This is a genomic window from Flavobacterium sp. TC780 (genome assembly GCF_056783245.1).
Genome location: NZ_JBXBAV010000163.1, coordinates 1 through 51,889, shown reverse-complemented (window position 1 = coordinate 51,889; position 51,889 = coordinate 1). Strand labels below are relative to the sequence as shown.

The following is a 51,889-nucleotide window of genomic DNA, read 5'->3' as shown; positions in this document are numbered from 1 at the left end:
TTACCTGTACTCGTTGAGTTACGTATTGCTAAGGTTAATACATGCTCCTGTTGTTAGGGAGGCAGCACCTTATACCGAATCTCTCCGGGAGTTTTTAATTACCAATACAGCTAGGACAGGTCCAAATGGATTTAGAAGTAACCTTCAAAATCTAAAAAATCTTGCAGCAGGTACTTATAATTTAACTGTTACGGATAATTCAGGTTGTGAAGATAAATTGAGCGTTGTATTACTTCAAAATGATGAAAATACGATTAAATTACAGTAAAACTGAGATAGCATGTTATAATTATGCTAATGCATCTATTACTGTGGATGGCGTTTACAGGAGGAGTTCCTTTTGCAACAGGAGATCCATATATTATAAGTGAGATAATATTAGGAACAGGTTTAGTACAAAATAATTTGTCAGCAGGAACTTATGTAATCACAATTACCGATGCATTAGGCTGTCCAAAAGTATTTCCTATAGTGATAGATAATGCACCAGTTTTTACTATTAATCCAGATGTAAAGAACGTTTCTTGTTTTGGAGCTAATGATGGTCATATCCGATTAAACCTTGTAGGAGGTAAAGCACCAGTTAAGTTAGTTTGGGATGATAATTCGACAGCAGGAATTGAACGTAATAATATTGGACCAGGAAAATATAGCGTAACAATTACAGATGGTAAAGCCTGTATAATAAGAGAAACCTTTATTATAATTGAGCCTTTATTGTTAGAACTAAGAGCAGATGTTTCAAATCCTTTAGATTGTGTTGATGCAAATACAGGAGAGATCAATTTAGTGGTAACAGGTGGTCAGCCTCCATTTACCTATTCATGGTCAAATGGTGCAAAAACTGAAGATTTGACTAAACTTCCACCGGGACTTATGCCGTTACCGTTACAGATGCCAATGGTTGTAAAAAATCAGAAGAATGGAAAATTACCAGATTCGATCAACTTACACCAACTATTGAAGTCCTGACAGATTTTAATTGTGAAACCAAATATGTACATCAAACATTTGTAGGACATGTAAAAGGAGGAATACCGCCCTATACATTAAGCTGGTCAGATGGAGTTGTTTCAGGTCCTAATAACGAAATAATGAACACTGAAAATAAAGGATTAATTATATTTAGCGTAACCGATAGTTTTGGATGTACAGCCGATTTTCCATACAATGTTAACGCACCAGTACTAGGAATAGCTAATTATTCGACAAGCTCATATGCTAAAGATGTTTATGATTTGTATTCAATTTACGATCCTATTCAATTTACAAATCTGGCAACAGGAGATTTTACAAATATTTCTTGGGATTTTGGAGATGGTAAATTCTCAAATGAAGAAAATCCAAAGCATATATATACAAGAGAAGGAACTTATACGATAAAACAAACAGTTACTTTATCCTTTTGGATGTCAATATAGTTATACATCAACATTAGTAGTCGAAAAAGGATATAGTCTGGTAATGCCAAATGCCTTTACGCCAAATAATGATGGTTACAATGACACATTTGCACCAGTATTTTTAGGATTTGAAGAGCATTACTCTGATGTTTATGATACTTGGGGAGGAAATTGTATATTCTGAAACTGGAAAAAACATTAGTGGGTGGAATGGACAAATAAAAAATCATGCAGCCGAAAACGGAAACTACTTTTTCAAAATCACTGCAAAAACTTTTTACCACCATACCATAACCGAAAGAGGAGCATTTACATTACTTAAATAATAGCAACAGATTACAATGAGATTAAAACTATATATAACAATACTAATTGCATGTTGCTTTTATTCAGAAACAAGAGCGCAAGACCCAATTTTTACTCAATATTTCTTAGTTCCGGAAACACTTAATCCAGAGTTTTCTGGATTCATGGAAAGAGCTATGCAGATCGTACACCGTGAACAATGGCCAGATTTAGATTTAAAAATAGATACCGATTATGCATTTGTAAATACTTGGAACGAAAAAATGAATAGCGGTTATGGAATAAGTGTTTTAAATCAAAGAGAAAACCTGACCAAATATAATTACACTCAAATTAATGCTAATTATGCCTACCGAGTAAAGCTGAATGATACATGGTATTTTAGACCGGCTATCGAAGCAGGTTTTGGTTTAAAATCATTTGCCTTTCAAAATTTACTGCTTGAGGATCAAATTAATATTCGAACAGGCGTTATAAATTCAAGTTCGGTAGATCCGATGCTAAAGAATGATAAAGTCAATTTCTTTGATGTATCAGCAGGTATGGTTTTTAACACCGAAAGTCTTTGGATAGGTTTATCAATGAAACACCTTAACAGACCTAATATATCCTTTGCAGGAGACGGAAACGTACTTTTAAATACATTCTTCTCGCTAAGTTCAGGTTATGAGTTTCTTTTGGCCGATTATATCGATGTGCTGTTTTTGCCGTATGAAACTAAAATGCTTATTACTTCAAATTATATGCAACAAGGATACTATAATCGATTTGATTTAGGGACATCTATACAGTTCGAGAAAATATATTTTTTGGCGCAACAGCAGTTACAAATCCTTCAAAAAATGGAATAAGCAGGGAGTTGCTTACTTCAGTAAATCTTTTTACAGGTTTGCAATATGAGAATTTAAAATTAGGGCTTTCCTATGATTTGAATACAACGAATATGGGGAGAACAGGAGGCGTTTTTGAAGTTTTATTAACGTACCAGTTTAACCTAAGTGTAAAATGTTTCGGATGTCCTAATTACACAGGAAGATAAGAACGAAGTAATAATAAGAAGTTGTTTTTTAAATAATAACTTTATCCTAATAGGGGCGTGTCCCGCCGAAAAGGCGGGCCGGGCTTTTCGTTACAATCTTTTGCTTTTTAAAGAAAAAAGCAAAAGGATTTTCACTGCAATCCCTCACGCAGATTCCAAAGACTTAGCAGATTTTTGTATTAGAATTCTTTAATCCCAATAGCTACCGTGAGAGGCTTAAAAATTTTGCGACTCTGCCACTTTGCGAGATTCAGTTTTAGCTTAATAACTTTATTTCTTTTTGAATATTCATTCTTGCTTTTTCCTCATATAAATTCCTGAATTCATCTGTTTGAAAAATAGATTCATTTTCCAGAAAATGTTTTAAAGCTTTTGCGCGTCCAGGTTTGTATAATAAATCAGGATAAATGCGGTATTCTTTTCTTATTTGTTCAAAGTAAATTTGATAACCCTCCCAATCTCGGGCGAGAATTTTTAAATCAAAATCAATTAGCCAATTAATATCTTCAATTGCATTGTGTTGATGCTGCTGCGTTGCACAAATAGCATCAAAAACCAATTGTCTATCAAATGAGATATTCTTGGGTAAAATCGATAATGCATACTCAGCACTTTTGAGTTCATTATCTTTTTTACGACTATTGTATATGTAGTCATGATAAAAGATGGCGTACAAGATTTCATTAGGAAATTGCAGTTTCTCCAGATATGTTTCATAACAATCTATCATATCACTTATATGAGTTAGGTTATGATAGTGTCTGGATTTTTTAGAATAAGCAGTTTCAAGTTCCAACCAATTATCGTAAATCTCTTTTTCATCAAAGCCAATGTTTGCTAGCAGTTTAGTATATTTTTCTTTTAGATTCATAGCGCTAATTTACTTAAAAAAAATATTCTTTTTTCACTACGCAAAATAATTGCGTACTAACTATAAACCTTTGTATTATCAAAACAAAAGGCCTTGTAGCTTAAAAGGAAAAGCCTACAGAAAAATTACTGGCTGTAGAGTTTGCGGATATTCCGGTTAGACCTGCGCGGACTAATGGGTAGAATTTACAGAAGCACCGAAATCGTTAGGGAAAGTAGGGAAGCGTATTTAGAGCCGCAATGCCCGAAAGGGAATATGAGTTCGAATCTCATCAAGGTCACAAAATAAATCAATGTTTACGAGTAATTTAGATTACTTAAAATAGGATTCTTTTTCACTACGCAAAATAACTGCGTAGTAGTTTTTGAATCTTTGTTTAACAAAAAGAAGAAATGAATACAGTATTATTAAAAGAGATGATATCCAAAAATCATATTAGAGTAAACAAACACCCTAATTATGATTTATACATTTATAATTATACCCAAAGTGCCCAATTCGAAAGAATATGGAATGAGGTTACATTAAACTGTAGAGGATTAATTCTTGATGAAAATTTTAATGTGATAGCAAGACCATTTCCTAAGTTTTTTAATTTAGGAGAAATGGAAAATCAAACGATTCCTAATACAACTTTTGAAGTGTATGATAAAGCCGATGGTTCAATGGGGATTTTGTATTGGATAGATGAGGTGCCATTTATAGCCAGTAGAGGTTCGTTTTCAAGCGATCAGTCAGATAAAGCAAACGAAATGTTGCATGGGAAATACAAAAAATCATGATCGCATTTGGATAAAAACAAAACCTATTTATTTGAGATTATATATCCTCAAAACCGAATTGTTTTAGATTATGGAGCTGCAGAAGAATTGGTTTTACTGGCAATTATCGATACCCAATCGGGAGAAGAATTTGCGCTGGAAGATATTGGTTTCCCTATTGTAGAAAAATACGACGGAATTAAAGATATTGGTTCATTAGCAGCAATGAATAAAGACAATAAAGAAGGCTTTGTTATTAAATATTCGAATAATTTTAGAGTCAAAATCAAATTTGAAGAATATCTTCGTTTGCACCAAATCATTACTCAGGTTTCTAATTTGAACATTTGGGAATATTTGAAAACTAACCAACCAATAGAAGAAGTTTTGGAACGTGTTCCTGATGAATTTTTTAATTGGGTGAAAGAAACAAAAAGAGATTTAGAAAATCAATATGCGGTAATCGAAAATCAATGTAAAGCAGATTATAAAGTTTTGGATTCCCGTAAAGAAACAGCTTTGTATTTCGTGACCTGTCAATATTCAGGAGTATTATTTGCAATGTTGGATAACATGGATTATTCCGAAATAATTTGGAGAATGATTCGACCAACATTTGAAAAACCATTTAATAGAGAAGAAGAATAGAAAATTAATTTAACTGCGCAAAATAATTGCGTAGTGGCAAAGCTATATTTGTCAAACAAAAATAAACACAATGATTATAAAACTTAAATCAGACAATACATACTTTTTAGATATCCTTTATAAAAATCCAAATACGGATCAAGGTCTTTATTTGAAAGAATTAAAAAACGGAGTTATTATGGGAAATGTTATTTCAGCTACAGAATATCATTGTGTTTTTATGGATGGCAAACATAGTTATTTGCCAGAAGAAGGAAATCAAATCGATTTTCAGAGTTACTGTAGTCCGCTATTGGCTTTAAATATGGCAACCGAATTTTTTAATCATTTGTACAAAGAAAATGCAAGTTTAAGTGAAACAGTAATTTCTTGGTTAGAAAGAAACTACGATGAGGTTGATACTGAAAAATGTACGATAGAAGTAGCTACTTTTTTTATCGATTCGGGCTGGTACAAAAACGGAAACTATCTTTTATCAAAATACATCGATGGAGTTTCATTGCAGCATAAAATTGGAAGTAATTTCGAATTAAAGATAGAAGGTTCAACGGTTAGGGAAGCCTTACAGAAATTTTCGCTTGTAGCTTTGTTTTCGCATTTCACCAACAAATATGCAGTTTATACCTATATCGATGACTTTTTTATTCAAAAGCACATCACGATGTTAACCAATATTTTGGGTGTTCCGTATTTTGTATTTTATCTTTTTATAAAAAAGAATTATGCGTTCTCCAGTTCAGTTCGAAAAATTCAAACCACAGTTAGAAGCGTATTTTGATAACAAAGTTCAATTTGTTTTTACAGATACACATCAATCCAGAAAAGAATTTATTTGTAATAAAATCAATTTTGATGAACCTGTTTTAGATTTTGGTTGTGGCGAAATGCAGTATTTTAAAATGTTGCTAAAAAAAGGATTTACACAGGAATATCATGCGTACGACGAAGTAGATTTTAAACCTATTGCAGATAAAATAGTTGGGATAGAGAATGCAGATAATTTGCATTGGGTTGAAAGTTTAGAAGAAATTAAAGGATTTGAAAATCAGATTATTTTAAGTGAGGTGATTGAGCATAATTCATTAGAAGAGGCAAAAGCATTATTAATTTGGATACGTGATAATACACAGTTTACCCAATTATTTGTAACAACTCCAGACAAAGATTTTAATGTGAATTATGAACTGACAGAGGAATTTAGGCACGACGATCACGATTTTGAGTTATCAAATTCAGAATTTGTGGAATTGATTGACGAGATTTTTCCAAACCCTAAAACCTATTATGGAGTAGGAGATTGTGTAAATGGAGTTTACCCAACAAGTGCAGTAATCATTCAAAAAAAGTAAAAGATGTTAGACTATAGAGTAAGAAATAGAATAGAATGGTTTTGTAAAAATAAGATAAATGATTTTACACCAACCACTTCGCCAGCACCAAAAAGCAGGACAAAAAATGAAATAGAAAGTATCGAGGAAGCGGTAAATTATTTTTAGGAAAAGGCGTAACCGAATTTGTAGTTCAAAAAAAATACATGGGTTCGTATTGCACCATTTACTTGAAAAGAAATCTTGATGAAAGCTATTTCGTTTCCAGAAATGGTTTTAAAATGGATCATATTGATGTAGAAAAAGCAATTAGCAGTTTGAAGGATTTGTATGCTAAAATGATCATTACTTTTCCAGATTTCGAAACTATTTTAATAGCTTCAGAATTATTGCCTTGGAAGGTTTTAGGAGCAGGATTAATCGAAAAAGAATTTATAGGATATTATGATGCCTTAAAGACACATAATGTGTATTTGCAATCTTCAGGACTACTTGAAAAATTAGAAAGTATGAGAGAATCTGAATTGTTTACAACATACATTTAGATAAAAAACAATTAACTAAAAAGGAATTCGGCAGTAAACACAAATCACATATTGTTCGTCAGTACGAAGCTTCGGGAATTGTAAAAATACCGAATGTTGCCAAACAGGATGAATCATTAAAGGTGTTTCAGAATCAGATCAATACATTTGGAAATGAAGCCGAATTGCATTTTAAACCGTTTACGATTTTAAAAGTGGTTAATATTGGTGGAGATGAAGTAATACCAAATTCTAATTTGACTTATGAATTTGGTAAACGATGACACTTTTTTGCATTTAGAAATTACCAGTGCTAACAAAGAAGAAAAGCTAAAGGAAATGTATTCGTTTTTTGAAAAACTAACTAATGAGAATGAAGAAGGCATAATGATTAAACCAGTTCAGAATTACATTAAAAATTTGCCACCGTGTTTTAAAGTCAGAAATAACAATTATCTAACGATGATTTACGGAGTGAACTTTCATCAGGATTTTGATCATTATTTAGAGAAAAGGAATGTAAAGAAGAAGTTAGAATAATCGATAAATGGTTGGGAAATCAATCAGAAAATGCTTCAGATTCCGTATAAAGATTTAGAAGAAGAAAATTACTTGATGCGTTTATTGCTCTTGAAGCGAATCAATAACGAAGAAATAGAAAAAACATTAGATCCAAGATTATAACAAAATGAAAAAGATACCAACATTAACGATACTTACGGGTTGTCCAGCATCAGGGAAAGTACCTTCGCCGAGTGGAAAGTGCGAACGGAACCTAAAACGATGAGAATAAGCCGTGATGAAATTAGGTTTTCGCAATTTCAGGAAGCTATGGATCCGGCATATGAAAGTATGATTTCTAAAATTGTTAACGGGCAAATAAAAACCTTGCTTTCAAATGGATGGAATGTTATTCTGGATACTTGTAATGTAAAGTTAGAATACATCAAACAGCCTATAAACGATTTCTCTGAAATGGCTAATATTGAATTCAAATTGTTTGATTTACCGTTAGCAGAACTTTTGATTCGAAACGGAAAAAGAGATCGAAAAGTACCAAAAAAAGTGATTGAAAATATGTACCATCAATTGCAAAAAACAAAAGAAAAGTTTGATTTTAAATCAATAAGAAAAGTGAATACAAATTTAGAATACGCAATCCAAAATCCAGAATTGCCAAAAGCAATTATCTGCGATCTAGACGGAACATTGGCATTGATGAACGGGAGAAATCCTTTTGATGCAAGTAAATGCGATCAGGATGAATTAAATGAACCAGTAGCTAATGTGTTGAGAAACTACAAGAAATTAGGATATGAGATATTGTTGGTTTCAGGTAGAGAAGATAGATACAAAGAACCAACGTTGAGGTTTCTAGAAAAACATACAATAGAATTTGATGACCTGATCATGCGAAAAAGTCAGGATAACCGAAAAGATTCTATCGTAAAAACAGAAATTTATAATGATTTTATCAAAGATAAATACTTTGTAGAGTTTGTTCTCGATGATAGAAACCAAGTAGTAGATACATGGCGAAAAGATCTGAAATTACCATGCTTCCAAGTGTATTATGGGGATTTTTAAATTAAAGGTGCTTAGGTTCTAAGTTGCTAAGATACTAAGGTAAAAAAACTTTGCGACTCTGCGCCTTTGCGAGATTAAAAACAAAAAATAATAAAAAATAAATTTAAGGTAACGGGAGGAAAAAAAACTTAGCATCTTAGCCTCTCAGAACCTTAGTATCTAAAAAAAAAATGAAAACATATATAGATATCGGAATTAATTTAACCAATAAACAATTCCACAATGACATAGACGATGTCATACAAAATGCATTAGATGCCGATGTATCGCAAATGATACTAACAGGAACAAGCGTAAAAAATAGTGAAGCTTCGGCTGAACTAGCAAAAGAATATCCAGGAATATTATACGCAACAGCTGGAATTCATCCGCATGATGCGAAAAGTTTTGATGCGCAAAGCATCTCAAAACTACGAAACTTATTAAAACAGAAACAGGTAGTTTCGGTAGGCGAGTGCGGACTCGATTTTGATCGTGACTTTTCGCCAAGAAACGTACAAGAAACCTGTTACAAAGCACAATTAGAATTAGCAATCGAAGTTCAGAAGCCATTGTTCCTGCACGAAAGAGCTGCTTTTACACGATTTATGAGTATTACAAAAGACTATTTGCCACAATTGCCAAAAGCGGTGGTGCATTGTTTTACAGGAAGCTTACAAGAAGCCAAAACCTATCTCGATAACGGATTCTATCTTGGTTTTACAGGAGCAATATCCGACAGCAAACGTTTTGACCATTTAAAAGAAGTGATTCAATACGTACCGCTAGATCGAATGATGATAGAAACCGATGCGCCATTCATGCTTCCAAAAAACGTTCCTAACAATCTCTTGAAGAAATACCACGAACGCCGTTGCGAACCTGCTTTTCTGCCTTTTGTAGCAACAACAGTAGCGCAGTTTAAAGGAATCTCGGGAATTGTAGTTGCAGACGAAACAACTAGGAATGCTAAAGAGTTTTTTGGGATTTAGAATTAAAAATTTAATTTGTCTTAACCGCAAATTTGCAAATTTATCTTGTGAGTTTGTGGTTTTTTATTTGTTAATTTGGGATCGTATTACATCTAATAAGTGCCAAAAAAATCAATTAAACTTAAAAATTTTAACAGATAAAAAATAAATCGATTAATGAGTCTTAAATCAGTATACTTTCAAAGTAATAAAATAATCTTGCTTGTATTTATTGTCTTAGCATTTTCATGTAAAAAAGAAGTAAAAGCAGTACATAAAAAGAGTATTAAAGACACCATTTCGGCTGTAGAGCCAGAAGAGGAAAAAGTAATTCCGACCGAAATAGAAAGTAACCTTTTAAAAAGACTTATTAAGGAGGAGATTGGCACCCAGAAATATAAGGAAATGCAAATATCCGAATCGCCTTATTATGTTTCATTTGCAAATGATGGCGACCCTTATACAGTTTCATTTTCAATTTTTGAAAAAGGAGATTTTAATAATGATGGAATCATTGATTATGTAATTAACAGATCATCTGAAGGAATGTTGGGAGGAAATGCAAACACAAATCAAGATTTTATTTTTTATATTATGAAAGATGAAATTAAGGAGAAAGAATCGCATAGTATTCTGGGATACGCTCCTTTTTCTTATAATATAATTGACGAAGCAAATTTTATTGGAAATAAATTTAAAATTAAGGTTACACAAAATTTCAGAACGTATTCTAATTCTGTAGAAAATTTAAAATCGGCTTCATTATCATTTATATACAAGAATGGTAATCTATATGAAGAATCGTATTTGTCGAGTTGCAAAGTTGCAAAATTAAAATCTAAAACCATTTTTAATGCTATTCCTGGAGTAGAAAAACGAACCAGAAGTATCGAAATGCATAATTATACAGAAACTATTGAAGAGATTTATAAAAAGAATGATACTATAATTACTGCAAGTGTAGGAGGTTGCGACAATTTAGAGTTAAATTTCACTACGTTTTATAAAGTAGAACCAGATATAATAAACGATACAGAATTTAAAAAGGAAACTGCTTTACAATTATTAGAATTCTTAGCTAAGAATACCCAGTTTTCAAAAGAAATTAATGTTGCAATAAACTATTATCAAAACAATCCTTTAGCTAACGAATATGTCGAAAAGATAAAAGGTTATGGATTTAGAGTTTTAATTGATAAAGATGAGGACCGCAAAGGAGAATTAAGATTTTTAGTTCAAATCGGAAAAACGGATAATCCATATCAAAAAGAGAATTGGGAAATTACAACACGCAATAAAAAACCAACAAAAGTTGATGATGAATATTAGTCTTGATGAGGTTCGTTTTTTAGAAGTATAATAAAATATTAATTAAGGATTGTTTAAAATAGCATATAGATGAGAAAGGTAATTTGTGGTTTTGTTTTAGTTTTTACTTTGTTTTCTTGTAATAAAGAATTGACCGCACAGCAGAAAGTATTTTTAGATTTTGCAAAATTAGAAGATTCCTATTCAGGAGGAGGGGTTTTTTATAATTTAGATTTATATAGTAGTTATACTGACGAACCTGTTTATAATGATAGTATTTTTAATTTCGAAAAATTAAAAGCAGAATTACAAGGTTCTACAAAGATTTTTAAAAATGATAATGGAAATATTACAATAGATCATTCAGAAGTAAGTAGCATACAATATCCATTTAAACTTGTATTAACCAAAGAACAATCTAATTCTTACAATGTAAAAGTGTTAATTTTTATACCAGATGGATATGAACGGTTTTCTATTGATGAATCTAATATAGGCGAAAAAATTTCTAAAGATGGAGTGAATATAACCGTATTAGATTTTAGAAATGATGCAGCAACACTAGCGATTGAAAATACGTCTAAAAAAAGTGATTATTCATATACATATGGGAAAAGAAATGAAAAAAAGGAAAAGGATTCTTTGAATAAAATAGCCGTGGGTTATAATGATTATTTGTTTAGAAACGAAAGGCTCGAAATTCCAAATTATAGATATAGTAAAGAAAGCACAAATGGCCAAAATACAGAGATGCAATTTGATTTTGACAGATTAAATATGAGTTTACTAGATGATGATGGTAAAACTATTGAAAGCGAAGGACGAATTACAGATTTTAGACATTATTTATGGTATCGAAATCATGATATGCCTTATCCAGATATGAGGAGTTCGTATTTTGATCTAAAAAACAGATATAAAGAAGAAGATAAAAACCCTAATCATTTGTATAATGGGATTGATATAATCACTATACGAGGTTTAGGAAAAATTAAGAAGCTCAATTTCTTTTTACGATCTAATAAAGGTCAAGTTAAGACAATTGACTTGGGAGCAATACCAGTTCTGGAAAAGAAAGAAGAAGATAAAGAAGAAGATAAAGAATATGCATATTATTCTAAATATAGAAGTTTTACGAATTTAAATGATTCTATTGTAAGAAATGATTTGAAAATAGGGATTTCAACTTTAAAAAAAGAGAATTCATATATGATTTATGCTTCATTGCCATCTAAATACTCCGGAAATTTAAATTTTTCATTTTCTGATATGTATTTAAAAACAAGTGAAAAAGACTCGCTAAGGATATTTAATTATGAAAGCGCGATGTCTAGAATAGATATATTTGGACAATATTCTCCTTCTAATATTACCGCAATTGAAATAGAGAATCAAAACAATGCTTATGACAATGTTGTAGGGGGAATTAATATACGCAAACCCATATATGAAGAAAAAAAATATGAGATTAATAATTTGCCTAAAGGATATATTTATAATATTAAAAATAAATCGTTGAAAATTAAATTTGAAGAAGGTTATTATGGAGATTATAATATATATGGAGTTGCAAATTTAAATTCTAAGAAAGCAATACCTAATAGTATAGATATAATAAAGGGTGATCAAATTCAGTGTAAGTTTAAAAACACACCATCACATATAATTATACAACATAGAATAGGAAAAACAGATATTACTGTCCCATTCAACCTCAAAATGTTGAAAAAACAAGAACAATAAAAAAACTTAAAGTTTGCTTTTGTTGCAGGAATTGTTGCAGAGTTTAAAGGAGTCTCGGGAATTATAGTTGCAGAGGAAACTACGAGGAATGCTAAAGAGTTTTTTGGGATTTAGCATTTCCTAACAGGTTTCTAAAACCTGTTAGGTATTGTGTTAGATATTTATTTGTTGGCTTTTAAATCAGGTATTTTTACGGGGTTTGAAGGCTATTTGTTTTGGTTATATTTGGAAAATTTTAATTAATATCCCATATTTACAATTCAGTTAAATATATATATGCGTATAATTCATCTTTCAGATATACATCTCTCAGAAAGTAATTATTTAGAATTTAAAAATAATTATCTTAATGCTTTAATTAACGACTTGTTATCATATAATAGGACAAAAAAAATAGATATAATTGTAATAACTGGTGATTTAGTAGATAAAGGCGGTCATTCTTTATATAAAATTGATGGTTATGAAGATAAAGCAATTTATCCAAGTCCATATGATATTTTTGAAGAGATTTTTATAAAACCTATTATTTCTGCATTAGCATTTTCTAAGGAAAACTTTCTTTTTATACCTGGTAATCATGATATTGATGAAAATAAAATTTTACTTAAAGAAGAGTATGATTTGGTTAAAAATATAAATATTGGAAATACATATAATTATCTAAAAGAAAATACAACCCTTAAGCATAGTCATAGGATTAAAGAATTCAAAGAATTTGAGTTTAAATTTCATAATGGTAATAATGACTATAGATTTTCAAATAATCAATCTACATATATTTATAATTACAGCGGTATTAATATTGGCTTTTTATTAGTTAATGATTCATGGAGATGTAAGAGTATTAAATTGCAAAACGATAGTGATTTATTTTTTGGTATGCAGCAATTACACGATGGATTAAATCGATTAAAAGAAGCTGATGCAAAATTAAACATTTTATTATTTCATCATTCAATAGATAATTTTATTGAGAAAGAAGATATTGAAGGGTTTTTAATTAGAAATGATATAGAAATTATGTTATATGGGCATTATCATTCGAATAAAACAAATATTTTTTATAGCCCTCATGGAAATTGTCATGGATTTAGAAGTCGTGCATCCCTTTTAAATCCTAATGAAACAAATAGTGAGTATAAGTCAGGTTATCAAGTTTTTGATATTGATTTATTAGGGTATAGAATAATTGAGATTCACTATAGAGTATATAATAATAGACCAGATTCCAAGATATTTATATTTGATAATACAATTGGCGATGGAGGAATTGATAAAAATAAGAGTAATAGTTTTAAAGGATTTGAATTGTATAGAGAAAACCGAACTCCAGTTTTAAGTAAAATATTAAATCAAAATCAATTTAAATCATGAATGAAAATTATTATGAACCAAGGCATATAATTAAATCAAACAAAAAATCTTTAAATTTTTATTTTGATGATAATAATAGTTCTAAAACTTTAGAAGATAATATTTTTGAATATGACAAAATTGTATTGTTAGGAAATCCTGGCATTGGTAAATCTAGAGAATTGCAAAATTTATTTATATCTCTATGGAATAAAATTGATGTAAATGGAATAGTTCTTTTTTCTATAAATTTAAAAAATTTTAGACCAATAAATAAATTTGAAGATTTAATAGGTTATCCTGAATGGCAATCGCTTCCGCAAATGATATTCATATTAGATGGGCTAGATGAAATAGCTGAAATTTCAGATTTTTTATCAGCTTTTGAAATATTTTTAAATCAGCACAAATTGTCCAATTTTAAATATGTAATAAGTTGTAGAACAAATATTTTTGAAAAGTATCTTGTAAATATTTCAGAATTTGAAACCTTTTATTTAAAAGATTTAAATTTTGAGCAATGAGGTTCAATTTTAAAAAAGAAATTTAGTATACATTTAGACAAATTATCTCTTCTAGACAAGCATTATCAATATTTAAAATCTCCTTTTTTTTTAAATTTATTTGCTGAATATTATTTATCTGAGAAAAAATTACCTGATTCCGATGCTATAATGTGGGAAATATATGTTGATAAACATTTAGAAAACCATAAAAATAAGATTGTAAAACAAAGATTCTTAGATATTCCTCAAGAGATAAAAAATTTAAAAAAAATAGCTTTCGTAAATGAATTTCAACAAAAGAACTTTATAACATCAGCCGAATTAAATGAATTAATTGGCTCTGATTATGTTAAATTAACTGAAACACCTTTTTTCATTAATCTTGAAAAAGAACAAGAAAAATTTAGTTTTGAACATAGGCAATTACAAGAGTATTTTGTTGCGAAAACTCTTTCGGAGAAGCAGTTTGAAGAGATATTATCAATTATTAATATTCAAATTGTAGATAAAGTACATCCTACATTATTTAATGCAATATCTTTTTTAATTAATCTAATGGACGATGGTAAGTCTAGAAATCAATTAATAGAATGGATTGAAAAAAATCAAATAGAGTTAATTATAAAGGCTGATTCTGATAGAATAACTGAAGATTTAAGAATTAAAGTTTTTCAAAAATATTTTATTGATAGATGTATTGAAAAGACATACTGGATTACCACAGACCAAAACTTCAGTATTGATGAAATTGCTGAATTTTCTGATTGTTATGTTAATTTTAAATTTTTAATTGATATAATTAATGATAGAAACAAACAATTTAGGGCTAGAATTTCTGCTTTGAGTTTACTAGGATATTTTAATAATATACCTACAACAAGTAATGATTTTTTTAAATCTTTTTTAATAGATAATCTTAAAGCATCAGATAATTCAAAACAGATAAAATCGGCAATGCTTCAATGCATATCTAAGAAAAGATTTACTATTGATGATGAAAATTATCTTAAAAAGTTATTAGAAATTTTTAAAAGTGAAACGAGTAAGGAAATTAACGTGGAGCTCTTGAAAATAATTAATGGACTTGAAGATATCGATAAATATGCAGGTTTTATTATGGAAGAATTTTTAAGGGAAAATAATATCGAACCAAGAGATGAAAAAGATGAAGTTGTTAGAGGAAATAGCTATATATTAAGTCAGTTAATATTAAAACTTAGAGATGTTGATAAATTCATCGATTTGGCAAAATACTTTTTTTGACTCCAGAATTAATGTTAATATTTATTCTGGAGATCTAGAAGATTTAATTGAAAAATGTGTTGAATTTGATAAAATTGACAATGAGTTTATTATTAAGTTATTAAAGCAAATTGATATTAAAACTCGAAATTTTTATTTAGATAGACCTTTACAGCAATTAATTTCAAAGATAGATGTTAAATCAATTAATGAGATTTCTAAATATATATTAGAAAATTTTAATTTTCAAAACACTAATTATCTTTTATCAACTTTGATGAATGAGGAGAACATCTGGTATGTTATTGATAAATTTAAAATAGAAAATGAAATTGAATTAAATGAAATTGAATACTTTAGAAACGCTCTAGTAAAAAATTCAGATAAAAATTTAGCAAAACTTTTTAATGATGAAATGATTAAGAAGGGTTTTGAATTTAACGAAGCATTACTTTCAGAAGAAGAAATATTAAAAATAAAAGAAGTTTATGAAAATAAACATCAGAAAAACTTTGATTTATTATTTGATAAAGAACTTCTACTTAAGGAATTTGAAAATCTTTTTAATGAAAATGGGGATAAGATTAGTGCTGAAATGTACTATGAAATTAATCAGAATTGGTATTTTAAAAACGGACATGGAAATATTATTGATGGAGTAATTGAAATTTTAGGAAGATTGATTCATAATTTTTCAGAACAAATTGAATTAAGTGATGTTAAGGAACAAATAGATAACGACGATTTCATTATTGAAGAGATAAAGTATAATTTACAAAATGATAGGAAGGTATCAAAAATCATAGTTTCAGAATTTCAAAAAGAGTTTATAAATAAATGGATACAGAAAGCTGTAAAAGAAGTTAATTTTAATTTAATTGTTAAAAATAATTCTGGAGGCTACTCATTTTTGGATGATTATACTAGGTGGGAATATGTTATATATTTTTCGAGAGCTTTAGATTTTATAATACCCCAAGAATTTTTATTAAATTCTTTAGCCATTCCAGATGTAAAAAAATATAATGATGATAAAACTCTATTTGATTATTTAAAGGAGAAAATTAAGGATGAAAAGGCTTTCGATAGAGAAATAGAAAACAATCTAAAAAAAGATAATCTCTCTAGCTTTGTTGTAGATAAATATATTGAGTACGTTATTGAAAAGCCACTAAAATCATCATTGAAATATGTTAGAATTCAATTGTTAAAAGAAGATTAGAGAATATAATTTGGAGAAAAAGTTATACAATTTTTATAAATTAGAACATGATGTCGCTTTTTTGAAAGAATGTTCTATTAATATTAATAGTTACAAAAGTTGGGATGCAATTTCTGTTTTAATGCAAGAAAAAATAGAACAGAATTATTGTATTTCAAAAGCAATTGAATATTTAGAAAAAATTAGTTTAAATCTAGATTTAGATAGGAGATTTATTTCCAACTCTTTAAATGTACTTTTTGAATTAAATAGTATAGAAGCTATACGATATTATTTACTATTTTTAAATGTTGATTTATATGCATCTGCTAATTCTAACTATTTTGCAAATTATGATGCAGTTGAAGATTATAGTATATTAGAGTCTTTCTTTGATAAAATTTATTTATATGATGAATTTGACAGAGCATTTAATAATTCAATAACTTTTTTAAATCAATATGTTTTAATTTATCAAAAAATCCAAATTCTTACCACAAGACACAAGCCATTTTATTGGATATAAGAAGCAAACTAATTGAGAGTAATAATAGTAATGGTATTTTTCATATTAATTTATTAATAGATAATTCTAATAATAGTTATTATATAGCAGAATCAAGTCCATTGACTTTTAGTAAAGCATGTGAGAAGGTAAATGAAATTGTAAATTAATTAAGGTTTTACTTTCTGTTGTTGGTGAAGTTCTTGACTTTGTAGCAAATAAGATTATCAATAATCTAAATTTCAGAAAAAAATGCGCAATTCACATTGCGCATTTTATATATAAAAAATTCTCTTATTGAGAATATTATTTCCCTTTCATCAATTTTTCTAAAAATTCAACCTTATCTTTTTCAGCTTGAACCAAACGTTCGTAAAGTTCCACAACTTTATCAAGAGGATTGAAAGTACAATGATTATTTTGAGTACTTCCTTGAGCACCAGTATTTGAACTATTATCGTAAAAATTATTGAAGAAATTAAAAACAGATTCTTCCGAAAAGTTTTCAATAGCTTCTACTGTAACGCCAAGTGCTTTTGCAATTTCAACCAGTTTTTTAGCATCAACTTCTTCGCTTCCTTCAATTCCGGAAATGGCTTGTTGGTTTGAACCAATTGCCTGCGCAAGTGCTTCTTGTTTCATACCACGAAGTTCTCTGATTCGGCTAATATTTCTGCCAATGTGTTTTGGTTTAGTTGCTGTGCTCATAAATTCAAAGGTATTAAAATTTTTTAAAAAAAATAGAGATTCGTAAAAAACGCGTTTGATTTGGTAAAGAGTAAAATTATGTTTCTTCTTATTTGAATTAAATTATTTTATATAAAACCCAACTCTTTAAGAAACCATCATTTTCACTCCTAGGATATGCTTGCAGATTCCTCTTTTACCTTGATAAGCAGTAAACCAATCACAAGTACATCTTTGGTTTAATCCTTCAATAATCACTTTGTGTATTACGCCCGAACCTTTTACTTTGGCTTCGATATAATCGGCTCTGCGTTCTACGATTTCAATGTCTTCATTATCGATTAACTTTTTGGCATTTTTAAGCCTTGGATTTAAAGACAAAATACGCTCGGTTTTAAAAGGAAGACGTCTATAGAAATGCGCCTTTTCGCTTAAATCATAACCTAATAATCCCATTGAGGATAAATTAGAAGTAAGATTATCCATAGTGCCAAAATCAATATCGTTTTCTATAGAAAGCATCGTAGGATCAAAAGTTTCATTTGATTTGAGTAAGCTGTTTAAACCATAAACCCATTCTATCGGTAAGTTTTCGGTCATGGTTTCGGAAACATTTCCTTCGCCTGAAAATCCGCGGTACGAATCGGGAGAAAAAGCCATTAACAATTGCATTTTCCCAAATTCAGAAACTATCGCACAAGTCTGTTTGTCTGAAGATTCATAGATATAAATTTTATCTACTATTGCCAGAATTCCTTCTAATAATCGCAAACGCTGTACACCGCCAATTCGAACGCTGTCATTTGTAGCCAAAGTCGAGAACATGAATTTTCCTGCTCTTTTGGTGATAAAAAAATCTCCTTTTACGCTTCCCTTTGGCAAGCTTTGAAATAACTGAATGGTCTGAATTTTATTCAATTCATATTTAACATCCATATCGGCAAGATAAAGTTGCACACTTGTTAAACCTTTAATCCATCGCATAGGTAAAGTCACTTTCTTTTCGGTCACTTTAGCTTTGGTAGTAATAACTTGTACTTCTTGCTGACCAACGGCAAGAGTTACTTTTTCGTTTTTTTGAATGGCATTCAGTGCATTTAGCATTGGGTCATTAAAATCGACATTGGTCGTTCCGTTGGCAATAAATTCGCCATCAATAGCTTCGGGTTTCATGTCTAATCTTACATAAACACCATTGCAGGACGAAAATCCTTCAAAACGCAATCGTTCTGCTCCTGCCGATACAATCGGATCACGAAGACTTGGAGGAACTGGGCCAAAACTAGAACGAACCACTTTGGCAATTGTACTCCAACATTTTGCAGTAACATAAGGATCGGTTAAACTGCCCCAGAAAAAACAAGGGATATTATTAACTTCTTCTATTTCGGTTTGATGTGCCAAAACCAAATTATTAATTCCTTTGGTTTTGCTATACGTAGAGATTCCTTTATAATTATATTCTAAATCAGTCATTTTTCTTTATTTTAAAATTTGCTTAATCAATGATTTAAGCGAAGCATTATCTTTCCATTGGTCAAAGAAAACAGTTGCTTTAGGCGATGGCTTTTGATTTGTTTTGGTTAAAACATCAAGATAGTTTTCGACGATTTTTTTGAAGCTCGTTGGTAACTTGTCTTTTAGATCAAGATTTTCAAAAAAGGAATTAAACAACTTCAGTAAAGCATCGTTATGTAATGGCGAAACATCTTTTATGGCAATTAATCCATCAACCATTCGTAAGAATACGCCATATTTTCCAGTTGCTAAGAAAGCCAGTTTCTGAGCAAATACTTCCATATCAACCGCTTGTTTTTCGACCAAATTAATCAAAACCTCAGAAGCCATTAATCGGATGTCTTTCTTTTCCTGAAAGAAACTACAAGCATATAAGAGTAAAGAAGTGTCTGAAAATGTAAACTCAGGACGATTTATAATATCCAGAAAACCTTTTAAATCAGGTTTTGACCCATCGCCAGTACCACAATTTTGCAATAGCGTTATAGCAAGTGCATCATCATTTTGTGGCGTTAGACTGTGCCAGTAATTGGTATTTCCTGCAGAGTTAAGTAAATAATCCCAACTATTAGGGCGCTGATAGATATCCAGGCTGTACAATAAATAATTTGGAATTTTTGAGTAATTAGGCAAGTCAAATCGGAGTTCATACCAAGATGGAGTTCTCTCTTTTTGTTTGGTTTGATAGTTGGTCCATTCATTCCATTTTTCTTTAAATTTAACCTGAGGTACAAATGGAGAAACCACAAAAGGAACCTCTTTTAAATATGTATTTTCAAATTCGGCGAAAGTATCATTTGGATAAAATGTTCTTGCTGCTACTGCCCAAAGAGATAATATTCCAGTTTCTTTGGTTGTTTTTCCCATTGTTGCCAATAGTTTCGAAAATAGAGATTCGGAACCTAAATTTAATTTTTGATCTACTCCCAAACAAAAGGATAATAACTGTTTCAGTTCTCCTTCTATTTTATCCAATAGCGGAATAGCTTCTTCGGTATTTTCTCTTGGCATTCGCGAAATAGCAATGCTTAAATCTAGAAAATCAATTTCTTCGTTTGTATTTTGATAGGCAATAACCCTTTCTAATAAAACCTTAGGAGCAACCCAATACGGTTTATGGCTAGGAAAAGAGAGTAGTGGTAAAGCTGAATTTTCATTTATTTTTTGCTGTACTTTCTCCAATAATGGTTGTGCTAACAGCAGCGTATTGATTTTAGAATAGTGTTTATGTTTGCTATTGAATTTATTTTCGATGTTTATAATTTTATCCATCAAAAAGGTTTTTACATAATCTTTATTTACACTTTCAAAATAGCTCTTTTGCAGTTGTTTTAAATAAGGTTGTAATTGTGCTGAATAATCAGATGGAAATAAATCCCTTTGCATGATATATACGTTCAATAGAATTTCAGTATCCAGTACTTCTTCTGAACCGATAAAGTTTCCGAACTGAAACACAACGTCATTCCAATCAGTAGGAAGCTGTACTTCTTCGATAAGTAAAGCTTCTTTTTTAGGAGCAAATATATATTCTTCGAGACTAGAGTCGTCAACCGCTAAAGCTTCATTATCAATAAAATTACTTAATCCCGATTTAATATTTCCTTGCATCAAAGTAACATAAGAAGATAGTTTCTCTTTAAGTACAGCGTCTTTTTCGGTTGCAATTTTTACAATTATCTTACTCGCTCGTTCTTGTAATGCCAAATCAGAAATTACAAAAACGTCAGCTATAATTGATGCAATCGTTTTGTTTAATTTAGGGTTCGACTTACCGATTTTTTCTAAAACAGGCAGTACACTTTTGATAGCAGCTTTGCAATCACTACGCATCATTAAAGGTTCTAGCCATTCAAAAAATGATTTGGTTTTGAATTTAGGATGCTCGTACATTTTTTTAACAAGCTCGATTCCGTAACTTGTTATTGGCGGATACGGATTATGTAAATAAGAGAAAATATTTTCCTGATGGATAATAAGTTCTTCTGCTGTTACATTAAACTCTTCAATTCTTTTTCTGAAAAAAGATTTCAGGTTATTGTTCCATTCTTTGGTTTGAATCAGGATGGCATTTTCGATAAAGAAAGCGCGTTCCATTTTATTATCGTCTAATAACGATTTATAAAGTACCGCCCAAGTTTGAAATTCATCATGTGCTTGTGAATCATTATCTCTAAAAAAACTGTTATGAAGAATCGTTTCATAATTAAACAATTCTGGAATATCTCTTTGGTAAGTCAGCTTGTCATTTAAAGAATTAGTAATGAACTTTCGAGTTTTCATCTTGGCTCGCCATTCATTAGTTGCTGCTAAAGTTAAAGCATATAATTCTGGATTAAATTGTAATAAATCCTGATCTTCAAGTTTTCGTAGAATATGATAATTAAAGCCAACCCAATCTTGTTTTTTTATCTTGTCTAGAATAAAAGTTCCTATCCAGTTGGGTTTTGCCCATAATAAAACATCCAGGACTTGTTTTTTTTCGTCTATTTCGTTTAATAAATTTAGAGTTTCATCCCAGGAATTAATGTCAGTTTTATCAAATAATGCAATAGCACTTAATGTAATGATATCACTTTGTATTTTATCTCCACGGGTTCCCCATCCGTAATCATGTTTGCCTTTTTTTACGTAATCTGGATCTTTAGACAACTCAGTGTACGTCATCCAATAGCGCTTGTTTTTCTTGATGTGCTTTTTTATAGCTTCTATATAACCTTTTGATTTTTCCTGAAGAAAAGGCAATACTAAATCAATGTTTTTAGATTTTATAATGGCGTCGTATTCCTGTAAAACTAAATCAGCATTGGAACTTTTAGTCGTTTTTGGTTTTGAAGCTACAGTAACATCGCCATTTTCTGAATATCCTTTTTTTTCTTTTTCGGTTACTAATTTTTCGGCGGTTTTTAAACATTCATCAGCTGTTGCAAATTTTTTTGTTTGGGATGTACCACTGGTTCCATTTTTTCCATAAGTAACAGTATATTCTAGTCCTGTAACTTCAATTTGCCAAAATTTATCGGAATTCCCATCTATGTATTTTAGGTGTTTTTTCATGCTATTATATGAACTGAATTGATAAAGAATCTTATAATTAGATATTTTAAAAATATGGAATTATTCTGACGTAAACTAAAAATATAAGTGAGATTATTGGTCGCTATTTTTGATAGAATGATAAATGTTTCAGGATTAATTACATAGGATTATTTAATTATATTAATAAAAGACCTACATTTGCCCTCGAAATGAAAATAAAGAATCTACATATTAATCTGTCAGTAAGACAAAATAGCGATCGTTTAGAGGGATTTTACCCTGCTAAAGGCTATGGATGTGATATGTATTTTATAGAATTGAAGTGTAAATTGTAGTTTCAAATTCAACATAAAAATATAAAAGCGTCCTGATATCGGGGCGCTTTTTTTGTTTTTGATACATTTTGGCTTCGCTTAATGTGATAATAATGTGGCCCAACATGATACTAATTGGACTGGAAATAACTTTTAAATAAAAATAATTAAAAAAATAAAGGATAAAATGTTTAATGATTAAACCTAATAGCGAAATATAATCTTGAAAAGTAATCTGATGAGAGACAGTCATTTGATGCAATTAAGGATCTGCTTATATAAGCGGACAGGGATTTTTATGATTTTAAATAGAGATTAATTGTTTGATTGTCAGTAAGATAAATTTAAAAATGATTTGGATAATTGATTTTTTAGACTTTATCTTTGCCGAAGAAAATCTGGAAAACGAATTTCTAATAATGACAATGATTTCAATATATAATACAACACATAAAATGGATTTCAAACATCACACATATAACGTACAACTGCTAAACCCGAGTTTCGATCTTGGTTTTATTACAATACAGGTGCATAGATACTGGCAATAGGATAGGTATATCTTATTGAATCTTATGAAGCACCTTTAATCGGGTGCTTTTTTTATGCCCAAAAATTAAATGATTTTGTATTTCAATTGGTAGAAGGGAGGTTAATTAACCTTGAATGAAGGTTCGAGCCCTTCCAAAATCACAAGTGTTCTCTAGAAGGAACTGGCTCATTGGGGTTACTGGCTAACCTTCCCGACTGTCTCTCGGGAGAAACGGGTTCGACTCCCGTATGAGCCGCTAATTTTTTGAAGGTTTAAAGGTGCAGAGGTTCAAAGGCTCAAAGGAGCAGAGAGTTGCAAGGGTACGAAGGAATAAAGGTTTTAAAACTTTGCGGCTCTGCGACTTTGCGAGAGATTGACAAAGTATAATGAGCAAAATTATTTTCACGCAAAGACGCGAAGTCGCAAAGAAAAGGAATCAAAGCTTAGTGGCTTCGAGGCAGAATATAAAAATGGTGTTTTTAGTTTATTTGGTAAAATATCGGACTGTGAATCCGAAGAACAGGGTTCGATTCCCGAAAACACCCAAAATAACTGAGAAGATAACGGTGGTTGTTTACCCGCCTTGGACGCGGGAGGTCGTAGGTTCGAACCCTACTTCTCAGACAAGTTTTTTTAGAAGGTTCAAAGACGCAGAGGTTTTAAAACTTAGCGACTTGGCGTCTTAGCGAGAGATTGACAAAGTGCTGTTAAAGATAAGATAGCGAGCAATTTTATTGCTAAGTCGCAGAGACGCAAAGAGAAACGAAGTGTTTTGTGTTTTGATTGTAGAATATAAAAATGGTGTTTTTAGTTTATTTGGTAAAATATCGGACTGTGAATCCGAAGAACAGGGTTCGATTCCCGAAAACACCCAAAATAACTGAGAAGATAACGGTGGTTGTTTACCCGCCTTGGACGCGGGAGGTCGTAGGTTCGAACCCTACTTCTCAGACAATTTTGTTAAGGTTCAAAGACGCAGAGGTTCAAAGGTTCAAAGTGTTTAAAACTTTGCGGCTCTGCGACTTTGCGAGATATTGACAAAGTATAATGGGCAAAATTATTTTCACGCAAAGACGCGAAGTCGCAAAGAGAAAATAGAATAGACTTAGTGTCTTTGAGTCTTCGTGGCAGATTAAAAAAATAAAATATAAACAACATTAAATTATTAAAATCATGAAACAAGATTACAATAGAATTGCTTTAGTAGGTATTGAACAAGAAGAATATGATACTATAAAAGCAAGTTACTCAGGACACATTATCTGGCATCAGTCTATACCAAAAATTATAGTAAGAGAGGAAGTCCTTTATATGGAAAAGGCAAATGGTATAGGAATGTTGCCAGTAGATAAAGTAGTCTATTATGGTATTTATGATAATGATTTTGATTTTATTTCTGGTTTAGCCATCTGGAAAGGTGCTTGTTATCCTAATGCTGCTGCTATGCTTGATTGTCGATTTAAAATTCCTTGTTTGGTTAAAGCTTTATCTCTTTCAAGATTTAGCGCACCTCGAGGATTTATAAGTGCAGGAGCTTCTATAAATGTAACAGAAGATACTGTTGCTAAATGGGGAAATTGGCATTGTGGCGAAAACAAACATCGTTTTATTGGAGAATGGGAAAGTGAGTTTACAGCAACTACAGAACCTTATTATGATGGAGAAGCAGTTCGTATAATGATGATAGGAGATAGGTATTGGCAAATTAAATTAGAAGGTGATACTTGGTTAAAATCTATTCATCCTGGTAATGCTGGTTTTATGACTGTAGATCCTGATTTGCTTGCAGATACGTTGCACATTAAAAATACTTTGCAAATGGACATGATCGGGAATGATTATATCGTTGCAAAAGATGGTTCTAAATATTTGTTAGAAGTAAATCATATTCCTAATATAACACGATTTGAGGAAGTAAGACAAGCCTATTTGGAAACTATTATGGAATGGATAAAATAAGAATTTTATACTACGCAGAATAAATGCGTAGTATAATTTGAATATTTGCTCAAGAAATAAAAACACGTTCTTTTAAATAAAAATAATAAAAACCATAGACTAGATTGTTTATGGTTTTAAAAATATCAAACGAGTCTTGTTGCGTGTTTCTGTATAGCACCATTGTAGAGAACTTTTCGCGAAAGCGTATTATGTTTTTCTATGCAACTTGATTTGGAGGTTTTGATGGTTTTCCAAAAAACGATCTCCTCTATCGGTCGTGGGTTCGACTCCCACTCACAGCAATGTGATAGTTCAGTCAGGTAGAACAATAGAAAGCAGCAGGTTCGAATCCTGCGCCGGATTCAGATTCGGTTGGACGATTGGTATGTCAACAGACTTTTATCTGTGTTTAGAGCGCATCACTCTTAAAAAGATGCATAACCAAAGAAAACTGATTTGTCTTTGTCTGTGGAACTAGGATTGCAAAGTTCAAAATTTCACAATCACGATAAAACCAGTGCGAATAGCAATGTATTTTGAAAAGCTCATTTTCTTTTCGATTTGATTGTTCGAGTGATTTTTTTAGAATTTAGAATCGCTTTCACAAAATAGAATCGCAAAACAATTGGAGTTAGCAAATAACAAACTATTCGTCCGTTTTTCTCGGAGGAGAGAGACAATGAAGTTTTTTATTTTGAAAAGAAGAGAATAGATTTAAGAAAATAGAAAATATAACTAAGTTTTTTACTGGTTGGAAAACATGAAACCAAAAAAACTTTAAACAAAAATAAAAATGATAAATAGAATTAAAATTAATGCATACCAAGTAGGGTTGGTATTCGAGAACAGAAAATTGGTTAGGGTATTAGAAGATGGTTCTCACTGGATTTTGGGTAATAAAAATGTTATGATTTTTGATATGGGCTTGTCATTTCAAGCGCCATACGAGTTGAATATATTGTTGCAAAATGAAGTATTGGCTTCTATGTTAGAAATAGTTGAGGTTGCCGATAACGAAATTGTATTGCAATTTGTAAACGGTAACTTTAAAGAAGTTTTAACCGCAGGTAGATATGCTTTCTGGAAAGGTGTTGTAAAAAATGAATTTACTAAAGTAGATTTATCTAAAATTTATATCACCGAAAATATTCCAATGAATTTATTGGAGAACGCTAAATTGAGGTTGTACGCAAGAAAATTTATTGTTGCCAGCAATGATAAAGCATTGTTGTTTGTAAACGGAACTTTTACAACTGAATTAAGAGCAGGAACTCATTATTTTTGGAATAATGCAATTACTATCGAAGTAAAAACGGTTGATGCAAGACAACAACATGTTGAGATTTCAGGACAGGAATTATTGACAAAAGACAAAGCGGGATTAAGGATTAATTTCTTTGTGAGATATCAGGTTGTTGATATCATGAAAGCTTTGGTTGATAACAAAGACTTTGAAAAACAATTGTATGTTGCCATGCAACTTGCTTTGAGAGCATTCGTAGGAGGTTTAACCTTAGATGAATTGTTAGCCAAAAAAGATACGATTGCCGATGCAATTTTGGATGAAGTAACAGCTAAAATTAATGAGTTGGGATTGGTAATTTCAGATGCTGGAATCCGAGATGTAATCTTGCCAGGAGATATAAAAGAAATCATGAATCAGGTTTTGGTTGCCGAGAAAAAAGCGCAAGCTAATAGCATTATGCGAAGAGAAGAAACTGCCGCAACAAGAAGTTTGTTAAACACAGCAAAGTTGATGGAGGAAAACGAGATGTTGTGGAAATTGAAAGAAATGGAATATGTTGAAAAAATCGCTGATAAGATTGGAGAAATTACCATTTCTGGCAGCGGAAACGTCATTGGTCAATTGAAGGAAATCTTCGTGAAATAAAGACTCTTTTAAATGAAAGAGAAATTTAATTAAGATAAAAAGCAGATAATTTTTTCCTAACACATAGAAAGATAGATTTTTATTCTAAAAGAAGAGAGTCAAAGATAAATACATTTCTTTCGCATAGTAACTATGTGTGTTTAAAATAAGTGAAACGTCTCTTTTGTGGGCAAACCAAAGCTATGTTTTTATGTGTTAGAAAAATTATACGCAACAATTAAAAAAAACAGAAAAATGAAAACTACAGATAAAATTATTATCATAGATTTAGAAGCCACATGTTGGCAAGGTGAAGTCCCGAAAGGGCAGCAAAATGAAATTATTGAAATTGGATTAGCCGTCTTAGATTCCCAAACAGGAATCATTACTAAAAATCAGGGCATTTTGATAAAGCCACAACGCTCGAGTGTGAGTCCGTTTTGTACAGAATTAACGACCATCACTCAGGATTTACTGGATAAAAATGGAGTAAGTTTTGAAGAAGCGATTGAAAAATTGACAGACGAGTATCAACCCGATTTATATACTTGGGCAAGTTACGGTCAGTACGACCTTAATATGCTTAAAAAACAATGTAGGTCGTTTGGTGTTCTATATCCAATGGGAGAGGAGCACATTAATGTAAAAGTTCATTTTGCAGAGAAATTCGGTTTACAAAAGCCAACGGGAATGAATGGTGCTTTGCATTTATTAAATATTCCGTTAGAAGGAACACATCACCGAGGTGTTGATGATGCAAAGAATATCGCTAAAATTTTGCATTGGTGTTTGCGTAATTAAATAGATATCATGCTAAGCATTAAATAAGAAAAACCACGAATAGTACATTCGTGGTTTTTCCGTTTAATTGAGTTAATCTAGGTTTATGAATTTAGTTTTTAATTATTTTCTTGGTGGTTATTGTTCCGTTATTTGATACAAACTGAACAACATAGATTCCAGGAATTTGATTGGCTATATTCACACTGAATTCTTTTTTTGCTCGTTTTTTCTTGAAAAACAGTAACGTTATGAATGTTAGTTATTCTTAAAGTTCCTTGTTCCTCACTAGTAATATTTATTTTAAATATTCCATTAGTAGGATTCGGATAAATTGTAATTAGTCGGGATTCGGCAGTTTCAGTTGCTAAAGCAGTATTTGCTTTAGTGTTCGGTTTACCTTCTCTTATAAGCGCAAAACGTTCTCCTCCTTCAAGTTCTCCTTTTAGAGCATCTTCCTGAATAAAATCTACTGTGATTTGTTCATCAGCAGGTAAGACTGTTGCTACTCTAAAGTCGAATGATATTACAAAAGTTTCTTCTAAATCGATAGGTAAATTTGCAATTGCTGCTTCTCTGGATTTTATCAGAATTTTATTTTTTCCAATAATCTCAATACCTTTAAAAGATCCATTTGCCTGAGCTCTTTCAAATAATTTATCATCAAGAGTAGCTTCAATTACTCCGCCTAAATCAAAGAAATTATTTTTTAATTGCTCATTAAAGCCTTTATCTACAAATCTTAGATTTACAAATTTAGATTTTATGCCCCTTACAAATACTGTTGTAGGAGGAACAATATCAGTTGTATTTAAGTTGTAAACACTTAAATTTTTCCAGGCTATATTATTATTGGTTTTAGTATTTACACCAATACCTACACCAGTTAATTCACTAAACATAGGGTCATTTGGAGATTCTATTCTTGCAGCCAGACAGAAATGGTGTTGGTCAGTAGAATATAATGCTGGATTTGGCGGATACCAAGGAATCATTACAATAGTATTACCACCAGCTGGAATAGATGAATACTTACTTCTCCTATTTCATCTCCATGTTTAACAGAACCAATATTAAAGTTCACAAAATTAGTTGGCCAGGTTAATCCTGAAGAAGCTTTGGTAAAATACAATCTTACTTTTGCAGATGCACTTGTATTTGCGCCTCTATTATAAACTCTGATATAAACTCCATTTGGAGAAGATAATTTAAATTCAGGATTTTCATGTACAAGTCCTCCATCGATATTTTGTCTTACCCATATATCGTCGCTTATCCACATAGGACCTGAATTGGATTTGGTTGAACACCAGTGTCATAAGGTCTGTCTTTTATGTATAAATCGGTAGTAGGTAATGCAATTCCAGTAACAATTACTGAATATTTTTGCAGCGCGTTTACCAATGTTGATTTATGAGTAATGGTAACCGTATAAATACCAGCAGCACCATTAATACTAATGCGCTCAAAAGGATCTTTGGTATTATCTCCTAATCCATTTGTTGTAGCTGATGTAAGTCTGTAAGGAAAAAAAGTACCAGATCCATTAGTAACTCGTATATCTAAGTCGTTAACTAATCTTGCTGTGCTAACATTTGGCGTGCTGCCAGAGTAGGCTACACCAGCAGGATCTGTCCATGATATAGAAGCAACAAGAGGATTTATACCATCAGAAACTACTTTAAAACTATAACTAGATCCTGAAGTCAAAGTGTGTTCCTGAATAATAGAGTTAGTTCCGTTTTTAGTAATTGTTTCAGCAGCAAATTTTGCGTTTAATAAACCCCAGCCAAAAATAGCATCAGGACCAGTAGCTCCAGCATCATCTGCCGTAATGTAGTGCCAAACCTTTTAATGTTGCAGCACGCATAAAATTATTTGTAATGTTCTTATAATGTTGTTGCAAAAGGAGTAAAGTTCCTGTAACGTTTGGAGCTGCCATAGAAGTTCCTGTAGCATTACCGTAACTGCTATTTGTTAAAGGTGTTGGTGTCGAAGTAAGTGTCGCAGTAGAATATACAGTAGTTCCGTTTCCTGTTAGGTCAGGTTTTATACTTAAATCATCAGTAGGACCTTGACTGCTTGAAGCATGAATAGTTACACTCGTGAGCACTCCTGTTGCGTTTATAACTGCATCATTTGCATTAGCAATAACCAGATTATTTTTAGAGGTAGAAAAACCTGTAAGTTTATCATAGCCTGCACCTCCTAAAGGGCTTGGATTTGCAGTATTATCAGTTCCATCATTACCTGCAGATTTTATCTGTAAGTAATAAGGAGCATTGTACATTACATTATCCCAATCTCTAGCAACTGTTTGGTATGATCCAAATTGCCATGGGGCTATTAAGACAGCTCCTGTTGATGGATTTCTTGTAGCCCATCCATAAGAATGATTAGATAATAACATTCCGTTTGCTGAAGCTGTAGTTGCTTCAGGTAAATCACTATTCCATTCATTTGTTCTTGCATTGGCCTGATTTGCCATTCCTTTAGCAGCGGCGACAGAATCCAGCTGCAACAATAGTACCTGTAACATGATTTGCATGTTGACTATTGTTGCCTGCACCAATAACAGTAACTCCATCCGAAATAGTAACTCTTCCTCCAAACTCATTGTGTGTAGGAAGCGTAGCTCCTCCGTCCCAGACATAAGCAGTCATTGTTTGCCCGTTAAGATTGAGACCTAAACCGCCACCAGTGTTTAAAAAGTTTGCTCGCGTAGATTTGGCAGCATTTACGTTGTCGGGTGTGTAATAGATTGGGGATTTGCCATCAGGACTAATATCCATCAATTCGCTAGTTGTTCCGTCTTTGTTGGTAAAAGAGGCGCTCCAGCCATTGGTCTTTGCTACACTTAAAATTCTTTGCTTTTTTTGTTCAGCTTCTGATCTGAATTTTTGACTTAACGATTCTAATTCAGATACATTCGAGTTAGATCGAATTTTTTCTATGTCATTTTGTGTTTGCGAGTAGGTGATTCCGCATACACAAAATAGCGCAATTTTGTATAAATTTTTCATTTAGTTTGATTTGGGGTTAATCACTTTTTTTATATTCTATTGTATTTAAGAACAGAATAAGGAGTGGGGGGACTTTTGTCATTAATCATTCCTGAAAAATCATAAAATAAGATTGGTTTCTTTTTCATAGTTTTTAGTTTTAAAAGGTTATTAAATAGACTTACTTTAATAATTTAACTTTCTGTTTTTTGAACGTATGATTTATTTATAGCAGTTTTTTTTAAAGCGAATAAAAATAATTAATTTAATTAAAAAACAATCAGGTATAAATACTTGATTTATAGATTAGTATGTGTTTTTGATAAGGAATGTAACAAAGTAATTAGAGAGACAGTTTTACTTGTTTTTGGTTAATTAATAAGGATGTTTCCGCAAAATAAACTCCGATTTATGAAGTAAAATGCCTTATAAAAAGTAAAAAATTAATACATATTTGAAAAAATATTGCACTACGCAGAATAATTGCGTACTAAAATTTGAATATTTGCTTAAGAAATTAAAAACACGTTCTTTTAAATAAAATAAATGAATTGATCAGGTCAAGTTTAAGTTACTTCAATAACCTTTAAGATATACTTAGACAATTACCGATTAATACATTTATAAATAATGGGGCAGTAGCTCAGCGGTTAGAGCAGGTTAGTTTTGAAATTACCATTAAAAGGTCAATCTTAACTTACTTCTAGCACTTTTAATGCCCAGGTCGTGGGTTCGAATCCCACCTGCTCCACAAAATTAAGGTCAAGTGTTTCTTACTTCAAAAATCTTTTAGGTAGAACTAGAAACACAATTATCTAATTATTAAAATCATTAAAAATGAAAACAAAAGAATTATTAAAAATCAGTTTACGTCAAAACGCAATTTTTATTCCAACAGAATTAATTGCGAATGATGTTAAAAAAATATCTGGAACAACATTGGCTTTAGCTGCCAACGTTTCAAAACTTGGATTCACTTTTTCTGAATCGTTATTACATACTTTAAACAATGTAAATCCGAATTATAAAATTGAAGTTTTAGAGGTTTTAAAAGATGTTTTAGGAACTAACAAAAACTGGACTCCATTGGTCAAAGAATGGAATGTGCCTACTGGAGAATCTGTTTTAGATCATATGGCGACTTTGTTTGCTAATCTTTTTAAATCTAATAACGGAATTACTTTGCAATGTGGGCATATTATTCCTAATGGTACTTTTCCTTTAGAAAGATATAATGGCTGTCCTTTTTGTGGAACTCCATTTGAGTTTGGAGAAATTGAAAATTTTGGACAAGGAAGTAAACAAAAAGTTTTAGAGTTATGGTCGGAAAAAGAGTTGAATGATTTCTTTGTTTCGTTATTAACATCAAAAACAGCTTTGGATGCTACTCAGATAGAAAGTTTAAAAACTTTAATTGCGTATTTGCCATTGCCAGATGTTGCTGTTGGAATGAAAGAAACGTTGATGCTTGTTATCGACGCTTTAATCGAACAAGATCAAGCCGAAAAAGCAACACAATATTTTAAAGCACCAACAGATATTTTGAGGTATTTATGGTATAAGAAAACCAATTTATTGCAAATTATAGATCCAAAAACAATCATTCAAAGAGTTGAAAAAAACAATCAGCATTTGGCTCATTTCTTGGATAATAGTGCTAAGTCTAAGTTGACAGCTAAAGAGAGCTTAAAACTTAAATATTCTAGAAAAGAATGTTTGATGGTTGCCAATTGGTTGAATAATCTTGAAATGAGCGCCGATGCTGCTTGCGAAATCATGCATCCAAAAAGAGGAATGTGGGTTCGTTTTATACGAGCATTACGTTTACCAGAGTATAGTAAAAGAAAAGGCTTTGAAAAATTAGCCGTTTTATTAGATACTTTCTATAACCAGACTTACGAAGTTTGGCAAGGAAATCTGAATCACTTTCGTTTGAAATTAGATACAGATAAAACTTTTGCTTTACTAAAACAACGCCCAGGATTATTCGCTCGTTCGTTATTTTCGAATATGCTTTGGTTTGGATCCGATGAAACAATTGCACATTTTAATGAAATCATTGATAAAGTACCGGCGCGTTTGGTTTTTACTTTGAATATGTATGCTCAAAATTATTTTGATAAAACAATTCAAAGAAGTGTGAAACCATTGGGAGGTACTAACAAAAAGAATTGAACCAAATCGATTATTATCATTATATACTGATGAGCAATTGGATGCAATGAAAAAGCAAATTGAAGATATGTGTGTCTTGGCTATGAAGAAAAGATTTGCGGCTATGCCAAATGATAATAAGACAATTTATATAGATCCACAATTGTTTAATATGCCAGTTTCAATAGGAGATAGAAGTGAGAACGTTCAGGATTTACCAGTGGCTTTGATGGGAACACGTTTCCCGATTGAGGGTAATGAGGTACGATTATTTATGCAATGGGGTAATGATTTACCTGCACAACATCTGGATATGGATTTAAGCTGTCATATTGCTTATGAAAATAGTGCCGATATTTGTTCTTTTAGCCGATTAGAAACCACAGGTTGTAAGCATAGTGGAGATATCAGATATATTCCGAATAAAATAGGAACGGCTGAATATATAAACATTAATATTGACAAATTAGCAAAAGCAAATGCCAAGTTTGTAACCTTTACATGTAATGCATATAGTAACGGAAGTATAACTCCAAATTTAATATTAGGTTGGATGAATAGCAAACATCCGATGAAAATATCCGAGAAAAGAGGAGTAGCTTATGATCCATCTTGTGTAGATCATCAGGTAAGGGTAACACAAAATGTTGCAAAAGGGCTAGTTTTTGGAGTGCTGGATGTAGCCAAAAAAGAAATTATTTGGTTAGAGATGACTTTTGGAGGCCAAGTTGTACAAGGATTAGATTATAAAGGTGTAAAAGCGTTATTATCTAAGCTAAGCAGCAAATTAAACATAGGTAGTCTTTTGACTCTTAAAGCCGAAGCACAAGGTTTGGAAATTGTAGAAACAACAGATGCCGATGAGGTTTACGATGTAAATTGGGCAATTAATTCTGCTGCAGTTACTCAATTATTAATAGATTAAAAAACAGAAAACCACGAATATAATGTTTGTGGTTTTAACTTTTGTTTTTATAAGTGAGAGGATTTAATTATATATTTACAGACTTAAGATTTTACTTCATAATTAGTTTAAAAAGAAAGAAACTAACTTAATAGCATGGATACCACAAAAACACCTTTTTTAGATACTATTTATCATCTCAGAACAATTGAACAGGTTATTTTGTATGATAAAGTAATTATCATTTCTAAAGAAGAAGAGACAGATGCTGTTTCATTTCTGGAAACCGAATATGAGAGGGAAATTTTAGATTATCCAGGCATTGCTCTAGAGTTTAATTCTCTTGCTGCTTTGTGGGCATCCAAAACGGTATATCTAGCTGCACAACTATTATTATATAGAGAGCACAATAGTAATGATTTGGTGATGCTTTTGCCTGATTATAAGGGAAAAATAGATGCTTCGGCAATACTTTCAGCAGATATTTGTTTGCGTTTTTTACCTCAGATTATTATGGAAATGAAAAGAATAGATCCAGATGATTTGATTATTCCTATTCTTGAAAAACATTTATTTCAGTTTCATTATTCAGCCGTTGGATTTGAAGTTGACATGGAGAGGATAGATTTTGAGATTCTTGATGCTAATGATTGTTTGAAGCAGCTTTACATAGACCGAATTGTACAGAGAAAAGCAATAAAATTTACTGAATCTGATTTTATAAAAAAACAATTAGAAATAGGATTTGGAGACTATAGAAAAATCTTTTGGGCGCAATTATAATATTATACGAATAAAATAAAAATAGGAGTAAGTAAATGAAAACTACCGATAAATTAAATATTGTTTTAAAGCATATTAAAGACACTTTTGTTGGAAAGAATGAAATTATAGATTTGCTAGGAATTGGATTATTGGCAAGAGAAAATGCCTTTTTGTTAGGACCTCCGGGAACGGCAAAGAGTGCAATTATCAGAGCATTATCTAACGGAATTGGAGGAGGGAAAAATTAAATATCTGTTGACCCGATTTACAGAACCTAATGAAATTTTGGACCTTTTGATATTCGTAAACTTAAAGAAGGAGAATTGATTACAAATACAGAAGGTATGATGCCAGAAGGTTCTGATGGTATTTCTCGATGAGATTTTTAATGCAAACTCGGCAATTCTGAACAGTTTATTAATGGCTTTGAACGAAAAGATATTTCGTCGTGGTAAAGAAACTAAAAAACTTCCTGCACTTATGTTTGTGGGAGCAAGTAATGTTTTGCCAGAGGATGAATCACTAAATGCGTTGTTAGACCGTTTTTTAATTCGAATAAAATGTGATTACGTTGAACCAGATTTATTACACGAAGTATTATTGGCAGGATGGAAATTAGAAAGTGATGCAGCTAAAGAAGCACCAACAATTTCGGCTGACGAAATTAGAGAACTGCAACAACTTTGTCGCAAGGTAGATTTAACTCCAATTCGAAATGAATACGTAGATATTATTCATAGCCTTAGAAATACAGGTATAAAAGTATCAGACAGACGTGCAGTAAAACTTCAGAATCTTATTGCTGCAAGTGCTTTAATGTGTGGTAGGAGTGAGGCAGTTTTATCTGATTTATGGGTTTTAAAATACATTTGGGATAATGAAGAACAGATTGAAATTATAGAAGGAATAATTAATCAGATTATCGAAAAAGATAATTCTGATTCGGCTCATCCGCAAGCTTTGTATAACAAAACTCCTGATGCCGAAAGTGTGATGAAAGAAGTGAATTACCTAACTGAAAAATGGCAAGATGAAAATCTTTCTTTTGAAGAGCAAAATGTAATAAAAGATAAATTACGATATATTCAAACCCGTTGCGATTGGATTAAAGATGCAGAAAATAAAAAATATATTCAGGATCATATAGAATCGTTGTGGCAAAAAATACTTCAAACTATTTAATATGTATTTTTTAGAAATTAAAAAAGAACACAACCATTTTTTGAGATCAATCAGGCATTGGGATAACTAAAAGTGGCTTTTGAAACTGATACAATCTGGATTAAAGATTTTTCTTTGGAGCAAATTGATGCAGCCGAAATTCAGCAAATTCCATACAAAACGATATATGAATTAAAGGACAATTTGTTGTTTGAAAAAGGAAAGCTTTTGCCTTCAAGAAAATTGCCTTCAGGATTATTGTGGACTCCAATTTTACGTGCATTACCGGTTTCTTTACCTAAGTTCAATCATAATTTTTTTGGCGTAGACCAAAAACTCAAAATAGTTTTAAAACTTTCTGAAGATATAAAAGAGGCCTTTGCTTTGCTTGTAGATTACGATGAGTTGAAGTTGTATATAGAGTCGGCTCCTAAATATAGATTAGAACCTTTGCAATGGGTAGTTATAGATAAAAGCGCCTTAATTATTGGGAATCCTTTATTGCCAATACAAGGCAGTACATATTGGGTTGATAATGACTTTTTAATTCCAACAGGATATAATTTTGAATGGTTTGCTTTATCGAAAATACTTCAGGAAAAATTAAATCAATCAGAAGAAAATATAATACTCTGGAATACCGATAATAGTTATTCAATTATTTCAAAAACACATATAAAACAACTTTCAATAAGTTCATTTCGCTTAACTTTTTCATAAATTAAAAAATGGAATTTCTAAACTACTTTCAATCATACGAAGACTATTTCTGGGAATGGAGGATAAAATATTATCTGAAGATAGTGTCTTTGAGACTATAACAATCCCTAATGGACAAACTATTGGTTACGAGAAATTTGTTTTTGAAATTTTAGAATACCTTTCAGATGATAGTATTCCGCCATTTGGAACTTTATTGTTAGCCATTGTAGCTACAAATACAGAGAATGAACAAGCAATCGAAATGATTCATAATTTGGTAAGAAGCAAGAATATAGTAACCGCTTTTCCGCAATCTCAGTCCTTTAGAACGGGTGCCAGTATAGATTTTCTGAAATTACTGTCTAGTTTACCAAATGAATATAAAGTTGGCGAAAAAAGAATGAAGTTATTTCAGACTATTTTTCATGAATGTCATAATAGAGTTTCATCAGAAAAAGCAAAAAATCTTCTTGATGAATATAAAGATTACAGAGAACATTTATTAAAAACAGCTGAAAAAACGCCATTCAACGAGGCTAATTTTAGAAAAGATTTCAGAACATTGGCTTTGCTGAAAACTAAGTTTCCAACGCTTCAATCGATATTAAATGCAATGGAAATCGTTCCTCATGACGATTTAAACGATACGTTGGATGAGGAAATTTTAGAAGAAAAAAATCTGTCTGATACTATAACTGATTTTGTAGATCAGCTTATTGAGGAAGATAAAACATTTCATGTAGGAAGTCTTATCAAACGACTTTGGTCGGGATTAAATATTCCACTTCATCACAATCATCCGAGTGAGCAACCGCTTGGAGGAATTTCGGATTTAACGAATAAAGGAGATTTTGATAAACTCGTCATTTCTGAATTTGCGTATGATGATGATGTTTTTATGTCAAGAATTGCTAATAATGAAGCATTGTATATTCAGCGTGAAGTACCACCTGAAGCAGACAAATTCAAGCGCATTTTATTAATAGATATTACATTAAAAAACTGGGGAAATCCTAAAATTTTAGCTTTTGCTTCAGCCATTGCAATTGCCAGACATCCTAAAACCGATATCGAATGTCAGGTTTATGTTGTTGGCGAAGATTATAAAGAAATTGCAGTTGAAAACGTCAACGAAGTCATCAACTCGTTAAATGAACTTAGCAGTAAATTAGATTGTTCAGCAGGATTAGATTCATTTTTTGCAGCAAATAAAATCAATAGCAAGAATCAGGAAGTTTTTCTTTTTTCTTCAGAAGAAAGCCTAAAATTAGCTCCGATGCAAAATGCAATGAGTGCATATTTTAATGATATAAAATACGTTTTTGCAATAGGATTACAGGATATTAATGTTTTTAAAAATCAAAATAAAGGCAAGAAACTGTTGCAACATATAATTATGCCGTTAGAGGAATTATGGCAAAAAGATAATGTAAACAAAAAACAAAGAGCTAGAGAAATAACAGATAAAAGTATACCATTGCTTTATCCTGTTGAGCGATCTTATCAAAATATATTCACTCATAACAATGAGTTTTATATGTACATAAATGGTAATTTATTTATGTTTTCGAATGATAGATTTGGTAAGGGATTTGTGAAAATAGCTTCTAACCTTCCGTTTAGGAATGGCAATTTTGCGATGAAAACAAATAACAAGGGAGAGAAAATACTTTGGTACCATTATTATGATTTAGTACACTATGCTAGTACTATAAATCTTAGCACCAAAGAATTAAAAAGCTATAAAGATTTTAATCAAAAGATTAATGATGCACCTCTCAAAGTATTTGAATATAATAATAATTTTTATTTTGCTGGAGGTGTTATGCATCTTTTACCGGATTTTTGGCAGATTGATGGTGATTTTCATTGTACCCAAATAAGAAACGAAAGCATAAGAAAAGCTTTTAGTAATAATCTTGAAGAAAATTCTTCTTTCATTAATAATTATAAAAACAGTAGAGTTAAATACAGTGTAATTAAAAAAGTAGAAAGTGTTGTGATTTATGATAATTTCTTGATGATTAATGGGTATGGAATTGAGAATTTAGAGCTCAGAAAGGAACATAGATTTTCATATAGACAGTTAGAAAAATTATCTATAAAATTTGAAGAAAAAGTTAATCTTATTTTAAAAAACAAAGGAACATCCCCTTTGGCTGTTGTACAAATAATAAAAACGAATACTGATAAAACATTAAAAGAAGCTAAAGAAATTATCGATGGGCAATTTGGTGTTGTTTTGAATAGCGTAACAAGAGATGCAGCAGAAAAATTAAAAAAAGAAATCGAAAATAATGGAGCAGTTTGTTATATAGAAATCCAATATTTTCAGTCTGGAGATGGTAGTAAAATCACCAATCAGGATGGGATTTTGGTTTTTGAAAGCAGTGATAGACGAATTGATAAGTTTTATATTCCGTTTGTAATTAACATGCGAACTATTATGGCAACAGAAGGAGAATACGCTGGAAATAATTACTTTATTCCGGGCTATACAAAAGAAAGCGTGGCTGACGACGTATTTATTGAAAAATATTTTAAACCATTTATTTTGAATATCGTACATCATGGAGCTTAAACTAAAGATAAATTCAAAAAATATATTTCCTAAAGGAGGTATTTTTATAAAAAGTGCCTCTGCGGAAGTATGGCTTCAGGAAATTCAAAATATTGGATTATCGCTTGATTCTATTGCCGTTTTTCCTATTCCGGGAATCCGTGCAAATGAATTATTTGGCTGTTTAGTAGTTTTTAATCAGGGAAAAAATAGAATTACGGATATCGGTAAAAACAATTTTTATCAATTGGCAGCATGCAAGTTATTTATTCCTGAAAATACATTAATCACACCTGAGTTAACAGATGGTGAATGGCATAATTTGTTTTCAGAAGAATATCATTTTTTGCATCCTGAAATTGGTTTGGTTGAATTGAAGGAAAAAGTAAACTGGACAGATTTTCTTCAGTTGCCAATACTAAAAGAAACCGAAATAACAGAACCATCAAAAACGGTTTCGATTCCGCAATTCATAACTTCGATGCGTATTGAGATAGATCAGGAAAAAATTTTAGAGACTATAGAAAACCCACCTTCTGAAGAAGAAATAATAGGGAAGCTACCTTTTGATTTACAAAAAGTAATGAAAGGGAATCAGAAAGAAATGGATAAGTTTTTGAAATTCTTAGATGAAAATCCAAAATTAGCTTTGCAATTAGCGATTCCATTAGATACATTGGGGACTTCAAGAGGAGATAATTATGGAAGATTTTCTTTTGGAGGTAGAAGTATGTTTAATGTTTCACCAACCACAACAGAATTCTTTCAACAAATTTTAAAATTTGGCTTTGCTATCTTTTTTGTCATTTTTATCAGAAGTTGTAATCCAGAAAATGCGCATTTTGAATTTCAATCATTATTTGGCTTTGTAATTTTAGCACTTATTGTAGGTTTGATTATTTCGCTTTTATCAAGAGGAAATAAAAAATCGAATTCAAGTTCAGGAGGTGCAGCACTTATAGATTCAGATAGATTTTCCACTTTACAAAATCGTTACGAAAAACTTGCAGAAGGATTTGTAGAAAATAAAGAATATCAAAAAGCAGCTCACATCTATCTGAAATTACTCAAAAATCATCATAAAGCAGCCGAAGTTCTCGAAAAAGGGGAGTTGTATACTGAAGCTGCAGCGATTTATTTAAAGTATTTAAAAAACACAAAAAAGGCTGCTGAATGTTATGAGAAAGGACATGCTTACAAAGAAGCAATAGCACTTTATAAAGAACTCAATGAAGATGAAAAAGTAGGTGATTTGTACATGATGCTCAAGCACAAAAAAGAAGCTGATAAATATTTTAATGAAGTAATAGAAAACTACAAAGCGAATTTTCAATATGTAAAAGCTTCTCTGGTTTATAAAAATAAGATTGGTGATGTAACAGAAGCTCAGGAAATCCTTTTAGAGGGCTGGAAGACGAATAAAGATGCCGGAAAATGCCTAAATAATTATTTCGCAAACATCAATAGTACAGAAGAATTATCTCTCGCCATAACGAATGTTTATAATAAAGATGTGTCTCCTGAAAATGCTGCGGTATTTCTTCATTTATTAAAACATGAATTTAGTAAGGATCAGAAACTTGAGGGTTTAACTAGAAATATAGCTTATGAAATTGTTGCAAATAGGATTGATAAAAACCCTGATGTTGCTTCAGAATTAGTACATTTTAATAAAAACAATAAATTGATGCTAAAAGATGTAATGAAGTATAAACTTAAAGCAAAGAAAAAGACTAGATAATTTTATGTCTCTAAAAACAAAAAACCACGAATAGTACATTCGTGGTTTTGATATTATAATGCTTTTTTAGTTTGCAAAGTCATTCGGGTTGCTAGAATATGTTCGCAAGGTCCTTTTCGTAATTGATTTGATTTGTAAAAAGAACATTCACAATTGCCCTCAATGAGTCGGTTATCTTTGTCTAATACTGCAAGAGTATTATAAGTAAAATTTTTATCGCTTACTTTTCCTTTAATTTGCAATTGATCAGCATTTGCAGTCGAAGTTATTTTTACTCTATTTTCGGTTATGTAATTATTAGCAATCTCTTCTTGTGGACTCGAAAAACGTAATGACTTCATGTTTAGAGGTTCTTGAGTTAATTCCCTTACACGATATAGTCCTAAATTTAAGTCATAAATTACTCGTCCAGCTTGAGTATATGCGGCTAATGATGCCGAAACTACAGAAGAATCAAGATTTAGTTTTTTGGCTAAATTATCAGACGTATCAAGCCAATTTTCTTTTAATGCATTGAAGACTTTTTCCTGTGTAAATAAATCAACATTGCTTCTTGGTGCCATTAAATCAAAATTTCCTGCGGTACTCCAATCATTTTTAGTCCAACCAGATAAGCCTAAAGTATAAGACATATCGCCAAGGTCGGCAATAAAAAAGGATGGTAAACCTGAACCCAATAAAACTACTTTAAAATTACGTGCTATAGGAATTAGTCTTCTAAAATTAGTAATCGACGTCTTCCCCAAATACGGATTGTTTTAGATTCGTTTCCTTGATAAATAGAGCGATGAATGGTACTCTGTCATGCAAAGGCTCAAATATTACTTTAATAGGTTTGTCTGGTTCTAGTATAAATCGTAAAGCTCTAGGTCCTTTCTTTTCTTTGAAGCGTCGTAAATATTGGCACAAGCTAAAGATGTCCATAGGATGTAAATCGAGTATAGTTGCAGGTAAAGTCATTGCTGAACTACTTGTAAAAATCCTCTAACCCACGAATCAGGCAAATCTATTTTTACCTCTTTATAGACTTGTTCATTTGTTGTTTTAGCTTCAAAACCAGAAGGGTCAATCTTAAATTCGGTTTCTTTATAATTTCTTATTTTCTGGAATTCATTATATAATCCTTCTGAATAATCAATATTTGTTGTACCACATTTAAAGTCACTAATCTCTGTGAATATATTATAATTGCAGCTTAATTTCCCATAAGATGATTCGTCTTTACTGAAACATTCAAAAAAGACTTCATCAGGATGTACTGTAATTACTGGGTCTAAAACATACCAAGCATCTTTATCATTTTTATATAAATAATCAAAATAGGCAGTTTTAGCTTTGTTAAAAGGCCCCATTACTGTTCTTTTCTCTTTTTGAACAATACTCAATTCTTCTTTCAATTCCTGAATACGTGCTCTAACATTTTCAATCTGAAAATCGGCCATATATTCGCTAAGCCATATTTTTTCTTGTTCTGCAGCCCATAATTTATATTCTTCTTTATCCTTTGGAAAAAAACGTAAATCAGAAATTACTACGTCATGCAACGCAGAAATAGCTTCTCTAAAAGCTATTTTTTTGTTTAGTTTTCCAACAAAAAAAGTAGGTTCTCGCAAAGTATCTGGCGAAAAACTCATTCCCAGGGCTATTAGAGGTGTTATTTACAATGGTACTTCCGCTGTATTTATAATCAAATAACATAACTTAGTTTTTAAGGATTAAATGGGTATGTAATTGCGGGTATAGCATTTTTAAATGGTCAAAATAGAGATACAATTTGCTTTATCTTGTATTGCTACGGTAGCAGAAACTTCGTCAATAATTTCTGTTACAAAAATTGCAGCTTCTTCGCTTTTTTTCCCTTCCTGATGTAAGAATTGAAAAATACGCTGTTTAGCAACTCTGGCTTTGTGTACTCGCGTTAATACAGAGCGGAAATAAAACTCAAGCTCTCTCAACTTAGGCAGATTATCTGTAGCATATGTGTTAAGATAATTAGTCACAAAAAACTGAATGTTTACACTGAGGATGCTGGCTTAATTTAGTTAAATAAGTTACGCCATCATCAGGATTAAAATATCGGGTAATGATTTCTTTTCCAAATTGTTCAACCGCAGGTAATACAGAATCTAACTATACTGATCAGACATTCTAGATCCCAATCTGTTTCATCAAATTCGGTTTTGAAAAAATGAAATGCAAATGTTCTCGTATCGTCCCAAGTCGTGTCTAATATTGCCAATGCATTATTTCTTTCTGCTCGAATGCGTTCTTTTTTGTCCATAAAATAATTCCAGCACCATTGTCGAATGGCAAGAATTTCATGGTTTCCTAAAGAGATAATCTGGCGAATTGTAAAATCGTCTTTGCGAGTATATTTTTTCATATTTCATAACCCGTTAATTGACTTTCTCTATAATTAGCGTGAATCAATTTTATAACATCTCGAGGCTCAAGTGCTGTATTCCAATGATTAGTTGTTTCTTCAAGAATGAATTTTTTGAAGATCAAATGCGCGCCTTCAAATTTTTCTTTTCGAATCATCGCATAAACCATATTGCGAAGTGCAATGTCGATGATATCAGAATGTGATTTGCCTAATTGTGTAATACGCTCTAGAACAGATTCGATAACATCTGGGTATTCATTGTGAAATAAGTTTAACAAAGAATCACTATTTGTCAATAAATAATCTTCCTGATAGTTGTTTAATAGCTGAATACCATTTTTTCTAATTTCAGCACTTTCATCTTCTAAAAAAAGAGCAATTAATGAAAATGGAATTTCTTTTGATTCTACTTTTTTAGATTTTAGAATTAAAATACTGCTGGCAAGTAAATTATTTGTTTTTAAATCCGAAGAGATTAAACGAGCTATAATATCCCAACTTAATTGTTCAAGTTGTGGAGTTGCTATTCTTTTAAGCCTATCAATGGCTAGTGTTGCCAGATTATTGTTTTCTATAGATTCTTCGAATGTAAGTAGTTCAACGATTACTTTTCCGGTAATTACTTTGGCTTTATCTTCAGTAAATGTAAAGTTTTCTAAAGTACTTGTTATCCATGTTTTTAAATCAGTTACCTCGTTAAAAATTAGTTTCACAACACATTCAATATCATTAAGAAATAATGCTGTGTTTGATGAAATATGTTTTTTTGACCAATTTCTTGCAGACCCAGTTTTAGAGTTTAACACATCTGCAATAAAACCAACCTGAGTAGTAAGGACATCATTTTTCAGGATAATTGTTTCAAATCCTAAATTGTTGGGTATAGTAAAATCACTATTTAATAAATTTAAAATAGTTGTTTCATCAAAACGATTGATTAAAGTATTATAATCGTTTCTAGCTTTTAAATTATGATAAGAAAATTCATGAATGATATTCATTTTCCCTTCCATTATAAGCTGAATATAGGCTTCTGGAAATGCATCCCAATGTTCTGGAAATAATTCTAAACGTTTCTTGGAATTATCCGTGATTGTTTTTTGTTCTTCCTGAACTATTGGCTCTTCGGTTTTTTTCTCTACTTCTTTCTTTCCAAAAAAAGTTGAAAATGCTTTTTTGGCAACATCTAATACTGAGCTCGAACTTCTGGTCTGCAACAGTATTTTTATTTTCAGTAGCTACTTTACTACTTACTTTGGTTACTTGATTTGAATCGTAATAATAGTTTTTGCTTGAGAAAATTTCCTGATTTAAAATGAATTTCATTTTTGAAGTTAAAATTTGTTTTTCGTCATTCCCAAATAAGATTGTAGATAACAATGCTAAGTTAGAACACTCTGGGTAATCTACCACAGTGTAATAGTATTTCTGATCATTGTAATTGTATTGACCATAGGTATTTATAGGCAATCTTTCGGCTTTGCTATAATCATCCTCTGAGTATTTTAATAAAATTGATACAGCAAATTTGAGGTATTTTTTTGAATCCATTTCAGAATCCATTTCTTTTAAAAAGCGAAGACTATTTTTCTGAAAATAGAATTTGGTAAAATTAGAGAATGCAATTTTACTGTCTTTTCCTCTGAAGTTCTTTCCCAATTTTTACTCTTTCATTTATAGCAGTAATAAATTGAGAATTATCATATTCACTTTCTAACGAAACGGTTCTTGTAAACATAGGGTTTTCATTCTCAAATCGATATGCAAGAACAGCAATAGCATCAGCATCGTTTCTTATATGAGCCAGTTTATAAATAGCCCTAATATGCTTAAAATAAGGAGGTCTAAATGGAACTGCTTCTAGTAAGAAAATAACAATTTCATGTAATTTGCTATCAAATTTTGCAACTAAGTATAAAGCTGTTAGATAATTGATAGAATTATTCTCTAGTTCCTCTTTTAGAAAAATTATTAACGAATCGAAATCTTTTTTATCAATATGATATCGAGCTTCTTGAGGTATTGCCTCTAGAATTGTTGAGATATGTTTTTGTAATTCCTCCTCTTTTAAGATTCCTAGTAATCCCTCATGAGCCAGATTTCTTATATATTCTTTTTGTTTGTTTTGTAAAGCATAGGATTTAAAAACTTCTTCTGCAGTATCTGATTTAAGCTTTATTAAAGCCCAAATAGCCGAATAGGTTTGTAAATCATCCCCTTTTGAGGCTAATTTAATGATATAAGGAATCGCTTCTTTAGTATCTAATAAACCCGCTTTCCAAATTACGCGACTGGTTTTCCAAGTTGTACTAAAAGTTTGTTTTCCCATTACAGCATCTTCTAAACGCTGAAGAATAACACCGTTTATAGAATCAGGTTCTACACTTTCTAACGAAGGAAGATCTATTAATGTTTCTATTTCTGAAGCGTATCCTTTAACTTTTTTCTCATTTTCAAGTTTATCAAAAATGATTTGTGCTTTATCGGCCGAAACATATTCGGGAGTTTTAGTCCCATCTTTTAAAACGCTACCTCTTCTTCCATATCTAAAATTGACTACATAATTAGTATCATCAATACTACACAAGTCTATTTCGTATACTTTATCTGAATTCCCTTCTTTATAGAAAAGTTTAATCTGCTTAATTAATTTCATAATTGAAAAGGGTATTAATTAAAAAATATTCCACCAGTTTTCTGGCTTTTGATCCGTTACTGTTTCTTCCACTTCTTCAAGAACGGGAACAACTATTGGAGTTATTTTTTCAGGAATACTTGTTTTTGCTATATTGGGTTGACCGTGTTTTTTTATAATGGATTTCAAATTTTGCTTAAATGCAGTTCCTTTCTCAGGATTCACCATATATACATAATTAATGTAACCATCTATGGCATTAATTAGATGAATAGCTTTTCCCCATTGTTGGTCTTTCCATCCATTTTTTTCAATATTATGTAGTAAGGCACGAAATTTTCGTAATTGAATTCTATCTATATTTAGTTTTTTATTTACAACAACTCCAGTAACTTTTTGTTGCATCCCTTTTCGCATTACGTGCACTTTGTCGGGATGAATTATAAAACCTTCAGATTCAATAATTTTTTTAGTATAATATAATAATCGGGAAACATTTTGACTGTTTTCTTCAGTAGTCGAAAAACTCATATCGTCTGCATAACGGGTATAGCTAAAATTTAATTTTTTGGCTAACCCATTAATTTTTTTATCCATTTTATAAACAATCATATTACTTATTGCTGGACTTGCAGGAGAACCCTGAGGTAATTTGCGTTCGCCAGATTGTACATAATAAGTAACTCCGTCTAGTGTAGTTTCATTAATCTCGGAGTAGGTGCATAATAAACCTAAAATTGTAGCGAGTTCTTCAGAGTAGCCCATTTTATGGAACAATCCTTTTACTCGTTTATAAGTTACACTAGGGAAAAAATCTTTTAAATCTACATTAACAACAATGTCTTTGTTAATGTGTGGTTCTGCATTGGTAACAATAGAGCGCTCTTTTATAAAACCATGCGCCTCTATAGTATATGGTATTTTGTGGAGTATGTTTTCTAAAATCCAGGTTTGAACTTCTTTTAGCTTTGGTTTTGGAGCAGATATCTTGCGCTTACCACCTGATTTTTTTTCAAGTTCAAATGTATGATAATGATTAATTTTAGAAACTTTTCTGTTATAAGCAAGATATTGTAATGCTTTTAAATCTATCTGCATGCTTTTGGCCAATGCTAATGCATCTTCATAAATAGGCAGACTATATTTTTCTAAAAGTGTAGAATCGGTTTCTTTAGCATTTAAACCTCTAGATACAGATTCACCTAAATATAAAATTTGTTGCTGTTGCAATAATTTCCAATTTTCAGCTTTATCCAGTCTTTTCTTCTCTTGGTTTAATTTGGTTTCAGCTCTTTTTTCTTTAGCAATTTTCATACGTGCTTTACGCATTTCAAGAACCATAGCTTCTTGATTGCTAAACTTTCTGTCTTGTGCTAAAAGATCATTTAATTCCTTCTCAATCTTTGCTTCCTGATTAATTAGAATTTCAGATAGAGTAGGTTCAGATCCTGATTGCCAAAATCCTAAACGTTGCATTTCTTCTAATATGTAGCTATCCTTTGAGGTAGCTTTTATTCTATCATAAATTTGTTGTTTACTAAGCTGTTCAGACATATTACAATCGCTATTTTACATTAAAAAGCCCTATTGTAGCAATAGGGCTTAAAGTTTAAAACCTTCGTATTTTCTAAGGACTATGTCTATCAACTCCCGAGAAAGGGTACTATACGTACAGTTAATCTCGAGGAGGTGGAACCGAAACTGTACGTATAGTACCCTTTCTCATCCATAAGATAGAAGTAGTGCTGAATGTTAAATAATCTTACATCGATGACGAAACATCATCATTTTCTTTATACAAGAAAAGCAAGGTATTTCTTAAACTCAAAACAAACATACTAAAAAACTTTTAATTGAATACTAATAAAATTAAAATAGATTATCCTTTTTTTAAACTCCCGTTATCCACATCTTTAAGGAACTGGATAACACCAGGGAAGTAATGTTTAGGATCATCATATTGAGAAAGATGACTTCCATCTGGACAAAATAAAAAACGTCCATTTTGTACTTCGTTAGCAATCCATTTCATATGTTCCGGATCCATGGTATCGTATTTAGAGCCAATTGCCAAAGTGGGAACTGTAATTGTTTTTAATCTTGATTTGATGTCCCAGTTTTTTAAAGTAGCATTTCCAGTTATCCCAAATTCGCTTGGTCCTTGCATGTGTACATATACACTTGGGTTAATGTGTTTAAAACACCTGTTTATAGATTCTGGCCATTCTTCAAGAGGCATTCTTAATATGTGTTGTGTGTAATAATTTTTGAAAAGAAGTTCAGTGTATCTTGGATTTTTAAAATCATTCTTTGCTTCAATATCTTGTATTTCTTTGAGTACTTTAGGATCCATTTGTGGAGCGAGAACATCCTTTGCATATTTATTATATTCAGGAACACTCGCCATCATATTAGAGATGATAAGTCCTTTTAAGTTTTTCTGGTATTTCAGAGCATATTCCATAGCAAGTATTCCGCCCCAAGATTGACCCAAAATATAAAAGTTAGAATTGTCCAAGCCTAATGCAATGCGTACTTGTTCTACTTCTTCTACAAAACGCTCATTTGTCCACAAACTACTATCGGTGGGCTGATCGCTATAGTAAGAACCTAATTGATCATAGTAGATGTATTCGATACTTTCGTTAGGGAAATAACCATCAAAGCATTCGTATAATTCATGAGTAAGTCCAGGACCGCCACGCAGCAATAAAACTTTTATAGTAGGATTGTTACCAACAGTTTTTGTCCATACTTTAAATTTTCCTTTTGGTGTAGTAATCGGAATCATCTTTATTCCGCCGGTAAGTTGATCATCGCGTTTAGAAAAATCTAAATAATTTGCTTTAATGGGATCTATTTTAGTTTCTTCTTTACAACTAGAAAATAATATAATGCTTAAGAAACAAATGATGAATTTTATTCTCATGATTTTTATTTTTATGATTATTCGGAACTAATCTAATCTTTTTATTGCAAAAAATTCCACGAATTAATAGAAATTAATAGGTGGAATTTTTATTTAATATCAGATTTACAGTTTCTTATGTGTTAACTAAAGAATGAACTTTTAAATCTATTATGTGATAATGAGCGATTGTATTTATTCGCCGTAGATTTTCTTATAAAGGTAAAGAGTGTAAATTTCTTTGATTATTTTACGTTTCAGTTTTAAAGTTGGTGTTAATTGCCCACCATCAATAGACCAAACATCAGGAGTAAGCTCAAAACGTTTGATTTTTTCCCAATGACCAAATTTTTCATTTACTGCTTCAACTTCTTCATCAATACGCTTGATTACCTGAACGTTTGTAATAATATCATCGTTAGAGTCTCCTAAAACTATTTTATGAATTTTAGCCCATTCTTTTACAAATTCAAAGTTAGGCTGGATAAAAGCAGCAGGCATTTTTTCTTTTTCGCCTTCACCAATAACCATTATTTGTTCGATAAAACGAGATTGTTTCATCATGTTCTCAATCATTTGAGGAGCAATATATTTTCCTCCAGAAGTTTTGAACATTTCTTTCGCACGATCAGTAATTTTAAGGAAACCTTCGCTGTCGATTTCTCCGATATCTCCTGTGTGGAAATAACCATTTTGCAAAGCTTCTGCAGTTTTTTCAGGATCTTTATAATAGCCCAACATCACATTAGGTCCTTTACAAAGAATTTCTCCATCTTCGGCAATTTTCACCTCTACATTACGGATTGGTTTTCCAACAGTTCCAATTTTAAAACCTCTGTTTCTTGTGTCATTTACAGATATTACTGGCGAAGTTTCCGATAGTCCGTATCCTTCCATAACTGGTATTCCTGCTGCTGCAAAAACACGAGTTAATCTTGATTGTAAAGCGGCACTTCCAGAAACCATTAAATCAATATTACCACCTAAACCTTCTTTCCATTTACTGAAAATTAATTTACGTGCTATTTTTAATTGAAACTCATACCAAAAACCATTTGCTCCGTATGGCTCGTATCTTAAACCTAAATCGATAGCCCAGAAAAACAACTTCTTTTTGATTCCGGTTAAATCAGCACCTTTTGCATAAATTTTGTCATATACTTTTTCAGAAGTCTAGGAACTGCTGTAATTACATTTGGTCTAACTTCTTTTAGGTTATCACTTAACTTATCAATAGATTCCCACCAAAATATACCGAAATACCATAATATTGATAAATGTATAATATCATTCTTTCAAAAATATGACAAATAGGAAGGAAGCTTAATGCGACACTATTTCCTGGATCAATGGAATTCTTGGAGCGCTGTCCAGAACATTCGAAACATGTTTGTATGTGAAAGCATAACGCCTTTAGGACGTCCGGTTGTTCCAGATGTATAAATAATTGTTGCTAAATCGTCAGTAACGATGCTGTCTTTTCTAGCTTCAACTTCATTCTGATTGCTCTCATCTGCACCTTCGTCTAATACAATAGTCCAGTTTTTTGCACCAGCAATTTCATCAAATGTAAAAACATCTTTTAGAGTTGGTACATTTTGTTTAATAGCCAATACTTTGTCCAACACTTCTTTGTCTGAAACAAAGCAATAGCTACTGCCGCTATGGTTTAAAACATATTCGTAATCTTCTTCAGAGATAGTCGGGTCAAATAGGAACGGTTTGGGCCCCAGTTTGTAAAACTCCAATATCCATGATATGCCATTCCGTTCTATTTGTAGAAGTGATCAAGGCAATTTTATCATTTTTTTGAACTCCCATACGAAGTAATGCTCGAGAAATGGCATTGGCTTTTGCTATATATTCTTCAGTTGAAGTTTTCTCCCAAACACCATTACGTTTGGTTACTAAAGCATCTTTTTTATTATATTTTTCTTCTGATAATAAGGAAAATCAAAAAGTCTCGTAATTGTAACCATGGCGTTTAGATTGAATTTTACCGCAAATTAATAAAATTTATCGTTAATTTTTATTTTTAATAAATTAAATATGAAAAGTTTAATTCTATTTATTTTAAATTACGAAATCGATTTCTTTATGCGGTATGTTTTGTTATATTTATACAGCTAATTTGTAATGCTGTAATACTGCTTTTTGTTTGAAAAACTAAACTTTGCTATCTGATTTAAAGTGCCGTCTTTATGTTAGTTATGAATTAAATTTTTCTAATTAGGTTAATTAAAGCTTATGTTACTAAGTTAAGAAAAATATTTTTACTGGCTGCAGAATAAATCTCTTGCAAAATTATCAAGGCACTAAGTTTATTTATACTTTCTTTTTAATTTCGCGACTTTACACAAAAAAAACATGTTCTAATTAATTAAAGAGACATCTAAAAGACTTGTATAGTTAATCCTAAATTTGAATTTCTTTTTATTTTTTTACTTCTTCAACATATTCTTTTACTCTTTCTCCAGAAATATACATTTTCTTTTTATTGAAATGAATAGAGAATTGTGCGTAAACCCATTCGCTGTCTTCTTTGTCATTGGTTTTGTACCAAAGCGAATAAGAAGCACTATCAAATCCTTCGTTAAATATAGGAATCCCAACTTCTGAACATTCGAATCCCCAAGTGATGTTTTTTTTAGTTAGATCTTCATATTGAAAAATACCAGTTCCATTTGCATTTAGTTGAGTAATTGGTTCTTTTTTTCCATCATAATGATAGATTCCAGTTACAGGATAAGCAATAGTTGTGGTGATGAAACGTTCTTGGTTTTTAGCATTAATTTTTTCAGTTTTAATTTGAGAATAAACAGTTGTTAAGCAAAGAAAAAAAGCAACAAAAAGTAGGTTCTTGATGTTCATTAAAAAGGTATTTAGAATTTTATTTTATTTGTTTTTGGAGCATAATAAATAGTGGTATTTTTCATGCGGGAGGGCAAAACTAATAAAATCAGGTGCTGCCTCCCTAACAACAGGAGCATGTATTAACCTTAGCAATACGTA

The 51,889-nt window shown here is 31.2% G+C and carries 52 protein-coding genes, 7 tRNA genes and 3 pseudogenes; 42 read left to right on the top strand and 20 right to left on the bottom strand.

Translation table 11 applies throughout. The annotated features are described in order from the left end of the window. From AC1RYN_RS18340 to AC1RYN_RS18310, 7 genes are all read left to right on the top strand, one after another. A partial coding sequence (locus AC1RYN_RS18340; RefSeq protein WP_481808106.1) for a hypothetical protein occupies positions 1-268 on the top strand: 268 nt, incomplete at its 5' end. Positions 269-297: 29 nt separating this feature from the next. Then, the gene (locus AC1RYN_RS18335; RefSeq protein WP_481808105.1) at positions 298-972 is read left to right on the top strand and encodes a SprB repeat-containing protein; all 675 of its coding nucleotides are present in this window, start codon (positions 298-300) and stop codon (positions 970-972) included. A 122-nt stretch (positions 973-1,094) separates the two neighbouring features. Continuing rightward, positions 1,095-1,421, top strand: coding sequence for a PKD domain-containing protein (locus AC1RYN_RS18330; protein ID WP_481808104.1), 327 nt, complete (start codon positions 1,095-1,097; stop codon positions 1,419-1,421). Between the two features lie 43 nt (positions 1,422-1,464). Then, positions 1,465-1,587, top strand: coding sequence for a T9SS type B sorting domain-containing protein (locus AC1RYN_RS18325; RefSeq protein ID WP_481808103.1), 123 nt, complete (start codon positions 1,465-1,467; stop codon positions 1,585-1,587). Continuing rightward, the gene (locus tag AC1RYN_RS18320) at positions 1,556-1,729 is read left to right on the top strand and encodes a hypothetical protein (RefSeq protein WP_481808102.1); all 174 of its coding nucleotides are present in this window, start codon (positions 1,556-1,558) and stop codon (positions 1,727-1,729) included. The genes AC1RYN_RS18325 and AC1RYN_RS18320 overlap by 32 nt, the downstream gene beginning before the upstream one ends. Before the next feature lie 15 nt (positions 1,730-1,744). Continuing rightward, positions 1,745-2,560, top strand: a complete 816-nt coding sequence (locus tag AC1RYN_RS18315) for a PorP/SprF family type IX secretion system membrane protein (RefSeq protein ID WP_481808101.1) — start codon at positions 1,745-1,747, stop codon at positions 2,558-2,560. An 8-nt stretch (positions 2,561-2,568) separates the two neighbouring features. Further along, the gene (locus AC1RYN_RS18310) at positions 2,569-2,748 is read left to right on the top strand and encodes a hypothetical protein (protein ID WP_481808100.1); all 180 of its coding nucleotides are present in this window, start codon (positions 2,569-2,571) and stop codon (positions 2,746-2,748) included. A gap of 256 nt (positions 2,749-3,004) precedes the next feature. Here AC1RYN_RS18310 and AC1RYN_RS18305 read toward each other — a convergent pair whose 3' ends face one another. Continuing rightward, positions 3,005-3,619: an HD domain-containing protein gene (locus AC1RYN_RS18305; RefSeq protein ID WP_481808099.1), complete on the bottom strand. Its 615-nt coding sequence runs from the start codon at positions 3,617-3,619 to the stop codon at positions 3,005-3,007. 392 nt (positions 3,620-4,011) lie between these two features. Here AC1RYN_RS18305 and AC1RYN_RS18300 point away from each other — a divergent pair, with 392 nt between their 5' ends. From AC1RYN_RS18300 to AC1RYN_RS18215, 18 genes are all read left to right on the top strand, one after another. Beyond that, entirely contained in the window at positions 4,012-4,401 is a 390-nt protein-coding gene (locus tag AC1RYN_RS18300) for an RNA ligase (protein ID WP_481808098.1), read from the top strand. Between the two features lie 6 nt (positions 4,402-4,407). Continuing rightward, positions 4,408-5,028 (top strand): hypothetical protein, encoded by a 621-nt coding sequence (locus AC1RYN_RS18295; RefSeq protein WP_481808097.1) that lies wholly within the window; start codon positions 4,408-4,410, stop codon positions 5,026-5,028. 70 nt (positions 5,029-5,098) lie between these two features. Then, entirely contained in the window at positions 5,099-5,806 is a 708-nt protein-coding gene (locus AC1RYN_RS18290; protein ID WP_481808096.1) for a hypothetical protein, read from the top strand. Further along, positions 5,751-6,377 (top strand): class I SAM-dependent methyltransferase, encoded by a 627-nt coding sequence (locus AC1RYN_RS18285; RefSeq protein ID WP_481808095.1) that lies wholly within the window; start codon positions 5,751-5,753, stop codon positions 6,375-6,377. Before AC1RYN_RS18290 ends, AC1RYN_RS18285 begins: the two co-directional genes overlap by 56 nt. A gap of 3 nt (positions 6,378-6,380) precedes the next feature. Further along, positions 6,381-6,524 carry a hypothetical protein gene (locus tag AC1RYN_RS18280; RefSeq protein WP_481808094.1) on the top strand — a complete coding sequence of 48 codons (144 nt, stop codon included), beginning with the start codon at positions 6,381-6,383 and terminating at the stop codon, positions 6,522-6,524. A 62-nt stretch (positions 6,525-6,586) separates the two neighbouring features. Next, a complete protein-coding gene (locus AC1RYN_RS18275; protein ID WP_481808093.1) occupies positions 6,587-6,901 on the top strand; it encodes a hypothetical protein in 315 nt (104 codons plus the stop codon). A 122-nt stretch (positions 6,902-7,023) separates the two neighbouring features. Then, a complete protein-coding gene (locus AC1RYN_RS18270; RefSeq protein WP_481808092.1) occupies positions 7,024-7,164 on the top strand; it encodes a hypothetical protein in 141 nt (46 codons plus the stop codon). Next, on the top strand, positions 7,145-7,420 hold the full coding sequence (locus tag AC1RYN_RS18265) for a hypothetical protein (protein ID WP_481808091.1): 276 nt from the start codon (positions 7,145-7,147) through the stop codon (positions 7,418-7,420). Before AC1RYN_RS18270 ends, AC1RYN_RS18265 begins: the two co-directional genes overlap by 20 nt. 243 nt (positions 7,421-7,663) lie before the next feature. Next, entirely contained in the window at positions 7,664-8,467 is an 804-nt protein-coding gene (locus tag AC1RYN_RS18260) for a phosphatase domain-containing protein (RefSeq protein ID WP_481808090.1), read from the top strand. A 170-nt stretch (positions 8,468-8,637) separates the two neighbouring features. After that, entirely contained in the window at positions 8,638-9,438 is an 801-nt protein-coding gene (locus AC1RYN_RS18255; protein ID WP_481808089.1) for a TatD family hydrolase, read from the top strand. Positions 9,439-9,594: 156 nt separating this feature from the next. Next, positions 9,595-10,746 (top strand): hypothetical protein, encoded by a 1,152-nt coding sequence (locus tag AC1RYN_RS18250; RefSeq protein ID WP_481808088.1) that lies wholly within the window; start codon positions 9,595-9,597, stop codon positions 10,744-10,746. A gap of 69 nt (positions 10,747-10,815) precedes the next feature. Beyond that, positions 10,816-12,468: a hypothetical protein gene (locus AC1RYN_RS18245; protein WP_481808087.1), complete on the top strand. Its 1,653-nt coding sequence runs from the start codon at positions 10,816-10,818 to the stop codon at positions 12,466-12,468. Between the two features lie 276 nt (positions 12,469-12,744). After that, positions 12,745-13,845: a metallophosphoesterase family protein gene (locus AC1RYN_RS18240; protein ID WP_481808086.1), complete on the top strand. Its 1,101-nt coding sequence runs from the start codon at positions 12,745-12,747 to the stop codon at positions 13,843-13,845. Continuing rightward, a complete protein-coding gene (locus AC1RYN_RS18235) occupies positions 13,842-14,348 on the top strand; it encodes an NACHT domain-containing protein (RefSeq protein WP_481808085.1) in 507 nt (168 codons plus the stop codon). The genes AC1RYN_RS18240 and AC1RYN_RS18235 overlap by 4 nt, the downstream gene beginning before the upstream one ends. A 150-nt stretch (positions 14,349-14,498) precedes the next feature. Beyond that, entirely contained in the window at positions 14,499-15,593 is a 1,095-nt protein-coding gene (locus AC1RYN_RS18230) for a hypothetical protein (protein WP_481808084.1), read from the top strand. Continuing rightward, complete coding sequence (locus AC1RYN_RS18225; protein WP_481808083.1) at positions 15,553-16,794, top strand: hypothetical protein; 1,242 nt, start codon at positions 15,553-15,555, stop codon at positions 16,792-16,794. Before AC1RYN_RS18230 ends, AC1RYN_RS18225 begins: the two co-directional genes overlap by 41 nt. 10 nt (positions 16,795-16,804) lie before the next feature. Beyond that, complete coding sequence (locus tag AC1RYN_RS18220) at positions 16,805-17,299, top strand: hypothetical protein (RefSeq protein ID WP_481808082.1); 495 nt, start codon at positions 16,805-16,807, stop codon at positions 17,297-17,299. Then, positions 17,290-17,448, top strand: a complete 159-nt coding sequence (locus AC1RYN_RS18215) for a hypothetical protein (protein ID WP_481808081.1) — start codon at positions 17,290-17,292, stop codon at positions 17,446-17,448. The genes AC1RYN_RS18220 and AC1RYN_RS18215 overlap by 10 nt, the downstream gene beginning before the upstream one ends. A gap of 136 nt (positions 17,449-17,584) precedes the next feature. On the opposite strand, the gene AC1RYN_RS18210 is transcribed toward AC1RYN_RS18215, so the two are convergent. From AC1RYN_RS18210 to AC1RYN_RS18200, 3 genes are all read right to left on the bottom strand, one after another. After that, on the bottom strand, positions 17,585-17,986 hold the full coding sequence (locus tag AC1RYN_RS18210; protein ID WP_481808080.1) for a helix-turn-helix domain-containing protein: 402 nt from the start codon (positions 17,984-17,986) through the stop codon (positions 17,585-17,587). Between the two features lie 126 nt (positions 17,987-18,112). Further along, on the bottom strand, positions 18,113-19,441 hold the full coding sequence (locus tag AC1RYN_RS18205) for an SWIM zinc finger family protein (RefSeq protein WP_481808079.1): 1,329 nt from the start codon (positions 19,439-19,441) through the stop codon (positions 18,113-18,115). 6 nt (positions 19,442-19,447) lie between these two features. Next, positions 19,448-22,540, bottom strand: a complete 3,093-nt coding sequence (locus AC1RYN_RS18200; protein ID WP_481808078.1) for a DUF6493 family protein — start codon at positions 22,538-22,540, stop codon at positions 19,448-19,450. 918 nt (positions 22,541-23,458) lie between these two features. Between AC1RYN_RS18200 and AC1RYN_RS18195 the strand changes: the two genes are divergently transcribed. The 9 genes from AC1RYN_RS18195 to AC1RYN_RS18155 all read left to right on the top strand — a co-directional run bounded on the left by AC1RYN_RS18195 (position 23,459) and on the right by AC1RYN_RS18155 (position 27,980). Continuing rightward, positions 23,459-23,529 (top strand) — tRNA-OTHER (locus AC1RYN_RS18195). Between the two features lie 22 nt (positions 23,530-23,551). Next, positions 23,552-23,624 (top strand) — tRNA-Asp (locus AC1RYN_RS18190). A 217-nt stretch (positions 23,625-23,841) separates the two neighbouring features. Beyond that, a tRNA-His gene (locus AC1RYN_RS18185) sits at positions 23,842-23,912 on the top strand. Positions 23,913-23,920: 8 nt separating this feature from the next. After that, positions 23,921-23,992, top strand: a tRNA-Pro gene (locus tag AC1RYN_RS18180). 177 nt (positions 23,993-24,169) lie between these two features. Next, positions 24,170-24,240: transfer RNA gene (locus tag AC1RYN_RS18175), tRNA-His, on the top strand. 8 nt (positions 24,241-24,248) lie between these two features. Then, positions 24,249-24,320 (top strand) — tRNA-Pro (locus AC1RYN_RS18170). Between the two features lie 221 nt (positions 24,321-24,541). Beyond that, positions 24,542-25,327 (top strand): hypothetical protein, encoded by a 786-nt coding sequence (locus AC1RYN_RS18165; RefSeq protein WP_481808077.1) that lies wholly within the window; start codon positions 24,542-24,544, stop codon positions 25,325-25,327. Between the two features lie 775 nt (positions 25,328-26,102). After that, complete coding sequence (locus AC1RYN_RS18160) at positions 26,103-27,200, top strand: slipin family protein (RefSeq protein WP_481808076.1); 1,098 nt, start codon at positions 26,103-26,105, stop codon at positions 27,198-27,200. 234 nt (positions 27,201-27,434) lie between these two features. Then, positions 27,435-27,980, top strand: a complete 546-nt coding sequence (locus AC1RYN_RS18155) for a 3'-5' exonuclease (RefSeq protein WP_481808075.1) — start codon at positions 27,435-27,437, stop codon at positions 27,978-27,980. Between the two features lie 91 nt (positions 27,981-28,071). On the opposite strand, the gene AC1RYN_RS18150 is transcribed toward AC1RYN_RS18155, so the two are convergent. The 6 genes from AC1RYN_RS18150 to AC1RYN_RS18125 form a co-directional block, all read right to left on the bottom strand. Further along, the gene (locus AC1RYN_RS18150) at positions 28,072-28,137 is read right to left on the bottom strand and encodes a hypothetical protein (RefSeq protein ID WP_481808107.1); all 66 of its coding nucleotides are present in this window, start codon (positions 28,135-28,137) and stop codon (positions 28,072-28,074) included. Then, complete coding sequence (locus AC1RYN_RS18145; protein ID WP_481808074.1) at positions 28,109-28,954, bottom strand: hypothetical protein; 846 nt, start codon at positions 28,952-28,954, stop codon at positions 28,109-28,111. Before AC1RYN_RS18145 ends, AC1RYN_RS18150 begins: the two co-directional genes overlap by 29 nt. Continuing rightward, positions 28,954-29,241, bottom strand: a complete 288-nt coding sequence (locus tag AC1RYN_RS18140; protein ID WP_481808073.1) for a hypothetical protein — start codon at positions 29,239-29,241, stop codon at positions 28,954-28,956. Before AC1RYN_RS18140 ends, AC1RYN_RS18145 begins: the two co-directional genes overlap by 1 nt. Beyond that, complete coding sequence (locus AC1RYN_RS18135) at positions 29,232-29,669, bottom strand: hypothetical protein (RefSeq protein ID WP_481808072.1); 438 nt, start codon at positions 29,667-29,669, stop codon at positions 29,232-29,234. Before AC1RYN_RS18135 ends, AC1RYN_RS18140 begins: the two co-directional genes overlap by 10 nt. 112 nt (positions 29,670-29,781) lie before the next feature. Beyond that, the gene (locus AC1RYN_RS18130; RefSeq protein ID WP_481808071.1) at positions 29,782-30,498 is read right to left on the bottom strand and encodes a S8 family serine peptidase; all 717 of its coding nucleotides are present in this window, start codon (positions 30,496-30,498) and stop codon (positions 29,782-29,784) included. Beyond that, complete coding sequence (locus tag AC1RYN_RS18125) at positions 30,452-30,982, bottom strand: hypothetical protein (protein ID WP_481808070.1); 531 nt, start codon at positions 30,980-30,982, stop codon at positions 30,452-30,454. The genes AC1RYN_RS18130 and AC1RYN_RS18125 overlap by 47 nt, the downstream gene beginning before the upstream one ends. A gap of 611 nt (positions 30,983-31,593) precedes the next feature. On the opposite strand from AC1RYN_RS18125, the gene AC1RYN_RS18120 reads away from it, so the two are divergent. The 8 genes and pseudogenes from AC1RYN_RS18120 (at position 31,594) to AC1RYN_RS18085 (ending at position 40,948) form a co-directional block, all read left to right on the top strand. After that, a tRNA-OTHER gene (locus AC1RYN_RS18120) sits at positions 31,594-31,712 on the top strand. 86 nt (positions 31,713-31,798) lie between these two features. Continuing rightward, a pseudogene (locus AC1RYN_RS18115) lies at positions 31,799-34,040 on the top strand (hypothetical protein). 135 nt (positions 34,041-34,175) lie between these two features. Further along, on the top strand, positions 34,176-34,802 hold the full coding sequence (locus tag AC1RYN_RS18110) for a hypothetical protein (protein WP_481808069.1): 627 nt from the start codon (positions 34,176-34,178) through the stop codon (positions 34,800-34,802). Between the two features lie 35 nt (positions 34,803-34,837). Further along, a pseudogene (locus tag AC1RYN_RS18105) lies at positions 34,838-35,164 on the top strand (hypothetical protein). After that, positions 35,148-35,966, top strand: a complete 819-nt coding sequence (locus AC1RYN_RS18100) for an AAA family ATPase (protein ID WP_481808068.1) — start codon at positions 35,148-35,150, stop codon at positions 35,964-35,966. The pseudogene AC1RYN_RS18105 and the gene AC1RYN_RS18100 overlap by 17 nt, the downstream one beginning before the upstream one ends. 72 nt (positions 35,967-36,038) lie before the next feature. Beyond that, a complete protein-coding gene (locus tag AC1RYN_RS18095) occupies positions 36,039-36,665 on the top strand; it encodes a hypothetical protein (protein WP_481808067.1) in 627 nt (208 codons plus the stop codon). Positions 36,666-36,720: 55 nt separating this feature from the next. Further along, a complete protein-coding gene (locus tag AC1RYN_RS18090; protein WP_481808066.1) occupies positions 36,721-39,228 on the top strand; it encodes a ribosomal protein L7/L12 in 2,508 nt (835 codons plus the stop codon). Then, complete coding sequence (locus tag AC1RYN_RS18085; RefSeq protein ID WP_481808065.1) at positions 39,218-40,948, top strand: hypothetical protein; 1,731 nt, start codon at positions 39,218-39,220, stop codon at positions 40,946-40,948. Before AC1RYN_RS18090 ends, AC1RYN_RS18085 begins: the two co-directional genes overlap by 11 nt. A 53-nt stretch (positions 40,949-41,001) precedes the next feature. Here the strand turns inward: AC1RYN_RS18085 and AC1RYN_RS18080 are convergent, their stop codons facing one another. From AC1RYN_RS18080 to AC1RYN_RS18035, 10 genes and pseudogenes are all read right to left on the bottom strand, one after another. Then, on the bottom strand, positions 41,002-41,694 hold the full coding sequence (locus AC1RYN_RS18080) for a hypothetical protein (RefSeq protein WP_481808064.1): 693 nt from the start codon (positions 41,692-41,694) through the stop codon (positions 41,002-41,004). A gap of 210 nt (positions 41,695-41,904) precedes the next feature. After that, on the bottom strand, positions 41,905-42,582 hold the full coding sequence (locus AC1RYN_RS18075) for a hypothetical protein (protein ID WP_481808063.1): 678 nt from the start codon (positions 42,580-42,582) through the stop codon (positions 41,905-41,907). Between the two features lie 114 nt (positions 42,583-42,696). Continuing rightward, positions 42,697-42,948, bottom strand: coding sequence for a hypothetical protein (locus AC1RYN_RS18070; RefSeq protein ID WP_481808062.1), 252 nt, complete (start codon positions 42,946-42,948; stop codon positions 42,697-42,699). A 104-nt stretch (positions 42,949-43,052) separates the two neighbouring features. Next, positions 43,053-43,331 (bottom strand): hypothetical protein, encoded by a 279-nt coding sequence (locus tag AC1RYN_RS18065; RefSeq protein ID WP_481808061.1) that lies wholly within the window; start codon positions 43,329-43,331, stop codon positions 43,053-43,055. Then, the gene (locus AC1RYN_RS18060) at positions 43,328-44,551 is read right to left on the bottom strand and encodes a hypothetical protein (RefSeq protein ID WP_481808060.1); all 1,224 of its coding nucleotides are present in this window, start codon (positions 44,549-44,551) and stop codon (positions 43,328-43,330) included. The genes AC1RYN_RS18065 and AC1RYN_RS18060 overlap by 4 nt, the downstream gene beginning before the upstream one ends. A gap of 410 nt (positions 44,552-44,961) precedes the next feature. Next, the gene (locus AC1RYN_RS18055; RefSeq protein ID WP_481808059.1) at positions 44,962-45,990 is read right to left on the bottom strand and encodes a WGR domain-containing protein; all 1,029 of its coding nucleotides are present in this window, start codon (positions 45,988-45,990) and stop codon (positions 44,962-44,964) included. A gap of 18 nt (positions 45,991-46,008) precedes the next feature. Next, a complete protein-coding gene (locus tag AC1RYN_RS18050) occupies positions 46,009-47,523 on the bottom strand; it encodes a reverse transcriptase family protein (protein WP_481808058.1) in 1,515 nt (504 codons plus the stop codon). A 325-nt stretch (positions 47,524-47,848) separates the two neighbouring features. Next, positions 47,849-48,898, bottom strand: coding sequence for a proline iminopeptidase-family hydrolase (locus AC1RYN_RS18045; RefSeq protein WP_481808057.1), 1,050 nt, complete (start codon positions 48,896-48,898; stop codon positions 47,849-47,851). A gap of 174 nt (positions 48,899-49,072) precedes the next feature. Further along, a pseudogene (locus AC1RYN_RS18040) lies at positions 49,073-50,856 on the bottom strand (AMP-dependent synthetase/ligase). Positions 50,857-51,310: 454 nt separating this feature from the next. Then, a complete protein-coding gene (locus AC1RYN_RS18035; RefSeq protein ID WP_481808056.1) occupies positions 51,311-51,748 on the bottom strand; it encodes a hypothetical protein in 438 nt (145 codons plus the stop codon). Positions 51,749-51,889: the final 141 nt, after the last annotated feature.

Coding starts and splice junctions, on each gene's coding strand:
- AC1RYN_RS18335 (WP_481808105.1), top strand. CDS start 298: ATGCATCTATTACTGTGGATGGCGTTTACAGGAGGAGTTCCTTTTGCA.
- AC1RYN_RS18330 (WP_481808104.1), top strand. CDS start 1,095: ATGAACACTGAAAATAAAGGATTAATTATATTTAGCGTAACCGATAGT.
- AC1RYN_RS18325 (WP_481808103.1), top strand. CDS start 1,465: ATGCCAAATGCCTTTACGCCAAATAATGATGGTTACAATGACACATTT.
- AC1RYN_RS18320 (WP_481808102.1), top strand. CDS start 1,556: ATGATACTTGGGGAGGAAATTGTATATTCTGAAACTGGAAAAAACATT.
- AC1RYN_RS18315 (WP_481808101.1), top strand. CDS start 1,745: ATGAGATTAAAACTATATATAACAATACTAATTGCATGTTGCTTTTAT.
- AC1RYN_RS18305 (WP_481808099.1), bottom strand. CDS start 3,619: ATGAATCTAAAAGAAAAATATACTAAACTGCTAGCAAACATTGGCTTT.
- AC1RYN_RS18300 (WP_481808098.1), top strand. CDS start 4,012: ATGAATACAGTATTATTAAAAGAGATGATATCCAAAAATCATATTAGA.
- AC1RYN_RS18290 (WP_481808096.1), top strand. CDS start 5,099: ATGATTATAAAACTTAAATCAGACAATACATACTTTTTAGATATCCTT.
- AC1RYN_RS18285 (WP_481808095.1), top strand. CDS start 5,751: ATGCGTTCTCCAGTTCAGTTCGAAAAATTCAAACCACAGTTAGAAGCG.
- AC1RYN_RS18280 (WP_481808094.1), top strand. CDS start 6,381: ATGTTAGACTATAGAGTAAGAAATAGAATAGAATGGTTTTGTAAAAAT.
- AC1RYN_RS18265 (WP_481808091.1), top strand. CDS start 7,145: ATGAATTTGGTAAACGATGACACTTTTTTGCATTTAGAAATTACCAGT.
- AC1RYN_RS18260 (WP_481808090.1), top strand. CDS start 7,664: ATGAGAATAAGCCGTGATGAAATTAGGTTTTCGCAATTTCAGGAAGCT.
- AC1RYN_RS18255 (WP_481808089.1), top strand. CDS start 8,638: ATGAAAACATATATAGATATCGGAATTAATTTAACCAATAAACAATTC.
- AC1RYN_RS18250 (WP_481808088.1), top strand. CDS start 9,595: ATGAGTCTTAAATCAGTATACTTTCAAAGTAATAAAATAATCTTGCTT.
- AC1RYN_RS18245 (WP_481808087.1), top strand. CDS start 10,816: ATGAGAAAGGTAATTTGTGGTTTTGTTTTAGTTTTTACTTTGTTTTCT.
- AC1RYN_RS18240 (WP_481808086.1), top strand. CDS start 12,745: ATGCGTATAATTCATCTTTCAGATATACATCTCTCAGAAAGTAATTAT.
- AC1RYN_RS18235 (WP_481808085.1), top strand. CDS start 13,842: ATGAATGAAAATTATTATGAACCAAGGCATATAATTAAATCAAACAAA.
- AC1RYN_RS18230 (WP_481808084.1), top strand. CDS start 14,499: ATGTGGGAAATATATGTTGATAAACATTTAGAAAACCATAAAAATAAG.
- AC1RYN_RS18225 (WP_481808083.1), top strand. CDS start 15,553: ATGTTGATAAATTCATCGATTTGGCAAAATACTTTTTTTGACTCCAGA.
- AC1RYN_RS18210 (WP_481808080.1), bottom strand. CDS start 17,986: ATGAGCACAGCAACTAAACCAAAACACATTGGCAGAAATATTAGCCGA.
- AC1RYN_RS18205 (WP_481808079.1), bottom strand. CDS start 19,441: ATGACTGATTTAGAATATAATTATAAAGGAATCTCTACGTATAGCAAA.
- AC1RYN_RS18200 (WP_481808078.1), bottom strand. CDS start 22,540: ATGAAAAAACACCTAAAATACATAGATGGGAATTCCGATAAATTTTGG.
- AC1RYN_RS18165 (WP_481808077.1), top strand. CDS start 24,542: ATGAAACAAGATTACAATAGAATTGCTTTAGTAGGTATTGAACAAGAA.
- AC1RYN_RS18160 (WP_481808076.1), top strand. CDS start 26,103: ATGATAAATAGAATTAAAATTAATGCATACCAAGTAGGGTTGGTATTC.
- AC1RYN_RS18155 (WP_481808075.1), top strand. CDS start 27,435: ATGAAAACTACAGATAAAATTATTATCATAGATTTAGAAGCCACATGT.
- AC1RYN_RS18145 (WP_481808074.1), bottom strand. CDS start 28,954: ATGATTCCTTGGTATCCGCCAAATCCAGCATTATATTCTACTGACCAA.
- AC1RYN_RS18140 (WP_481808073.1), bottom strand. CDS start 29,241: ATGTGGATAAGCGACGATATATGGGTAAGACAAAATATCGATGGAGGA.
- AC1RYN_RS18130 (WP_481808071.1), bottom strand. CDS start 30,498: ATGTTACAGGTACTATTGTTGCAGCTGGATTCTGTCGCCGCTGCTAAA.
- AC1RYN_RS18125 (WP_481808070.1), bottom strand. CDS start 30,982: ATGAAAAATTTATACAAAATTGCGCTATTTTGTGTATGCGGAATCACC.
- AC1RYN_RS18110 (WP_481808069.1), top strand. CDS start 34,176: ATGGATACCACAAAAACACCTTTTTTAGATACTATTTATCATCTCAGA.
- AC1RYN_RS18100 (WP_481808068.1), top strand. CDS start 35,148: ATGGTATTTCTCGATGAGATTTTTAATGCAAACTCGGCAATTCTGAAC.
- AC1RYN_RS18090 (WP_481808066.1), top strand. CDS start 36,721: ATGGAGGATAAAATATTATCTGAAGATAGTGTCTTTGAGACTATAACA.
- AC1RYN_RS18085 (WP_481808065.1), top strand. CDS start 39,218: ATGGAGCTTAAACTAAAGATAAATTCAAAAAATATATTTCCTAAAGGA.
- AC1RYN_RS18075 (WP_481808063.1), bottom strand. CDS start 42,582: ATGAGTTTTTCGCCAGATACTTTGCGAGAACCTACTTTTTTTGTTGGA.
- AC1RYN_RS18065 (WP_481808061.1), bottom strand. CDS start 43,331: ATGAAAAAATATACTCGCAAAGACGATTTTACAATTCGCCAGATTATC.
- AC1RYN_RS18055 (WP_481808059.1), bottom strand. CDS start 45,990: ATGAAATTAATTAAGCAGATTAAACTTTTCTATAAAGAAGGGAATTCA.
- AC1RYN_RS18050 (WP_481808058.1), bottom strand. CDS start 47,523: ATGTCTGAACAGCTTAGTAAACAACAAATTTATGATAGAATAAAAGCT.
- AC1RYN_RS18045 (WP_481808057.1), bottom strand. CDS start 48,898: ATGAGAATAAAATTCATCATTTGTTTCTTAAGCATTATATTATTTTCT.
- AC1RYN_RS18035 (WP_481808056.1), bottom strand. CDS start 51,748: ATGAACATCAAGAACCTACTTTTTGTTGCTTTTTTTCTTTGCTTAACA.